The sequence below is a fragment of the Paenibacillus sp. EB106-04-04-XG159 genome, assembly GCF_058791835.1.
Genome location: NZ_JBYTDY010000008.1, coordinates 1 through 57,671 on the forward strand (window position 1 = coordinate 1; position 57,671 = coordinate 57,671).

At 47.5% G+C, this 57,671-nt stretch carries 53 protein-coding genes, 1 rRNA gene, 2 pseudogenes and 2 riboswitches (1 of these 58 running past the window's edge); of the genes and pseudogenes, 48 read left to right on the top strand and 8 right to left on the bottom strand.

Annotation, left to right across the window (positions count from 1 at the left end):
• Nucleotides 1-145: 145 nt before the first annotated feature.
• The 25 genes from rrf to AC3WTP_RS11455 all read left to right on the top strand — a co-directional run bounded on the left by rrf (nt 146) and on the right by AC3WTP_RS11455 (nt 26,213).
• Nucleotides 146-262 (top strand): 5S ribosomal RNA (rrf, locus tag AC3WTP_RS11335).
• Nucleotides 263-741: 479 nt separating this feature from the next.
• The gene (wrbA, locus tag AC3WTP_RS11340) at nt 742-1,359 is read left to right on the top strand and encodes an NAD(P)H:quinone oxidoreductase (RefSeq protein WP_492394722.1); all 618 of its coding nucleotides are present in this window, start codon (nt 742-744) and stop codon (nt 1,357-1,359) included.
• A 215-nt stretch (nt 1,360-1,574) separates the two neighbouring features.
• Nucleotides 1,575-2,543, top strand: coding sequence for a transglycosylase domain-containing protein (locus tag AC3WTP_RS11345; protein ID WP_492394723.1), 969 nt, complete (start codon nt 1,575-1,577; stop codon nt 2,541-2,543).
• Nucleotides 2,544-2,707: 164 nt separating this feature from the next.
• On the top strand, nt 2,708-2,989 hold the full coding sequence (locus AC3WTP_RS11350; RefSeq protein ID WP_492394724.1) for a DUF1294 domain-containing protein: 282 nt from the start codon (nt 2,708-2,710) through the stop codon (nt 2,987-2,989).
• Between the two features lie 63 nt (nt 2,990-3,052).
• Nucleotides 3,053-3,487 carry a universal stress protein gene (locus AC3WTP_RS11355; protein ID WP_492394725.1) on the top strand — a complete coding sequence of 145 codons (435 nt, stop codon included), beginning with the start codon at nt 3,053-3,055 and terminating at the stop codon, nt 3,485-3,487.
• 206 nt (nt 3,488-3,693) lie between these two features.
• Nucleotides 3,694-3,794, top strand: a riboswitch (purine riboswitch).
• 129 nt (nt 3,795-3,923) lie between these two features.
• Nucleotides 3,924-4,421: a 5-(carboxyamino)imidazole ribonucleotide mutase gene (purE, locus tag AC3WTP_RS11360; RefSeq protein WP_492394726.1), complete on the top strand. Its 498-nt coding sequence runs from the start codon at nt 3,924-3,926 to the stop codon at nt 4,419-4,421.
• Entirely contained in the window at nt 4,418-5,623 is a 1,206-nt protein-coding gene (gene purK / locus AC3WTP_RS11365; RefSeq protein ID WP_492394727.1) for a 5-(carboxyamino)imidazole ribonucleotide synthase, read from the top strand. The genes purE and purK overlap by 4 nt, the downstream gene beginning before the upstream one ends.
• Nucleotides 5,620-6,918, top strand: coding sequence for an adenylosuccinate lyase (gene purB, locus AC3WTP_RS11370; protein WP_492394728.1), 1,299 nt, complete (start codon nt 5,620-5,622; stop codon nt 6,916-6,918). Before purK ends, purB begins: the two co-directional genes overlap by 4 nt.
• Before the next feature lie 108 nt (nt 6,919-7,026).
• On the top strand, nt 7,027-7,908 hold the full coding sequence (locus AC3WTP_RS11375) for a phosphoribosylaminoimidazolesuccinocarboxamide synthase (RefSeq protein WP_492394729.1): 882 nt from the start codon (nt 7,027-7,029) through the stop codon (nt 7,906-7,908).
• Nucleotides 7,909-8,663: 755 nt separating this feature from the next.
• Entirely contained in the window at nt 8,664-9,038 is a 375-nt protein-coding gene (locus AC3WTP_RS11380; protein ID WP_492394730.1) for a GntR family transcriptional regulator, read from the top strand.
• Nucleotides 9,031-9,924, top strand: coding sequence for an ABC transporter ATP-binding protein (locus AC3WTP_RS11385; RefSeq protein ID WP_492394731.1), 894 nt, complete (start codon nt 9,031-9,033; stop codon nt 9,922-9,924). Before AC3WTP_RS11380 ends, AC3WTP_RS11385 begins: the two co-directional genes overlap by 8 nt.
• Complete coding sequence (locus tag AC3WTP_RS11390; protein ID WP_492394732.1) at nt 9,924-10,637, top strand: hypothetical protein; 714 nt, start codon at nt 9,924-9,926, stop codon at nt 10,635-10,637. The genes AC3WTP_RS11385 and AC3WTP_RS11390 overlap by 1 nt, the downstream gene beginning before the upstream one ends.
• 184 nt (nt 10,638-10,821) lie before the next feature.
• Nucleotides 10,822-10,922, top strand: a riboswitch (purine riboswitch).
• Between the two features lie 252 nt (nt 10,923-11,174).
• A complete protein-coding gene (purS, locus tag AC3WTP_RS11395; protein ID WP_492394733.1) occupies nt 11,175-11,420 on the top strand; it encodes a phosphoribosylformylglycinamidine synthase subunit PurS in 246 nt (81 codons plus the stop codon).
• A 4-nt stretch (nt 11,421-11,424) separates the two neighbouring features.
• Nucleotides 11,425-12,114 (top strand): phosphoribosylformylglycinamidine synthase subunit PurQ, encoded by a 690-nt coding sequence (purQ, locus tag AC3WTP_RS11400; RefSeq protein WP_492394734.1) that lies wholly within the window; start codon nt 11,425-11,427, stop codon nt 12,112-12,114.
• A gap of 40 nt (nt 12,115-12,154) precedes the next feature.
• Nucleotides 12,155-14,386: a phosphoribosylformylglycinamidine synthase subunit PurL gene (gene purL, locus AC3WTP_RS11405; RefSeq protein WP_492394919.1), complete on the top strand. Its 2,232-nt coding sequence runs from the start codon at nt 12,155-12,157 to the stop codon at nt 14,384-14,386.
• A gap of 53 nt (nt 14,387-14,439) precedes the next feature.
• On the top strand, nt 14,440-15,888 hold the full coding sequence (purF, locus tag AC3WTP_RS11410) for an amidophosphoribosyltransferase (protein WP_492394920.1): 1,449 nt from the start codon (nt 14,440-14,442) through the stop codon (nt 15,886-15,888).
• A gap of 119 nt (nt 15,889-16,007) precedes the next feature.
• Nucleotides 16,008-17,054, top strand: a complete 1,047-nt coding sequence (gene purM / locus AC3WTP_RS11415; protein ID WP_492394735.1) for a phosphoribosylformylglycinamidine cyclo-ligase — start codon at nt 16,008-16,010, stop codon at nt 17,052-17,054.
• A gap of 89 nt (nt 17,055-17,143) precedes the next feature.
• Nucleotides 17,144-17,743 carry a phosphoribosylglycinamide formyltransferase gene (gene purN / locus AC3WTP_RS11420; protein ID WP_492394921.1) on the top strand — a complete coding sequence of 200 codons (600 nt, stop codon included), beginning with the start codon at nt 17,144-17,146 and terminating at the stop codon, nt 17,741-17,743.
• Nucleotides 17,744-18,178: 435 nt separating this feature from the next.
• Entirely contained in the window at nt 18,179-19,726 is a 1,548-nt protein-coding gene (purH, locus tag AC3WTP_RS11425) for a bifunctional phosphoribosylaminoimidazolecarboxamide formyltransferase/IMP cyclohydrolase (RefSeq protein WP_492394736.1), read from the top strand.
• 15 nt (nt 19,727-19,741) lie between these two features.
• Nucleotides 19,742-21,022 (top strand): phosphoribosylamine--glycine ligase, encoded by a 1,281-nt coding sequence (gene purD / locus AC3WTP_RS11430; RefSeq protein ID WP_492394737.1) that lies wholly within the window; start codon nt 19,742-19,744, stop codon nt 21,020-21,022.
• Nucleotides 21,023-21,691: 669 nt separating this feature from the next.
• A complete protein-coding gene (locus AC3WTP_RS11435; protein ID WP_492394738.1) occupies nt 21,692-21,994 on the top strand; it encodes a hypothetical protein in 303 nt (100 codons plus the stop codon).
• Nucleotides 21,995-22,167: 173 nt separating this feature from the next.
• Entirely contained in the window at nt 22,168-23,010 is an 843-nt protein-coding gene (locus AC3WTP_RS11440) for an alpha/beta hydrolase family protein (protein WP_492394739.1), read from the top strand.
• Between the two features lie 147 nt (nt 23,011-23,157).
• Nucleotides 23,158-24,270 carry a DUF3048 domain-containing protein gene (locus AC3WTP_RS11445; protein WP_492394740.1) on the top strand — a complete coding sequence of 371 codons (1,113 nt, stop codon included), beginning with the start codon at nt 23,158-23,160 and terminating at the stop codon, nt 24,268-24,270.
• 236 nt (nt 24,271-24,506) lie between these two features.
• Nucleotides 24,507-25,118, top strand: coding sequence for a DUF47 domain-containing protein (locus tag AC3WTP_RS11450; protein ID WP_492394741.1), 612 nt, complete (start codon nt 24,507-24,509; stop codon nt 25,116-25,118).
• A gap of 90 nt (nt 25,119-25,208) precedes the next feature.
• Complete coding sequence (locus tag AC3WTP_RS11455; protein WP_492394742.1) at nt 25,209-26,213, top strand: inorganic phosphate transporter; 1,005 nt, start codon at nt 25,209-25,211, stop codon at nt 26,211-26,213.
• Between the two features lie 143 nt (nt 26,214-26,356).
• Here the strand turns inward: AC3WTP_RS11455 and AC3WTP_RS11460 are convergent, their stop codons facing one another.
• Nucleotides 26,357-27,034 carry a hypothetical protein gene (locus AC3WTP_RS11460; RefSeq protein WP_492394743.1) on the bottom strand — a complete coding sequence of 226 codons (678 nt, stop codon included), beginning with the start codon at nt 27,032-27,034 and terminating at the stop codon, nt 26,357-26,359.
• Between the two features lie 246 nt (nt 27,035-27,280).
• Here AC3WTP_RS11460 and AC3WTP_RS11465 point away from each other — a divergent pair, with 246 nt between their 5' ends.
• The 10 genes from AC3WTP_RS11465 to AC3WTP_RS11510 all read left to right on the top strand — a co-directional run bounded on the left by AC3WTP_RS11465 (nt 27,281) and on the right by AC3WTP_RS11510 (nt 40,996).
• Nucleotides 27,281-27,571: a YerC/YecD family TrpR-related protein gene (locus AC3WTP_RS11465; RefSeq protein WP_492394744.1), complete on the top strand. Its 291-nt coding sequence runs from the start codon at nt 27,281-27,283 to the stop codon at nt 27,569-27,571.
• Nucleotides 27,572-27,575: 4 nt separating this feature from the next.
• Nucleotides 27,576-28,397 (top strand): sirohydrochlorin chelatase, encoded by an 822-nt coding sequence (locus tag AC3WTP_RS11470; RefSeq protein ID WP_492394745.1) that lies wholly within the window; start codon nt 27,576-27,578, stop codon nt 28,395-28,397.
• Between the two features lie 197 nt (nt 28,398-28,594).
• A complete protein-coding gene (locus tag AC3WTP_RS11475) occupies nt 28,595-29,509 on the top strand; it encodes a diacylglycerol kinase (RefSeq protein WP_492394746.1) in 915 nt (304 codons plus the stop codon).
• A 347-nt stretch (nt 29,510-29,856) separates the two neighbouring features.
• Nucleotides 29,857-30,078 carry a hypothetical protein gene (locus AC3WTP_RS11480; protein ID WP_492394747.1) on the top strand — a complete coding sequence of 74 codons (222 nt, stop codon included), beginning with the start codon at nt 29,857-29,859 and terminating at the stop codon, nt 30,076-30,078.
• The gene (gene rlmD / locus AC3WTP_RS11485) at nt 29,978-31,456 is read left to right on the top strand and encodes a 23S rRNA (uracil(1939)-C(5))-methyltransferase RlmD (protein WP_492394748.1); all 1,479 of its coding nucleotides are present in this window, start codon (nt 29,978-29,980) and stop codon (nt 31,454-31,456) included. The genes AC3WTP_RS11480 and rlmD overlap by 101 nt, the downstream gene beginning before the upstream one ends.
• Before the next feature lie 32 nt (nt 31,457-31,488).
• Nucleotides 31,489-31,662, top strand: coding sequence for a DUF3934 family protein (locus AC3WTP_RS11490; protein ID WP_492394749.1), 174 nt, complete (start codon nt 31,489-31,491; stop codon nt 31,660-31,662).
• A gap of 360 nt (nt 31,663-32,022) precedes the next feature.
• A complete protein-coding gene (locus AC3WTP_RS11495) occupies nt 32,023-33,513 on the top strand; it encodes a peptide MFS transporter (protein WP_492394750.1) in 1,491 nt (496 codons plus the stop codon).
• Between the two features lie 310 nt (nt 33,514-33,823).
• On the top strand, nt 33,824-34,627 hold the full coding sequence (locus AC3WTP_RS11500; RefSeq protein WP_492394922.1) for an imm11 family protein: 804 nt from the start codon (nt 33,824-33,826) through the stop codon (nt 34,625-34,627).
• Nucleotides 34,628-35,073: 446 nt separating this feature from the next.
• Nucleotides 35,074-35,643, top strand: coding sequence for an SF0329 family protein (locus AC3WTP_RS11505; protein WP_492394751.1), 570 nt, complete (start codon nt 35,074-35,076; stop codon nt 35,641-35,643).
• Between the two features lie 832 nt (nt 35,644-36,475).
• Nucleotides 36,476-40,996, top strand: a complete 4,521-nt coding sequence (locus AC3WTP_RS11510) for an S-layer homology domain-containing protein (protein WP_492394752.1) — start codon at nt 36,476-36,478, stop codon at nt 40,994-40,996.
• 96 nt (nt 40,997-41,092) lie between these two features.
• Here AC3WTP_RS11510 and AC3WTP_RS11515 read toward each other — a convergent pair whose 3' ends face one another.
• The 4 genes and pseudogenes from AC3WTP_RS11515 to AC3WTP_RS11530 all read right to left on the bottom strand — a co-directional run.
• A complete protein-coding gene (locus AC3WTP_RS11515) occupies nt 41,093-42,508 on the bottom strand; it encodes a HAMP domain-containing sensor histidine kinase (RefSeq protein ID WP_492394753.1) in 1,416 nt (471 codons plus the stop codon).
• The gene (locus AC3WTP_RS11520) at nt 42,505-42,858 is read right to left on the bottom strand and encodes a winged helix-turn-helix domain-containing protein (protein ID WP_492394923.1); all 354 of its coding nucleotides are present in this window, start codon (nt 42,856-42,858) and stop codon (nt 42,505-42,507) included. The genes AC3WTP_RS11515 and AC3WTP_RS11520 overlap by 4 nt, the downstream gene beginning before the upstream one ends.
• A pseudogene (locus AC3WTP_RS11525) lies at nt 42,831-42,936 on the bottom strand (DNA-binding response regulator); the annotation flags it as partial. The pseudogene AC3WTP_RS11525 and the gene AC3WTP_RS11520, both read right to left, overlap by 28 nt.
• A pseudogene (locus AC3WTP_RS11530) lies at nt 42,913-43,140 on the bottom strand (response regulator); the annotation flags it as partial. The pseudogenes AC3WTP_RS11530 and AC3WTP_RS11525, both read right to left, overlap by 24 nt.
• A gap of 652 nt (nt 43,141-43,792) precedes the next feature.
• Here AC3WTP_RS11530 and AC3WTP_RS11535 point away from each other — a divergent pair.
• Nucleotides 43,793-44,371, top strand: coding sequence for a DUF4256 domain-containing protein (locus AC3WTP_RS11535; protein ID WP_492394754.1), 579 nt, complete (start codon nt 43,793-43,795; stop codon nt 44,369-44,371).
• A 113-nt stretch (nt 44,372-44,484) separates the two neighbouring features.
• Here the strand turns inward: AC3WTP_RS11535 and AC3WTP_RS11540 are convergent, their stop codons facing one another.
• Complete coding sequence (locus AC3WTP_RS11540) at nt 44,485-44,874, bottom strand: hypothetical protein (protein WP_492394755.1); 390 nt, start codon at nt 44,872-44,874, stop codon at nt 44,485-44,487.
• A gap of 134 nt (nt 44,875-45,008) precedes the next feature.
• Here AC3WTP_RS11540 and AC3WTP_RS11545 point away from each other — a divergent pair, with 134 nt between their 5' ends.
• The 4 genes from AC3WTP_RS11545 (at nt 45,009) to AC3WTP_RS11560 (ending at nt 48,756) form a co-directional block, all read left to right on the top strand.
• Nucleotides 45,009-45,971, top strand: a complete 963-nt coding sequence (locus AC3WTP_RS11545; RefSeq protein WP_492394756.1) for a helix-turn-helix transcriptional regulator — start codon at nt 45,009-45,011, stop codon at nt 45,969-45,971.
• A 79-nt stretch (nt 45,972-46,050) separates the two neighbouring features.
• The gene (locus AC3WTP_RS11550) at nt 46,051-46,677 is read left to right on the top strand and encodes a type 1 glutamine amidotransferase family protein (protein WP_492394757.1); all 627 of its coding nucleotides are present in this window, start codon (nt 46,051-46,053) and stop codon (nt 46,675-46,677) included.
• A gap of 67 nt (nt 46,678-46,744) precedes the next feature.
• Nucleotides 46,745-47,272 (top strand): dihydrofolate reductase family protein, encoded by a 528-nt coding sequence (locus tag AC3WTP_RS11555; protein WP_492394758.1) that lies wholly within the window; start codon nt 46,745-46,747, stop codon nt 47,270-47,272.
• Between the two features lie 206 nt (nt 47,273-47,478).
• Nucleotides 47,479-48,756, top strand: a complete 1,278-nt coding sequence (locus AC3WTP_RS11560; RefSeq protein ID WP_492394759.1) for a DUF4261 domain-containing protein — start codon at nt 47,479-47,481, stop codon at nt 48,754-48,756.
• Between the two features lie 255 nt (nt 48,757-49,011).
• On the opposite strand, the gene AC3WTP_RS11565 is transcribed toward AC3WTP_RS11560, so the two are convergent.
• Nucleotides 49,012-49,950: a helix-turn-helix transcriptional regulator gene (locus AC3WTP_RS11565; protein ID WP_492394760.1), complete on the bottom strand. Its 939-nt coding sequence runs from the start codon at nt 49,948-49,950 to the stop codon at nt 49,012-49,014.
• A 109-nt stretch (nt 49,951-50,059) separates the two neighbouring features.
• On the opposite strand from AC3WTP_RS11565, the gene AC3WTP_RS11570 reads away from it, so the two are divergent.
• Nucleotides 50,060-50,509, top strand: a complete 450-nt coding sequence (locus tag AC3WTP_RS11570) for a VOC family protein (RefSeq protein WP_492394761.1) — start codon at nt 50,060-50,062, stop codon at nt 50,507-50,509.
• Between the two features lie 109 nt (nt 50,510-50,618).
• Complete coding sequence (locus tag AC3WTP_RS11575) at nt 50,619-50,933, top strand: hypothetical protein (RefSeq protein WP_492394762.1); 315 nt, start codon at nt 50,619-50,621, stop codon at nt 50,931-50,933.
• A 77-nt stretch (nt 50,934-51,010) separates the two neighbouring features.
• Here the strand turns inward: AC3WTP_RS11575 and AC3WTP_RS11580 are convergent, their stop codons facing one another.
• Nucleotides 51,011-51,991 carry an ABC transporter substrate-binding protein gene (locus AC3WTP_RS11580; protein WP_492394763.1) on the bottom strand — a complete coding sequence of 327 codons (981 nt, stop codon included), beginning with the start codon at nt 51,989-51,991 and terminating at the stop codon, nt 51,011-51,013.
• A 171-nt stretch (nt 51,992-52,162) separates the two neighbouring features.
• Between AC3WTP_RS11580 and AC3WTP_RS11585 the strand changes: the two genes are divergently transcribed.
• The 6 genes from AC3WTP_RS11585 to lplA all read left to right on the top strand — a co-directional run.
• A complete protein-coding gene (locus AC3WTP_RS11585; protein ID WP_492394764.1) occupies nt 52,163-53,164 on the top strand; it encodes a FecCD family ABC transporter permease in 1,002 nt (333 codons plus the stop codon).
• Nucleotides 53,164-54,219 carry a FecCD family ABC transporter permease gene (locus tag AC3WTP_RS11590; RefSeq protein WP_492394765.1) on the top strand — a complete coding sequence of 352 codons (1,056 nt, stop codon included), beginning with the start codon at nt 53,164-53,166 and terminating at the stop codon, nt 54,217-54,219. Before AC3WTP_RS11585 ends, AC3WTP_RS11590 begins: the two co-directional genes overlap by 1 nt.
• Nucleotides 54,220-54,314: 95 nt before the next feature.
• Nucleotides 54,315-54,746, top strand: a complete 432-nt coding sequence (locus tag AC3WTP_RS11595; protein WP_492394766.1) for a MarR family winged helix-turn-helix transcriptional regulator — start codon at nt 54,315-54,317, stop codon at nt 54,744-54,746.
• Between the two features lie 130 nt (nt 54,747-54,876).
• The gene (locus tag AC3WTP_RS11600) at nt 54,877-55,230 is read left to right on the top strand and encodes a carboxymuconolactone decarboxylase family protein (protein WP_492394767.1); all 354 of its coding nucleotides are present in this window, start codon (nt 54,877-54,879) and stop codon (nt 55,228-55,230) included.
• A 95-nt stretch (nt 55,231-55,325) separates the two neighbouring features.
• The gene (gene lpdA, locus AC3WTP_RS11605; RefSeq protein ID WP_492394768.1) at nt 55,326-57,020 is read left to right on the top strand and encodes a dihydrolipoyl dehydrogenase; all 1,695 of its coding nucleotides are present in this window, start codon (nt 55,326-55,328) and stop codon (nt 57,018-57,020) included.
• On the top strand, nt 57,013-57,671 hold the 5' portion of the coding sequence (lplA, locus tag AC3WTP_RS11610; protein WP_492394769.1) for a lipoate--protein ligase. 259 nt of this gene lie beyond the right edge of the window; the window shows 659 of its 918 coding nt (coding positions 1-659); the start codon lies at nt 57,013-57,015; the stop codon falls past the right edge of the window. Before lpdA ends, lplA begins: the two co-directional genes overlap by 8 nt.

The window sequence follows — 57,671 nt, forward strand, 5'->3', positions numbered from 1 at the left end:
GAGGTAGATAGGTTCGGGGTGGAAGCACAGCAATGTGTGGAGCTGACGAATACTAATCGGTCGAGGGCTTATCCTAATGATATTCAAGCAAGGCTTTTCAAACTTCGCATTCAGTTTTCAGGGTATATACCTTGAACAAAATAGGTTTGGTGGCAATGGAGAAGGGGTTCCACGCGTACCCATCCCGAACACGACCGTTAAGCCCTTCATCGCCGATGGTACTTGGACCGCAGGGTCCTGGGAGAGTAGGACGTCGCCAAGCCGAAAATAACACCCCACAGACTGGGTAACCCGTCAGTGGGGTGTTTGTTGTTCACATCTTATCCACAATCGCCAATTATCCACGGGATAAATCTTCAAAAGCAAACATTTTGGCATTATCCACATGTGCGTAAGTATTTAAAAGATCAATCCACATCGATCTATCCCCAAAATGCTGCGGAAATGTTCATAATAACGTGGATAATAAAGCTGCGGACTGGTGCTGTCCACAATTACTCCCCATTTTTCTAACACGCTAGACATTTAAAAGCTAACTGTTCTGAACAACACTAGAAAGATGATGCACTTAAGTATCTCTGTAAAGGTTCTCCCTGATCTCACACTCTACAATATCTCTAATACAAGAATTTTAATTAGTAAAGTAAATCGTTCCTTCTCAAATTAAATGTAAAGCATATGAACAGCTTGAAAGTGACAGACTACATATTTGAGTTGGATAGATGAAGGAGAGTATTTTGTATGGATGATAAGATCAAACTGGCGATAATTTACTACAGCTCCACTGGAACTAACTATCAAATGGCACAATGGGCACAGGAAGCCGCTGAAGCTGCTGGTGCAGAAGTGAAATTGGTTAAAGTTCCTGAATTGGCTCCACAAGCTGCGATCGACAGCAATCCGGCATGGAAAGCGCATGTTGAAGCTACACAAAATGTTCCAACTGCACAAATAAGCGACTTGGATTGGGCAGAAGCGGTTATATTCAGCGTACCAACTCGCTTCGGCAGTATGCCTTCTCAGATGAAGCAGTTCTTGGATATGACTGGCGGCCTATGGGCACAAGGCAAATTGGCTAACAAGGTTGTAAGTGCGATGGCGAGTGCAGGCAATGCGCACGGTGGTCAGGAGGCAACCATTTTGAGCCTGTACACAACCATGTACCATTGGGGAGCGATTATCGCAGCACCTGGATACACTGATACCGTAACATTTTCTGCAGGGGGCAATCCATACGGTACCAGCGTCACTGTAGACCAAAACGGCAAGATGGTTGAGGATGTCCAGGATGCGGTTAAGCATCAAGCCACGCGTACTGTAACGGTTGCGTCTTGGGTGAAGCAAGGCCAGAACAACTAATATCTTAGTCGGTATAGCTTCCCTTCAGTGCGTGTGTTGGCTGAGGGGCTGTTTTTTTGTTACTATACATAGAAAATGATTAATTACCGAGTCTGTTCATGACGTATACTAAGCCAGTGCTATCTTTCAGAAATGTAAGCCAGTTGATAGTTAATTCGATACCAGAAATATCCCCTTTTCGATAAAGTTGAAGTAAGGAAAGGAGGTCGAGCAGCATGAAATCTATAACTAACCGTAGATCGAACCTTACTGTTCAAACTTCTATGCGGATGACTCGCGGCGGAAATGATGCGGCATACGCAAATCGATCACAGGATGATGCTAAGTCGGCTCAGGGCTTCAATCAGCATGATTCGAAGCAAGCCGCGGCATGTGCACAATCTCGATCTTCTGCGCGCGGGATTCGTTGGCTCATCGCTGTACTTTGTGTCGCGCTTATTATACCAATAGTTGGTTGGCTCGGCTTAGTTCTAGCCGGCAATCAGTGGATTGATGAAGCGAAGCTGAATAATTATTATAACGAAGTGATTTCTAATGAGGTGCTGTCGAACGGTCAACCCATCGCACGGGTAGAGGAAATGCCCCCGTATGTAATGGATAGCTTGATTGCGATTGAGGACCATCGATATTATTTGCATCCTGGGGTCGATCCTATTGGCCTGATGCGTTCGGTCTGGGTCAATCTGCAGGAGCAGAGTAAAGCGCAGGGTGGCAGTACGATTACGATGCAGCTCGCCCGCAATCTATTCTTAAGCCAAGATAAGACGTATAGCCGTAAGATTAAGGAAGTGGCGGTTGCCGCTAATCTCGAATGGAGATACAGTAAAGAAGACATCTTAAACCTTTATCTGAATAAAGTGTATTTTGGGCACGGAATATACGGAATCGAAGCGGCGGCAAATTATTATTTTGGCAAGACTACGAAGTTAGATAGTGGGCTGCCAGTTGTGACACAGGCTGAGACAGCTATGCTGGTAGGGCTCTTGAAAGCACCTGAACATTATTCGCCGTTCAAGGATCCCGAGAGTGCACAGTATCGTCAGCAGGTCGTGCTGGATCGTATGCATGAGTTAGGCTGGATAAGTGATTCCGAGTGGCTCACGGCAAAGCATGAAGAACTGCATCTGAATACTTCGTTTGCGAAACAGGACGATGAGGAGTCGAAGCTCCTGACGCGCAATTGAAGATGAGTTTGCATCTGGAGAGGGCGTATAGAATATCATTGGCAAGCGCTAGGCGGTCGCACTAGCGTATTTTTTTGGATACTCTTGTATTTTCATAATATTACTACTGCAACAATATTCAATTCATTCTATAATAGTAACCAAATCAAGGGAGGAGGCATGCCATGAATGGATTGACCTGGGTGGTATTTGGTTATGCATGCATAGTAAATGCACTCGGTTACGCCTGGATGGCAGTGGACAAGCGTCGTGCTACACGCCGCAAGCGGCGAATTCCGGAACGACAGCTATTTCTGACAGCTTGGTTGGGCGGCGCACTCGGCGTATTGCTTGGAATGTATAACAAGCGTCATAAGACGCAGCATCTAACCTTTACAGCAGGGATACCGTTCATACTGATCGTAAACTTGTTGGTGTACGGTTTCATCATCATTCGATTCGGGTAATTGTATGTTATTAACCTACTGGCTCAATAGGGCTGCAGGAGACATGGATGAGGGGGATGAAGTATGAATTTCGTTCGAGTGCTGGTAGCTTATGATGGGTCAGAGCCTTCTATAAAGGCATTGGATCATGCAATACATATGGCAGAAAGTAACGGTAAAGTTGAACTTCGCATCCTGCACATCTTTCAATTACCGCAGTATTTCATAGGGGATGCGTTCGCGACTGCTTCTCCGCAAGTTAACGAAGAAATATACGAATTCGCTATGCAGCTGGAATCGCAAGCTAAGGAGAAGATTAGCTTCTTAGGCGACCGTGCTCAGGTTGAAGTGCTGCAAGGCCCTCCAGGCCAAGCGATCCTTGACTACGCTGACAAGAACCACTGTGATCTCATTATTATCGGAAGCCGCGGCCTAAGCGGTCTGAAGAAGTTTGTACTGGGCAGCGTCAGCTTGCATGTTGTCCAGAGCTCTAAAGTGCCGGTGCTTGTTATGAAATAAATATGGAATACGAAGATACGGAAGACCAGCATACTGCTATCGAGAGATGGCGGTTCTGGTTTTCTTTTTGTTTGGACTTGCGTGCGGAAAATGGTATATAACCGAACGATTTATTTATATTAATAATTAACGTTCGCATTCTGGGTTGACACTTGATGTGAGGCCTTGTTAAACTGAAAATGATAATGTCGATAGTCGAACAATAACAGTTATATAGATTACATTTTCGTATAGTTCCGTGAATATGGACGGAAGTTTCTACCCGAAGACCGTAAATCTTCGGACTACGGGAATGACGATACTCTGTGTTTTTGACGTGGCGGAGGATCGTCATTTTCATAATAGACACTTGCGCCAATCGGGAATCGATAGCTCCGTGCGGCTTTTTTTGTGTGGCTTAACATTTACTTGGAAGCAATGAATGGAGGACACAGGGATGAAGGACAGTAAGGTGATTAAGGTTGGAGTCATTATGGGTTCTACCTCCGATTGGGAGACGATGAAGCGTGCTTGCGACATATTAGATGAGCTGGATGTCGCTTATGAAGCGCGCGTCGTATCCGCGCATCGGACGCCGGACGAGATGTTCCGCTATGCAGAGACCGCGGAGGAGCGCGGCATCCGCGTCATTATTGCCGGCGCGGGCGGTGCCGCGCATCTGCCTGGCATGGTAGCAGCGAAGACAGTGCTGCCGGTTATCGGCGTTCCGGTGAAGAGCTCGAACCTGAACGGTCTGGATTCGCTGCTGTCCATCGTGCAGATGCCGGCAGGTGTGCCCGTTGCCACGGTAGCGATTGGCAACGCGGGCGCGACGAACGCGGGGCTGCTGGCGGCGCAGATGCTTGGCATGGAAGACGCCGCGCTGCGCGAGCGGCTTGCGCAGCGACGTGAACAGATCCGCGCGCAAGTAGTGGAAGCGGGGGATCTGGCATGATGCGGAACGGAGCGCAGGAGCGCGAAGCAAGCAGCAAGGCGGCGATGAAGCCGCTGCTGCCAAGCGCGACGATAGGCGTGCTGGGCGGGGGACAGCTTGGACGAATGATGGCCCTGGCTGGCATAGCCATGGGCTACCGCTTCGTCACGCTGGACCCAGCGGCGGACGCGCCGTGCGCGCAGGCGGCGCAGCATATCCGCGCGCCATATGATGATCTGGCGGCGGCGGAGGAACTGGCGAAGCGTTCCGATGTCATCACCTACGAGTTCGAGAATGTCTCACTCGATGTGGTGCAGGTGCTGGAACGCGAAGCGTATGTGCCGCAGGGCAGCCGCTTGCTGCAGACGACCAAGCATCGACTGCGCGAGAAGGGCGCGCTGACAGCGGCAGGCATCCCTGTCGCGCCGTATGCGGCGATTCACAGCTTGGACGATCTGGAGCAGCATCTGGCTGCTGTAGGCGGACAAGGTGTACTAAAGACGTGCACAGGCGGCTATGACGGCAAGGGACAATATATGATTCGTCGTCCAGAGGAAGCACGAGAGGCGTATGAAACATTGGCATCAACCGGCGCTGAGCTCGTGCTCGAAGCCTACATTCCATTCGTGAAAGAGCTGTCTGTTATTGCGGCACGCAATCCTAATGGAGATATCGCCACCTTCCCGGTTGCTGAAAATATACACCGAGATCACATCCTGCACCTATCCATCGTCCCGGCTCGTATCGCGACGCATGTGCTGGAAGAAGCAAAGCGTATCGCACACCGCATAGCGGAATCGCTTGAAGTTGTAGGCTTGATCGCGGTCGAGATGTTCCTTACAGAAGACGAGCAACTGCTCGTAAACGAGCTTGCACCTCGACCGCATAATTCTGGGCATTATACAATAGACGCCTGTCGAACTTCTCAGTTCGAGCAGCATGTGCGAGCGATCTGCAATTTGCCGCTTGGCGATACATCTCTCATGACGCCTGTCGTTATGGTAAACTTACTCGGAGAACACCAGTCAGACATGTTACAATGGTTAGCGAGTGAAGACTCGACGGCGAGGTCGCTAGGTGTGACACCGAAGCTGCATGATTACGGCAAGTCAGAAGCTCTGCCTAAGCGCAAGATGGGGCACATCAACGTGCTGGCTCCTGATGTTGAATCTGCGTTGGCTTGGGTGAAACAGACAAATATTTGGAGGAATCAACAACAATGATCGAACGTTATTCACGCCCGGAGATGCGGGCTATATGGACTGAAGAGAATAAATTCAAGGCATGGCTCGAGGTTGAGCTGTGCGCGTGCGAGGCATGGGCGGAGCTTGGGGTCATCCCGAAGGAAGACACAGCAGAGCTGCGTGCCAAAGCAGACTTCGATATCAACCGCATCTACGAGATTGAAGCAGAGACGCGCCATGATGTCATTGCCTTTACACGTGCTGTGTCTGAGACACTTGGACCTGAGCGTAAATGGGTTCACTACGGCCTTACGTCTACTGACGTCGTGGACACTGCGCTTGGCTATCTTTTAAAGCAAGCAAACGATATTCTCGATAAAGACATTGTGAACTTCATTGAAATATTGAAAAATAAAGCACTCGAATATAAAGATACGCCGATGATGGGACGTACTCACGGGGTTCATGCCGAACCAACTACATTTGGTCTGAAAATGGCACTCTGGTACGCTGAGATGCAGCGCAACCTGGAGCGCTTCCGTCATGCGGCAGACAGCGTGCAATTCGGCAAGATGTCCGGTGCAGTCGGCACATATGCCAACATCGATCCATTTGTTGAAAAATTCGTATGCGAGAAGCTGGGAACGAAAGCTGCCCCAATCTCAACGCAGACGCTTCAGCGTGATCGCCACGCTGAATACATGTCTGTGCTCGCATTGATCGCAACATCGCTTGATAAGTTTGCAACGGAGATCCGCGCCCTGCAAAAGAGCGAGTTCCGCGAAGTGGAGGAAGCATTTGCAAAGGGACAGAAAGGTTCTTCCGCTATGCCTCATAAGCGCAACCCGATCGGCTGTGAGAACATCTCCGGTCTGTCTCGCGTGATTCGCGGACATATGATCAGCGCATATGAGAATGTAACGCTCTGGCATGAGCGCGATATCTCGCACAGCTCCGTTGAGCGTGTCATCCTTCCAGATGCGACGATGCTGCTTAACTACATGTTGAACCGCTTCATGAACATCGTGAAGAACCTTACCGTATTCCCTGAAAATATGAAACGCAACATGCAGCGCACTTACGGCGTGCCGTTCTCCGGCCGCGTTATGACGAAGCTGATCGACAAGGGCTGGAGCCGTGAGCAAGCGTACGATACAGTTCAGCCGCGTGCGATGCAGGCTTGGGAAGAGCAGCGCAGCTTCCGCGAGATCATTGAACAGACACCTGAGATTACATCGGTGCTGTCTGCAGAAGAGATTGAAGATGCATTCAATCCTTCCTGGCATCTGAAGAATGTGGATACAATCTTCCGTCAAGTGGGATTGTTGTCTTAGGCGAATATCTATGTAATGCAGCCGCCGTGTGACTTAGGTCAGACGGCGGACATCGTTCCGGGTGTGGTGTGGAGATACAGACACATCTGGTCTAGGGGAGAGGATCGAATGTCAACCGCAGCGATTTCTACGGCAGCAGATATAGTAAAGGCACCGCTATTGTATAAGGGGAAAGTACGTGAGCTATATGATCTGGGGCAGCATTATCTTATCGTAGTGACTGACCGCATTTCAGCGTTTGACTATGTACTGGATCCAGCGGTCCCTGAGAAGGGCAATGTTCTGAATCGTCTAAGCGCATTTTGGTTTGGAGCGACGAAGCATCTAATTGATAATCATGTCGTACACACCGATGTTGATCTATTAGGTGACATCGTGACCGATAAAGAAGCGCTTCGTCATCGAATCATGGTCACGAAGAAGGCTGAGCGTATCGACATCGAATGCGTCGTGCGCGGTTACATTACGGGCGGCGGCTGGCGTCAATACAAGGAGACGCAGACCGTAAACGGAATTGCGCTGCCAGCTGGCATGCGCAAAAATGAGCGCTTTCCGCAGCCGATCTTCACACCTGCGGCGAAGAACGATGTCGGTCACGATGAGGATATCTCGTTCGATCGAATGACCGAGATCACGGGCGCAGACATCGCTAAGCAGCTGCGCGACAAGAGCATCATGCTGTATGAATTCGCACGCAGCTATTGCGAAGAGCGCGGCATCATCCTGGCAGACTGCAAGTTCGAATTCGGGCTTGTGGACGACCAACTGATCCTGATCGATGAGATTTTTACGCCAGACTGCTCTCGCTTCTGGGCAAAGGAGAACTACGCTCTGGATATCGAGATCGACAGTATGGACAAAGAGCCCGTGCGCACCTACCTTGCCAACTCAGACTGGGATAAGAACAGCAAGCCTGATCCTCTCCCGCAGCATGTTGTAGATGAGACCACTCGCCGATACGTTGACATTCAAACGCGATTGATGAAGTAACATATGACTCCCAAGCCATGAGAATGGTTATGGGGGTCTTTTTATTGCGACTTTAATTATTTTGGTGTATATTGCCCACACAATGCGTCTGATTAATATCCCCGTGGATCAGGAGAATAAGGTGTATCTCGCAGCATGTTTGGGTAATATCCCCGTGGATCAGGAGAATGAGATGTATCTCGCAGGATGTTTGAGTAATATCCCTGTGGATCAGGGAATAGGGTACCTCCGCAGTGTGTTCGGGCAATATCCCTATGGATCAGGAGAATGAGATGTATCTCGCAACATGTTTGGGTAATATCCCCGAGGATCAGGAGAATAAGGTGTATCTCGCAGCACGTTTGAGTAGTATCCCCATGGTTCAGGGTGAGCGAGTAAAATTGAGAGTCTGAGCGAATGGGATAGTGGTCAGATGGACTTACAAAGGGACATATCCTGTGTGAGCAGGAGTAGGTATGATATCTTGTGCTGAATTCATATTAGATGGGTGAAGAAGTTGTGACTCCCTGGCCGAGTGTGGCTGTGGGAGTTTTTTATTTTATGCGGCTGAGTTGTCTGGATTGATGGGGAACTAAAACGAAGCGGGCGTGGGGGAACTAGCAGAAGGACTGGGCTAAGGGTACCAAATACAGAGTGAGGTCAGGAACGAGAAAGAGAAAAAATGGGTGTTGAATTAATTTGGAGGATATTGACAATAAATAAAAGTGGAGGTATAGTTAATTACACGACTAATTAACCGATCTGGTGGTGGTGATATGGGGTTTGTAATCGATGACAGCCGCGCTATTTTTATGCAGATTGCTGAACGGATTGAAGACGATATTATTAAAGGTTTGCTCTTAGAGGAATCTCAGGTGCCTTCGAAGATGCAGATCGCAACGTTCTATCAGATTAATCCGGCAACTGCCGCGAAGGGGGTAAGTCAGCTGATGGATCAAGGGATCTTGTATAAGAAGCGGGGTATCGGCATATTTGTGGCTGCTGGCGCACGTGAGAAGCTGATGGAGCAACGGAAGGAACAATTCTATGAGCAGTATGTAGTGGCAATGATTCAAGAGGCGGAGAAGCTGGGCATTACAGCAGAGCAACTATCGAACATGATTAAGAGGGGGGCGAAGCGGGATGGATAGTGTCATTGAGTTGAATCGATTAAGCAAGGTTTATGGAAATGTAAAAGCTATTGATGCTGTCAGTTTTACTGTGGAAGCGGATAAGATTTACGGACTTCTTGGGCGCAATGGAGCGGGGAAGACAACGATTATGCATCTGATTACAGCGCAGCTATTTGCGACAAGCGGTGAACTGAAGGTGTTTGGCGAGCATCCTTATGAGAATGAGCGCGTGCTCAGTCAGATCTGCTTCGTGAAGGAAAGCCAGAAGTATCCGGATATGTATCGCGTTAAGGATGTATTGGAAGTGTCCCAGTTGCTCTTCCCGAATTGGGATCGGGATTATGCTTATTCGTTGATTGAGGATTTTCGACTTCCGTTGAAGCGCCAAATGAAGAAATTGTCTCGGGGGATGCAATCCGCGGTTGGAATTATTGTTGGGCTTGCAAGTCGGGCGCCGTTGACGATATTCGATGAGCCTTATCTGGGTCTTGATGCGGTTGCAAGGAGCTTGTTCTACGATCGCCTGATCGAGGATTATGGCGCTCATCCGCGGACGATTATGCTGTCTACGCATCTGATAGACGAGGTCAGTCAACTGCTGGAGCATGTACTGGTCGTAGATAACGGCAAACTTATTATGGATGAGGATGCCGATGATCTGCGCGGCAAGGCCTATACGGTGGTAGGGCCAGCATCCAAGGTAGACAGCTTTACAGCAGGCAAGGAAGTCATTAATCGCTCACCGTATGGGGCATTGGCGTCTGCTACGGTATATGGGGGCTATCATGCCGGTGTTAAGCAGCAGGCAGAGGCGTTGGGGCTGGAGCTGGCGACGGTATCACTGCAGCAGCTGATCGTATATATGACTCGTGGTCAAGTAGGTCATAAGGAGGTTGAGGTATAATGAATCGGACATCCAGTGTGTTGAAAATGCATTTGCGCAATAAATTCGCTTGGTTTATGCTCCCTTGGATGATCATGCTGTTCAGCTTCTTTATCAACTTGACCATTGGCTTCTTCATCAACTATAGTGCTTCCGAAACTTTATTTATTACAGGAGGCATATCCTCGATCTTTGTCTATATGTTGATAATCGGGATGGTTAGCATTTCTCAATTCTTCTCCTATACGTTAGGAATGGGCGTACGGAGGACGGATTTTTTTACAGGAACGATGGCGATGGTAGGGATCGTAGGCGCTGTAACAGCAATTGCACTAGCTGTATTAGCTAAGATTGAAAGTGATCTGACAGGCGGATGGGGAGTGCAGCTGCAGTTTTATAGTTTGCCTTATCTCAATGACGGTTCCTTTATCGAGCAAATAGTCGTCTATTTCAGCTTATTGGTGAATCTATTCCTGTTCGGATTTCTCCTGGCATGTCTGTATCGCCGCTTTGGAGGATGGGGCCTGATCGGATCGTGTTTAATCCTGTTGCTAGTAACCAGCATTGGGTCGTTCGTGATGACCTATTACGAATTATGGGTGCAAGCATTCGAATGGTTTATCCAATACTCAGCGGTACAGCACTCGATCTGGCTGCTCGGCGCTTCTGTTATCTATGCGATACTCTCGTATCTGATGCTGCGCAAATCGACCATTGTAGCAGGAATATCATGAAATAGAATATCGTATAAGCTTCTGCATTGCCGTCCGAATATGGCTTCGGGCGGTATTTTTGTTGTTCGTAGAGGACAAACAGATGTGGTATAAACGAACTATATATCTTAACATAGCTATAATGTTCGTGTTTATCGGTTGACATGGATGTTTGAACACTGATAAACTAGATTCAAATCCGAATATAACGTATGATGATATCTCTCGTATAATTCTGGGAATAAGGCCGGAAGTCTCTACCCGAAGACCGTAAATCTTTGGACTACGAGTGAAAGCGATCAGCAACCGCATGCTTGTCTGCCGCACATTAGATGAATCACAGCTATGATCCAGTGTGAAGATGAGCGTAGTCTAGCGGGAATGGCCATGCATGTGCTGCGTTTTCTTTCCGCCATAAGCTTAGAAAAGTCCGAGGGTAGTGTGTCTGAACTATCTGTGGACTTTTTTTGTTTAAGTATTGTTGCTTGATTAGTCAGTTGGCCGACGTTGCTGCGTTAGGCACCCATTATGATCACACTCTGGGGAGGAACCAATTCCATGTTTAAAGCAAAGGTGTATGTAACGACGAAAGCAAACGTTCTCGATCCGCAAGGCTCTGCAGTTCAACAAGCGCTGCACACGATGGGGTATGGTGCAGTTGAGGAAGTGCGCATCGGTAAGTATATGGAATTGACGCTTGATACAGATAATCGTGCTGAAGCGGAAGCAATGCTCGAGAAGATGTGTAATCAATTGCTAGCGAATACAGTCGTTGAAGACTATCGTTACGAGTTGGAGGGCTAAGGGCATGAAGGTAGCGGTACTCGTATTTCCGGGTTCCAACTGCGATTGGGATTGCGTGCATGCGGCAGAAGAGATGTTGGACGGAGCGACAGTCGAGCGCGTCTGGCATACGACGGAACATTTGACAGGCTATGACTTGATTATTATTCCTGGCGGTTTCTCTTATGGGGACTACTTGAGATGTGGAGCGATCGCTCGTTTCGCGCCAGTGATGAGCGCAGTAGAGAAGGCTGCGGCAGAGGGCACGTTCGTGCTGGGTATCTGCAACGGTTTTCAGGTCTTGACGGAAGCGGGCTTGCTTCCTGGAGCATTGCGCCATAACACAAGCTTGAAATTCCGCTGCAGTTCTTCGAATCTGCGTGTGGTGAATAACGGAACAGCATTTACGAGCGAATATGCTCAGGACGAAGTGATCGACATTCCGATCGCTCATGGCGAAGGCAACTACTATTGTGATGAGGACACGCTGCAAGAGCTGAAGCGCAGCAACCGCATCGTATTCACATATGAAACGAACCCGAACGGTTCGATTGAAGATATAGCGGGTATTATCAATGAACGAGGAAACGTGCTCGGCATGATGCCGCATCCAGAGCGTGCGATTAGCGAACTGCTCGGTTCCAAGGATGGCGTGCGTATGTTTCAGTCAATTATGAAGGCTTGGAGGGAACGTCATGCAACCAACGTTAACTAAGGATCAGATTCCTGGCGCAGTAGAGCTGGGCAAGGCGAACATGAAGAAGGAGCCGACACCACAGCAGATTGCTGACGAGCGCATCTATGCAACGATGGGCGTGAGTGATTCCGAGTATGACTTGATCTGCGGCCTGCTTGGCCGCAAGCCGAACTTTACGGAGATTGGCGTATTCAGCGTGATGTGGTCCGAACATTGTGCTTATAAAAATTCGAAGCCGTTACTGCGACGTTTTCCGACGACAGGCGACCGCGTGCTTGTAGGTCCGGGAGAAGGCGCTGGTATCGTCGATATCGGCGACGGTCAAGCGGTATGCTTCAAGATCGAGAGCCATAACCATCCATCCGCGGTTGAGCCTTATCAAGGTGCGGCAACAGGTGTGGGCGGCATCATTCGCGACATCTTCTCGATGGGCGCGCGTCCGATCGCATCGCTGAACTCGCTCCGTTTCGGCAAATTGACGGATGACCGCGTTCGCTACCTGTTTGAAAATGTAGTAGCAGGTATCGCAGGCTACGGCAACTGTATCGGGATCCCGACAGTTGGCGGCGAGATCATGTTTGACGAGAGCTATGAAGGAAATCCACTCGTTAACGCGATGTGCGTAGGGCTGATCGACCATAAAGACATTCAGAAGGGTGTAGCGAGCGGCGTAGGCAATCCGGTGTACTATGTGGGTCCTCCAACGGGCTGCGACGGTATTCACGGCGCGACATTTGCCTCTGAGGAATTGACAGCAGAATCGGAAGAGAGAAAGACAGCGGTCCAGGTTGGCGATCCGTTTATGGAGAAATTGGTCATGGAGTCCTGTCTGGAGCTTATTAAATCCGGTATCGTGATCGGTATTCAAGATATGGGCGCAGCGGGGCTGACTTGCTCCAGCGCGGAGATGGCTAGCAAAGCGGGCAACGGTCTGGAATTGCATCTGGATGAAGTGCCGCAGCGCGAGCGCGGCATGACACCATATGAGATGATGCTGTCTGAATCGCAGGAGCGCATGCTGTTCGTGATCGAAGAGCATAACGAGCCGATCGCGATGGAGATCTTCGACCGTTGGGGCGTTATCTGCCGCAAGGTCGGACGTGTAACGGATGACGGCCGCCTTCGCCTTATGTATGGCGAAGAGGTGGTTGCGGATATGCCGGTGCGCGGCTTGGTTGACGAGTGCCCGGTATATGAGAAGCCGACGAAGGTGCCTGCCTATTACACGGCCAATGAATCCGTCGATACGAACCGTTATACGGAAGTAACGGACGTAAACGATGCATTGCTGAAAGTGATGGGTTCCCCTACTGTCGCAAGCAAAGAGTGGGTTTACAACCAGTACGACAGCCTGGTGCGCACAAGCACAGCCGTGCGCCCAGGCTCTGACGCAGCGGTTGTAACGGTGCGCGGCACGCGCAAGGCGCTCGCCATGACGACGGATTGCAACGGACGCTATGCGTACCTGGATCCGTACGTCGGCGGAGGCATCGCGGTTGCGGAAGCAGCGCGCAACATCGTATGCTCCGGCGCGGAGCCGCTCGCGATCACCGACAACCTGAACTTCGGCAACCCGGAGAAGCCGGAGAACTTCTGGCAGATGTCGCAAGCGGTTGATGGGATGGCGGAGGCTTGCCGCCATTTGAATACGCCTGTTATCGGCGGCAATGTCAGCTTGTACAACGAAAATGCAAAAGGCGCTATCTACCCGACACCAGTTGTAGGGATGATCGGCCTCGTTCATGATACAGATCATATTACGACACAAGGCTTCAAGCAGGCTGGAGACATCGTGCTCCTGCTAGGCGAGACGAAGGCTGAGCTTGGCGGCAGTGAGTTCCAAACAGTCGTACACGGCGTAACGGAAGGCCGTCCGCCAGTGTTGGACTTGGCGGCGGAAGAGAATCTGCAGCGTGCCGTGCTCGTCGCAATTCAAGCGGGTAAAGTGCAATCCGCGCATGACCTGTCGGAGGGCGGACTTGCGGCAGCATTTGCGGAGAGCTGCATTAGCGGAAGCATCGGCGCAAGCGCTGAATTGACAGCAGAAGGCTTGTGTGCGGATATCGCCTTGTTCAGCGAATCCCAGTCCCGCATTCTGCTCTCGGTTCGCCCGGAGCATGCGGATGAAGTCTTGCAGGTATGTGCCCAATACGAAGTGCCTGTTCAACGCCTTGGTGTCGTTGGCGGCGACCGCATCCAGCTCGGAGTAAACGGTCAAGCGGCCATTGATATAACACGCGAAGCAGTGGAACGGGTATGGAAGGATGCGATTCCATGTCTGATGCGATAAATCAGAAGCAGCGGGAGCGGGAAGAGGCGGAGCGCGTATATGGCTTGAGCCGGATGGATGCGGAAGGCAGTTATTTTAACGAGGGCAGCGGTCATGACGGACCATTCGACCGGCTGCGTGAAGAATGCGGCGTGTTCGGGGTATTCGGATACCCCGACGCGGCGTCGCTGACTTATTACGGTTTGCACACACTGCAGCATCGCGGTGAGGAAAGCAGCGGCATCTGCACGTCTGACGGCAAGCGGTTCCACTATCACCGCGGCATGGGCCTTGTGAAGGAAGTGTTCGACAAGGATCTGCTTGGATCGTTGAAGGGCGACTGTGCCATCGGCCATGTTCGCTATTCAACGGCTGGCGACAGCGGCATCGCGAATGCGCAGCCGCTGGTGTTCAAGACGCGCGACGGCGAATTGTCGGTCGCGACGAACGGCAACATCGTGAATGCGCCCAGTATTCGCCGCGAGCTCGAGCAGAAGGGCTCGATCTTCCAGACGACGAGCGACACCGAGGTTATCGCGCATCTGATCGCTCGCTCGGAGGCGGATATCGTAACGGCAGCGAAGGAAGCGCTGCAGCGGCTGGTCGGCGGCTTCGCGTTCTTGATCATGACGAACGACAAGCTGCTCGTTGCCTCCGATCCGAACGGACTCCGTCCGCTCGTGATGGGGCGCATGGGCGACGCTTATATATTCGCGTCAGAGACTTGCGCGCTGGATGCAGTCGGCGCGCGCTTCATCCGCGCGATCGAGCCGGGCGAGCTGCTCGTGTTCGACGAGAAGGGCTACCGCTCGGAGCGCTTCGCTCGCTTGGAGCGCCGCGCGTTGTGCGCGATGGAGTTTATTTATTTCTCGCGTCCTGACAGCGACCTGCACGACGTCAACCTGCATACCGCGCGCAAGCGCATGGGCAAGGAGTTGGCGAAGGAGGCGTTTGTCGAAGCGGATATCGTGTCCGGCGTGCCGGATTCCAGCATCTCGGCCGCGATCGGCTATGCGGAATATACGGGCATCCCTTATGAGATGGGGATGATCAAGAATAAATACAGCGGCCGGACCTTCATCCAGCCGAGCCAAGAGCTGCGCGAGCAGGGCGTGAAGATGAAGCTGAGCGCCGTGCGCAGCGTCGTGGAAGGCAAGCGCGTCGTGCTGATCGATGACTCGATCGTGCGCGGCACGACTTCGCGCCGCATCGTGACGATGTTGCGTGAGGCGGGCGCGCTGGAGGTGCACCTGCGCATCGCGTCGCCGCCATTTATGAATCCGTGCTTCTACGGCATTGATACGCCGCGCACGGAGGATTTGATTGCCTCCTCTCATTCTATTGAGGAGATGTGCAAGCTGGTTGGAGCCGATTCACTCGCCTTTTTATCTCATGAGGGCACGGTTGCTGCGATTGGCGGGGCATTTTCAAAGGAGAAAAACGGTGGTCTGTGCATGGGCTGCTTCGATCATGATTATCCAACACCGCTGCAGTTGGCAGCTCAAGCTACGACTTGCAGTTAAGATGACGGCTGGGAGGGAGCGAGCTGGAAGGGTTGTCCGTCTAGCAGGCGGGCCGCCCTCTGGTTCCTTCACCTAGCGTGATGAATATGGACAATAGTATGTATAAAGGAGAGGGACCCATGTCTGAAGCTTACAAACAAGCGGGAGTTGACATTGCCGCGGGCAACGAAGCAGTTGAACGGATGAAGAAGCACGTGCGTCGCACGTTCCGTCCGGAGGTCATGACGGATCTTGGCGGCTTCGGAGCGCTGTTCCAGCTGAACAGCAAGAAGTATGAGGAGCCGGTGCTCGTATCGGGCACGGATGGCGTTGGTACGAAGCTGATGCTCGCATTTGCGGCGGATAAGCATGATACGATTGGTGTGGATGCGGTCGCGATGTGCGTGAACGACATCGTCGTGCAGGGCGCGGAGCCGCTCTTCTTCCTGGACTATCTGGCTTGCGGCAAGGTTGACCCCGCTCGTATCGAAACGATCGTACAAGGGATCGCAGACGGCTGCTCGCAGTCGGGCTGCGCGCTCATCGGCGGCGAGACGGCAGAGATGCCGGGCATGTACGGTGCGGAGGAGTATGATATTGCAGGTTTCAGTGTTGGGGTCGTCGAAAAGTCTAAGCTCGTGAACGGATCAACGATTGCGCCAGGGGATGTGGTGTTGGGTCTCGCATCCAGCGGTGTGCATAGTAACGGGTTCTCTTTGGTGCGTAAGCTGCTGCTGGAGAAAGCGGGTTATTCTCTGGATGCTCAGGTGCCGGAGCTTGAGACGGATGCGAGTTTGGGGGAAGTGCTGCTGACGCCGACGCGCATTTATGTGAAGCCGTTGCTCACGTTGATGAACGATGCGACGGTTAAAGGAATGGCGCATATTACAGGCGGAGGCTTCTTGGAAAATATCCCTCGCATGCTTCCAGAGGGTACGGCGGTTGAGATCGATTACGGCTCATGGCCTGTGCTGCCTGTATTTCGTTTGATGGAGAAGGTTGGCGGTCTGACAGCGCAGGAGCTGTTCACGACGTTTAATATGGGGATCGGCATGATCGTGGTTGTCGCGGAGGCGGATGCGGTCGCAGCGGAAGCGATTCTGCGCGAGCAGGGCGAAGCTGTGTACCGCATCGGTAAGGTGCACGCGGGTGAGCGTACGGTTCATATCCCTGGTGTCGGGATATGACGGGCAAGAAAGCGCGCGTGAGTGACGGTGGTGCGGCTGGTGCTGAGCGCAAAGATCGCGATGACCGCGAAGTCCGCGCTGCTCGTCGCTTGGCTCGTGTCGCGGTGTTCGCCTCTGGCTCGGGCTCGAACTTTCAGGCGCTGGTCGATGCGGTGCGTGCCGACCCCAGCGGGTTCGGCGCCGAGATCGCGCTGCTTGTCTGCGACAAGCCCGGCGCTTATGTGCTGGAGCGCGCACAGGCGGCTGGGGTGAAGTCGGCGGTATTCACGCCGAAGTCATACCCAAGCCGCCGCGAATATGAACTCGATGTCGTCCGCCTGCTGGAGGCGGAAGGCATCGAGTGGATCGCGCTCGCGGGCTATATGCGCCTGATTACGCCTGTGCTGTTGGAAGCGTACGGCGGGCGCATTTTGAACATTCACCCGTCGCTATTGCCTTCATTTCCCGGATTAGATGCGGTGAAACAGGCGCTAGATTACGGGGTGCGCGTGACGGGTGTGACGGTGCATCTGGTGGACGAGGGTATGGATACAGGCCCGATTCTAGCGCAGCGGTCAGTCGAGATCGCGGACGGCGATACGCTTGAGACGCTGGCTGAACGCATTCATAGGGTAGAGCATGAGTTATATCCGGCGGTGCTGAGAGCTGTGATTGCGGGTGAGTTGCAGCTAATAGCTAAGGGTAACTAGAAAGTATACGGAGCGCATGGGTGCATGGAATGCAGCAATCCTTCATGAATTGGGTAAGAGAGAGTGTGTGATTGCATACTTCATGGTGCGCTATGGGTAGTCTAGCTAGCTTGGTAGGTTGTTGTTACGGACTCAGGAGCCGCTATTTGTGAACTTTATGGGGGTTATTGGAGTTTGGCGGACACAGAAGCCGTTATTTGCTTGGAATTGATGGATTACCTGGTGATTTTGCATAAATAACGTCTCTACGGTCCGCGAGCAGGTCGAATTGGCCATATTAGGTGCAAATAACGTCTCGTGTGTCCGCTTCGGTTATCGATGAGGGAAGTTGGGTTGTGTAGTGTTGAAGTCATATTATTATGTTACATTTTCATAAAGCGCAGTGTAATGTACAGGGCTATTTTATATTAAGGAACAGTTGAGGGAGCGAGAGAAATGGCAATCAAGAGAGCGCTGATCAGTGTATCGGATAAGACAGGTATCGTAGACTTCGCGCGCGCGTTGGCGGCTAGTGGTGTGGAGATTATTTCGACAGGCGGTACGAAATCATTGCTCGAGAAGGAGCAGGTGCCGGTGATCGGGATCTCGGATGTAACAGGCTTTCCAGAGATTATGGATGGACGTGTGAAGACGCTGCACCCTGCGGTGCACAGCGGTCTGCTGGCGGTTCGCGACAATGCGGAGCATCAAGCGCAGATGAAGGAGCTTGGCCTGGACTACATCGACTTGGTCGTGGTGAATCTGTATCCGTTCAAAGAGACGATTGCGAAGCCGGATGTAAGCTATGAAGATGCGATTGAAAATATCGATATCGGCGGGCCTACGATGCTGCGTTCTGCTGCGAAAAATCATGCGTTTGTAACGGTGGTTGTCGATGCGGCGGATTATGAACGCGTGCTGGAAGAAGTTCAGGCTGATGGCGACACGACGCTCGATACGCGCAAGCGCCTTGCGGTTAAAGTATTTCGTCACACAGCGGCATATGATTCCTTGATCTCCGGTTATTTGACTGCGCAGCTTGGTGAAGAGTTCCCTGAGACGCTGACGGTTACGTATGAGAAGGTGCAATCTCTGAGATATGGAGAGAATCCGCATCAGAAGGCGGCGTTCTATCGTGAGCCTTTGGCTGCTGTCGGCAGCTTGACTGCGGCGGAGCAATTGCATGGCAAGGAGCTGTCTTACAACAACATTAATGATGCAAATGCGGCACTCGCGATCGTAAGTGAGTTTGAAGGCCCTGCCGTTGTAGCTGTTAAGCATATGAATCCGTGTGGAGTAGGCATCGGCGAGAGCGTATATGAGGCTTACCGTAAAGCGTACGAGTCGGATCCGACTTCGATCTTTGGCGGCATCGTGGCGGCGAACCGTGCGATTGATGAAGATACGGCTAAGCTGCTAAATGAGATCTTCTTGGAAATTGTCATCGCGCCAGAATTTACGCAGGAAGCGCTGAACGTGCTGATGCAGAAGAAAAATATCCGCTTGGTGCGCACGGGCGTACAGCCGTCACCGGCTAACCGACATGCGGCGCTGCAGCTGACAAGCGTAAACGGAGGCTTGTTGGTACAAGATACGGACGTGTACAACGTGTCTGCTGAGGAGCTAAAGGTTGCTACGGATCGCGAGCCGTCCGCTGAAGAGCTGGAGCAGCTGCGCTTCGGATGGAACATTGTGAAGCATGTGAAGTCGAATGCGATCGTGCTAGTGAAGGACGGCATGACGGTAGGCATCGGCGCGGGTCAAATGAACCGTGTCGGCGCAGCGCGCATCGCGATTGAGCAAGCAGGTGAGAAAGCGAAGGGCGCGGTATTGGCGTCTGACGCGTTCTTCCCGATGGGCGATACGCTTGAGCTTGCGGCGCAAGCGGGCATTACCGCAGTTATTCAACCGGGCGGCTCGATTCGTGATGAGGAGTCCGTGAAGGCAGCGAACGACAACGGCATCGCGATGGTGATGACGGGCGTGCGTCATTTTAAACACTAAAGGCGGGGGTGCGCGATGAACGTATTGGTCATTGGCGGCGGAGGCCGTGAGCATACATTGGTCTGGAAGCTGAAGCAGAGCTCGCGCGTGAGCCGTATCGTCTGTGCTCCCGGCAACGCAGGCATTGCAGAGATCGCAGAGTGCGTGCCGCTGTCGGTCATGGACTTTGATGCGATAGCCGACTATGCGGTGCAAGAGAAGATGGATCTTGTGGTCGTAGGTCCTGATGATCCGCTCGCGGCGGGCATCACGGATGTGCTGGAAGCGCGCGGTCTGCGCGTGTTCGGCCCTAGCAAGGCAGCGGCTGAGATCGAGGGCAGCAAGGTGTTCATGAAGCATTTGCTTCGCAAGTATGAGATTCCGACCGCTGCGTATGAGACGTTTACGGATGTGGAGGCGGCGCTCGCTTATGTGCGCGATGTTGCATTGCCGACGGTCATTAAGGCCGACGGATTGGCGGCGGGTAAAGGCGTTACGATCGCCTTCACTCGTGAGGAAGCTGAATTGGCGCTTCGTGAAATGATGGTGGATCGGAAGTTCGGCGCCTCCGGCAATCAGATCGTGGTGGAAGAGTTCATGCAGGGACAGGAAATGTCCATTCTCGCCTTCGTAGATGGCAAGACAGTGCGCGCTTGTGTGGCCGCGCAGGATCATAAGCCGATCTATGACGGCGATAAAGGTCCGAATACGGGCGGTATGGGGACTTATAGTCCGCTGCCGCATATCTCGGACGCGATCATTGAATCGGCAGTGCGCGATATTATCGAGCCGACGGCCGCGGCGATGGCTGCAGAGGGCAGACCGTTCAAGGGTCTGCTGTTCGCGGGCTTGATGATTACGCCAGTTGGCGAAGTGAAGGTAGTGGAATTCAACGCGCGTTTCGGCGATCCAGAAACGCAAGTTGTTCTGCCGCGCTTGAAGACGGATATGGTGGACGTCTTCGAAGCGGTAGTGGACGGCAAGCTCGATGAGATCGAGCTGGAGTGGGATGACGAGGCGGCGGTATGCGTCATCGTCGCCTCAGCGGGGTACCCGGGCAGCTACCGCAAGGGTGATGTCATCACCGGACTTGCGGAAGCGGGGCGCGAAGCGCTGGTGTTTCACGCGGGCACGGCGCTCGCGCCAGACGGCAGCGTAGTGACGAGCGGCGGCCGGGTGCTGGGCGTTGTCGGCCGCGGCAAGGATGTGCGCGCCGCGCAGCAGGCGGCGTATGCGGCGGTGTCGCGCATTCACTTCGCGGGCATGTATGCGCGCAAGGATATTGCAGACAAGGCTTTGGCTGCGTCGAGGTTTTAAGAGGTTAGTAATCATGTGGGCGGCTCAACGGTGGGAAGGCACCGTGGGGCTGCCTTTTTTGTATTTGTTGGGTGATGTGACCTGAGCGAGAGAGATAACGGGGAAATACCCCGTTACAGAGCAGAAAGAGGGGCGCGTAGAAGAGATAACGGGTTAAAACCGTCTTACGTGAGCGAAAGAGCGGGTGACGTGACCTGTGCGAGAGAGATAACAGGGAATTAGCCTGTTACAGAGCAGAAAGAGGGGCGCGTGGAAGAGATAACAGGTTAAAACCGTCTTACGTGAGCGAAGGAGCGGGTGACGTGACCTGTACGAGATAGGTAACCGGGAAAAACCTCGTTACAGAGCAGAAAGAAGCGAGCGCGGAAGAGATAACAGGGAAAAACCCCGTTACGGAGCAGAAGAAGGGAGGCGAAGCGGCGAGCGGGAAGAACGTGAAGAACGGGACGGGCAGAGCAAGACAGATGCTGGAGCAGAGTAAGAGGTTGAGCACGGTATATAGAGGTGGGAGTTCCGAGCAATGTGAAATGATCCTGCATAAGGAAGCCGCCCTCCGAAGGATACTAAACAGAACATACGTGGCACATGCCGGCTCTGAGCATAGAGTATAAGACGGCGGACAGGCTGTAATGCTGCGGGCTATGTATGTATCGGAGGAGGGAGCATACTGTGCTATACGAAGATAAGCATGAAGGCAAGAAGACGACGGGCCATTACTTGAGTCAAGAGCATCTTAGAGGAATGGATGAAGTAACGGAGTATGAAGGCAATGTGATGACGAATCGCATTCATGAGCGATATGAGGGAGACGGTGAAGCCATGATGAATGACTTCGCCGCAGCGACAGAAGCCTATTGTATCGGTGATGCTTGCCCGAGGCTCAAAGGCGCGAAGGCGACGAATCAGATGATTTTAGATTCGTATAGAGTGCCGACAGATCAAGCACAAGATCAAGATTATGATTACGAATAGGATTAAGTTAAGCCGTGGTGCTGCTGAGCATCACGGCTTTTCTATGCCGTACACTTACCCGTTGACATTATTAGGGAGTAGTGATAATATGCTTATAACTTATATACAAGTAAGTTAATCGGAATTATATGATATTAACAAGGCTTTGGGCTGCCAAGACAGGGGGAAGCACGATGGAACGAGTGGTGGAATTGAGATGGAAGCGGGAGCGCATAGCCGCTTCCGTGCATTATCCGGAGCAGCGCGCTCCGTATGAAGCGCAATCGGAGGAGAAGGGCTGCCAACGAATGCCAATGACCATCATATGCCACGGCTTCGTTGGCAGCCGCATCGGCGTTGACCGACTGTTCGTCAACGCCGCGCGCCGCCTTGCGGCTGAGGGGCACGTCGTGCTGCGCTTCGACTATGCCGGCTGCGGCGAGAGCACGGGCGAGTACGGCGATCTAGGCATCGATGCGATGATCGAGCAGACGCAGACCGTACTCGAGTATGGCTTGCAGTGCGGCGATATCGATCCGCAGCGTGTAACGCTGATCGGGCACAGCCTGGGCGGCGCGGTGGCGCTGCTTACCGCGGTGCGGGATTCCCGCGTGAAGCGGCTCGTGCTCTGGTCGTCGGTGGCGTACCCATTCAACGACATCGTGAGCATTATCGGCCGCAAGCGTTTCGATGAATCCGTGAAACAAGGCATCACGGATTACCTGGGGTATTCGTTTACGCCCAACTATTTTGAGACGTTGGGGCGCCATCAGCCGTTTCAGGAAGCAGCCAAGTTTCAGGGTGATGTGCTTCTCGTACACGGAACGTCGGATGACGTGATACCTGCGGATTATTCATTTTTATACCAGAAGGTGTTCTGGATGCGCAATGACGGGCAGTGTGACAAGGAGATTATTTTCCAGGCTGATCATACGTATTCATCTGGAGAACATCGCGAGCAAGTATATGCGGCAACGATCGATTGGCTGCATCAATGGGAACAGCGTCAGCAGCAGTGGGCGCACTGGACCATATAGAGCTAGTATCTGAACATAAGCCTAGAAAGAGCATGGACGGTGAGCGGTAATACGCTGCGAGTCATGCTCTTTTTTAGTAGAATTGGACAGTATAACTATTCTATTGGATAATAATAGAAAACCGATGTACAAGGGGGTAATTGCTAGATGAAACGAACCCATTTCTTATATTCCAAATGGATTCTGCTAGTTATGATCTGTCTCATTCTATTAAGTGCATGCGGTACCACTCAAGAACCTATTGACGTTGCGGAGCCTGCCGATACCCCGTTAGAAACAACCATTCCTCAGCCTGAGCCGCAGCAAGAACCTGAGCCTGTTGAACCAAAACCAACCGTACGAGCGCCATTGACGGGTCTAGCTTGGAAAGAAGGCGAGGAAGAGAAGATCAATCAACGTCCGATCGCCGTTATGGTGAATAATGATAAGAAGGCGCGTCCGCAATCCGGTCTGCCTGCCGCGGATGTGTTAATCGAAGTGCTTGCTGAAGGCGGCATTACTAGAATAGTAGCTATATATCATAGCCAACAGGATTACTCAGGCGAAATAGGACCTGTGCGCAGCATCCGACCTTATCTGATCGAGCTCGGCGAAAGCTATGGGGCGATGTTGGTGCATGCAGGGGCCAGCAATGACGGCTACTTTATCTTGCAGCGTCAGCACAAAGAGCATTTGGACGAAATCTCGAACGCAGGCGCGTTCTTCTGGCGTGATCATAGTCGGAAGGCTCCTCATAATCTATATACGAATCTGGATAAGCTGAAACAGGGCATGAAGAAGAAGGGGTATGCGGAGACGATAGATGTTCCGGCATTGGCCATCCAACAGACTTCAGAGCCATCTGTTAACCCTCCGCTTACGAAAGAAACGGCAACGAACATCGACATCACCTTTTTGAAGAATTCTTATCCCGTTGCGTATCAATACGATGCAGATCGTGGAAACTATATTCGATACATGGATGAGAAGCCTCATATTGACAAGGTAACGGAGCAAGCCTTGCGCGCGGACAACATTCTTGTCATTGAAGCGGAGCATAAGGTACTGGATAATGTGGGGCGTTTAGAGGTTGATCTGACTCTCCAGGGCGAAGCGGTATGGTTCTATAAGGGAGAAGCCGTTAGGGGAAAATGGGTGCGCCAAGACAAGGGGCCGATACAATTCGTGGTGGCAGATCAGATTATAGAGCTCGGCGTTGGTGTGACTCACATCATGGTCGTACCGACATCTGGCGGACTAGACTCTCACGTAAAATGGTAAAATAGCAAGTTAGAACTAGGGAAAACGCTTACAACAATAAGTAATATCTGGCATACGGGAAAAGGTATGTCATTTATGTGAAAAAAGTAAAATGACGCGTGAAAAATATCGTGAAAAATGTCGAGATACCATCAAAAACCATTTACGAATTCTTTACAAACTACATCTGAAATGTGATAAACTATGAAAGGCTTATAAGAAACAGCACACGTAAAGCGTTGCAAAGGAGATTATACATGTTCAAGAAGAGGGATGTATTTTTTGAAACGTTGCAAAATATGGCGGATACGCTCGTTACAGCGTCGGAAACATTCGCCAAAGGTGTAGAGGATCTGTCGAATGTTGCGGCATTTGCGAAGACGATGAAAGAGCTGGAAAGCAAATGCGATAAATTCACGCACACCATCTACAAAGAGCTTAATAAGACGTTTATCACACCAATTGAGCGTGAAGATATCATGTCACTTGCTTCTGCGCTTGACGATGTATTAGATGGAATGGAAGCAACTGCTTCCCGATTTGATATGTATGGTTTGCAAGAGCGTGATGAAGTGGTCATTCATTTTGCTGATATTCTGAAGAGCAGTACTTTTGAGATTCAAAAGGCGATGCGCTTGCTTTCACAGAAGAAGCTTCTCCCTATTCGTGAGCACAGCTTTAAGCTGAATGAATTGGAGAACCATGGCGATGAGCTGCTTCGCAAAGGAATCAAGCAACTGTTTGCTACAATCTCAGACCCTATTGAATTGATTAAGAAAAAAGAAGTGTACGAACGCTTGGAACAAACAACAGACAGCTGCGAAGATGTTGCAGATATTCTGGAAACGATCGTAATGCGTAATTCCTAAGCCTTGTTACCAAGGCAAGCTCAAGGGTTGAAGGAGGTTTAGGGATTGCGCTACACATGTGTCTAATGTGTGCTGTGCAATCGTACTTTTATGGATACATCAATAATTGTAATGGGGATGGTCATCCTCTTGGCTCTCGGGTTCGACTTCATCAATGGTTTCCATGATACGGCCAACGCGATTGCTACATCGGTATCGACTAGAGCTTTGCGCCCTCGTCAAGCGATATTGCTCGCTGCTACGATGAACTTTATAGGTGCATTGATGTTTACCGGCGTAGCTAAGATGATCGGGGCAGGCATTGCGGATCCGACGACGCTGGATAACGGACTTGAGGTCGTAACCGCTACACTGATATCTGCCATTATATGGAACTTAGTTACATGGTGGTTCGGAATTCCATCTTCATCCTCACACGCTCTGATCGGATCGTTGACTGGCGGTGTAATTGCGGGTGCTGGTGTGGAAGCTATTAACTTAGGCGGTTTCAAGAGTATCGTGCTGGCGCTTATTCTATCGCCGATACTTGCGTTCACAATGGGTTACATCGTCATGACCCTATTGAAGTGGATATTCGGCAAGAAAAGTCCGCACACCGTTAATAAAGGCTTTCGTTCGATGCAGGTGCTTACTGCGGCTCTGCAATCTTTTACACACGGTACGAACGATGCTCAAAAAGCAATGGGTATTATTACGTTCGCTCTGATTACATCAGGCTTCCAAACGGATGATGAAGTTCAGCTGTGGGTTAAGATTTCTGCTGCTACAGCAATGGCTCTCGGTACGTCCATCGGTGGTTGGAAGATTATTAAGACGATGGGGACGAAGATATTCAAGATCGAGCCGATCAACGGCTTCGCGGCTGACTTGTCTTCTGCAACGGTCATCATGAGTGCTACATTAATACAATTGCCGATCAGTACGACGCATGCGATCACATCCGCTATCTTGGGTGTAGGTTCAGCGAAGCGTTTCTCTGCGGTAAAATGGGGTGTAGCTGGACGCATCGTGGTTTCATGGTTCATTACGATTCCGATCTGTGTCGTTCTGGCCATGTTCATATTCAAAATTATCGATTTCTTTGTACAAATGTAATTACACTTGATATAAGCAAGGAGTGTTTTCGGGTGCGTCAGCGTCTTGAGGATACTCCTTTTGTTATGTTTGAGAAATGGAAATTCTCTAAGCGAAGAGCCCGAAGGAGCTAATAGCGTTCCCGTCGGGCTCTTCGTGTTGGATCAGCGGCGGTTAGCAAGCGGTCGACGCGTGGGGCGAGACCATGGACTTGCTGAACGCGGTGGCTTGCGTCTGCCGCCGCCGGCTATGGCGTGGCTGCTTCGGCGGCGCTTGCGTCTGCGTCGCGGTCTGCGCGGCTTGCTCTCGTCATCTTCGTCATCAGATTTGCCCTTCTTCGTAAAGATGCTGCCTACTAACAGCTTCGCCATCGGCGCAATCTGTGTCACGCTGGCCATCACCTTTTGCGCTTGGCCCATCGATGCTATGATGCCCTCTACACCGCCGAAGCGTTCGAACGCACCCTTGATTTCACCGAGACTAAATTTGCTTTTTTTCGGCTTCGCTTCAGCAGGTGCTGCCGCTTCCTGCGACGGATTAAAAGGCACAAGGGCTGATGAATCACCGATGGGCGCCGGCGGAGTATATGGTGACAGAGCGCTGACTCCAGTTTGAGGCATAGATGGGATCGCAGTCAGATTGGCGGCTGATATGTCGCCATAAAGAGTGCTGGACGACGATCGATGTGCTTGATGCGGTCGCCTATGCGTGTGCTGTTGTGACCGCGAAGCCGCTGAGGATTGCGCTATACGTGCGGCTTCCTGCCGTGCCAAGGCTATATCGAAGCCGGGTATCTTCGTGAGATCACGGTAAGCGCCATTCGGATTGTGCGGTATGTTCATAAGATCACCCTAACTTTTCCAAAATTAGGGGTTGGCAAATTTCCCCTTTTCCTATACTGTATGACGTAGGTGAACAACTCGTATGGACGATCGCCCGTAGGCACACGCCCAATTGGGCGTTTGACTATGGCGAATGTATCCCCTGAGGATACATTAGTCTGCTAACGCGTGACAACTGTACAGGTTGAAAACGTGACTCAAACGAAGTACAATTAGGTTATGAGAATGATGTAGGAGTGGATCATATTGCAATTGAAGAAGCTGAATGATAAGTCGGTCGATCAATTGTTTGAAGCGGTTCTGACGCTAAAGTCGATCGAGGAGTGCTATATATTCTTCGACGATCTATGCACAGTGAATGAGATTCAATCGTTGTCCCAACGCCTGGAAGTAGCGCGTATGTTGGGTAAAGGTTGTACATACAACCAGATAGAAGCAGAAACAGGAGCAAGTACAGCGACGATATCCCGCGTTAAACGCTGCTTGAATTACGGCAATGACGGCTACAAGCTGACATTGGAACGTATGGGCCTCTAACAAGATGAAGACAGGTCTGTTGGTGATTAGTCACGGTTCAAGAGACCTAACTTGGGTAACACTAGTAGATGAAGCGATTGCTAAGGCACAGTGGCCGGAAGGCCTGCCGGTCGCTTCTTCTTTTTTGGAATGCGTTCCTGGGCGAAGCATCCAGGAACGCATCGACGAGCTGGAAGCGCAGGGCGTGGAGCAGCTCGCGGTGATTCCGCTGTTTGTCTCGTCCGGAAGTACACATGTGGACGAGATCGCTTGGGCGCTTGGCGTGACGGAGGAGCCGCTTGCCGCTACGGAGCTCACGCGCTTCCGCGTGCGAGCGGCCGTGCTGTACGGACGGCCGCTTGACGAGCACGAAGCGGTGCTCGCGATGATCGCGGACCGCCTGGCGAAGCTGGCGGTTGGCGAGGGAAGCGTGCGCGCGCTGCTGGTCGCGCACGGCAGCCCGCACGAGCCGTTCCAGACGCGATGGCGCGCCGGGTTGACGCGCCTCGCGGAGCGGCTCGTGGAGCGCGGCCTATGTGCGGCCGCGGGGCACGCGCTGCTGTGCTGCGATGATGTACGCGCGCGCGTGCGGGAGATGGCCGCTGCCCCTGCCGGAGGCAGCGGCATGGACACAGCCGGCACCGCAGTGGCGGTCGTGCCGCTGTTCCTGAGCAGGGGGTATTTCACAACGAAGGTGATCCCAGAGCGGCTCGGGGTGCTGGACGGCGATCTTGACGATGTTAAGATACGTTATAACGGCGAGCCGCTGCTGCCCCATCCCGCGTTGACCGCTTGGTTGGAGCAGGAAGGGCGATTGCTGTTGAAGAAATCGGGTACTTTCATATAAATTAATTCAAATATATGATATGGTGTTAGTAGTGACATGGCGACAAATGAACATGGGTTTATTTGAGCATATCGCATTCATCTTTTAGAATGGATTGCGAGATGCTAATGATCATGGCAATCTCCTAATGAAGGCTGAACGTATCGAGCGTACATGGAGATCAGCTTGTGAATAGATGATAAATGGGTGAATCGTGCATGGTAAAAAGAGCTAGGCTTATCTATAATCCGACTTCTGGGCGCGAGGAAGGAAAGCGGCGGTTGGCGGATATACTGCAGCGTCTGGACGTTGCTGGCATTGAAACGACGACCCATGCGACGGAGGGCGAAGGCGATGCGACCCAGTGCGCGATGGATGCCATCGACCGCGGCTACGATATGATAATCGCTGCTGGGGGAGACGGCACCTTGAACGAAGTCATCCAAGGCATGGCGGTTAAGGAGAATCGACCTCCGCTCGGCATCATTCCGCTCGGGACGACGAATGACTTTGCGCGCGCGCTCGGCATTCCGCGTGATTGGGAAGATGCGTGCAATATCATCATTCAGCAGGAGACACGTCCTGTGGATGTGGGGCGGGCGAATGATAAATATTTTATTAATATCGCTGGTGGCGGATCGTTGACAGAGCTGACCTACGAAGTGCCGAGCCGACTGAAGACGATGATTGGGCCGCTTGCGTATTATATGAAGGGCCTAGAGAAGATGATATTCCGGCTTCGACCGACGGAGCTGCATCTGAAGATCGACGGTCACGGCGAGTTTCACGAGGAATTCATGCTGTTCCTGATCACGAATACGAACTCGGTTGGCGGCTTCGAGAAGTTGGCGCCGGGTGCTTCCATCGATGATGGCTTATTCGACGTCATCTTATTGAAGAAATGCAATATCGCGGAATTCATTCGCATCTGCACGATGGCGCTGCGCGGTGAGCATGTGATGGATCCGTATGTGGTTCATGTGCGATCCAATCGCATTGAGGTCACTTCGCCAGATCATGTGCAGCTGAATCTGGATGGGGAATACGGCGGCACGCTGCCTGCTGTGTTCGATCTGCTGCCTAGCCATCTGCAAATATTTGCTGACATTACGGGTGTATCCACGTATCGATAGGCGAGGCTGCGGCAGCTGTTCATCACAACAACTATAATGGGTATGGATGGGCGCAGGGTTATCCTGCGTCTTTTTGCTGCTCTCTGCTCGAATGAATGGTCGATGCTGTATGCTGCAGTTATGTGTGTGGTATCCCAATGGATCAGGGGGTTGGTTCAGGTGAGTGTGGTGCAGGGCATGTATACGTCGACGGGAAGTTAAGGTATGATAGAGGGAGATGAAAGGCGTTGCGGTCGGTTTCGCTCTAGGGTTCGGCGGTTGTCGGGCGAGGGGGAGGCGGACCGCTTCTTGGTGTTTTAGGTATGGCCTTGGCTTGGGTAAAATGATGGATAGTGGACGAGTTATGTTTGCTGTTGGTCGGATGGCTGGGCGATGGTTGTGAAGAGGACATGTGGGATCGTCGGTCTGCGCGAGGACTCGCGATTGATATATTGAAGAAGTGGCTGAGCTTAGAGATGGAGGAACGGGATGAAGAAGCAGGACAGACATGGTGGTCGCAATCGAAGAGGGCGCGGGGCACAGGCTGCGCGGTCGGAGTCGGTGTCAACGGCGCCGGTGCAGAAGAATGAGGAAGTGACGCTCGATATTATCGGTCTCACGCATGAGGGCGAGGGCGTGGGGCGTGTGGAGGGTTATACGTTATTTGTGCATGGGGCGCTGCCGGGGGAGCGAGTGCGCGCGCTTGTGTTGAAGGTGAAGAAGCAGTACGGGTATGCGAAGGTGCTGGAGCGCGTGGAGAGCAGTCCGCATCGGATGGAGCCGGACTGTCCTGTGTATCAGCAGTGCGGGGGCTGTCAGCTGCAGCATTTGACGTATGAGGAGCAGCTGGTGTGGAAGCGGCAGCATGTGGTGGATGTGATGGAGCGGATCGGGAAGTTCACGATAGCTACAGGAGACGGGCAGGATGCCGGTGAAGGGGCAGTGGTGCTGCCGACGCTTGGGATGAGCGAGCCGTGGCGTTACCGCAATAAGGCGCAGGTTCCGATTGGCGTGGATGAGCGTGAGGGCGGGCTGATCGGCGGCTTCTATGCGCGCGGCAGCCATCGGATCATTGATATGGATGCTTGTCTCATTCAGCATGAGATAAATGATGATGCGGTGCAGGCGGTGAAGGAGATTGCCCGCAAGCATGGCATTATGCCGTATGTAGAGGAGACGCACTCGGGCACGCTTCGCCATGTGGTGGTGCGCGTGGGCTTCCGCACGCAGGAGATGATGGTGGTCCTGGTGACGAACGGCGAGCGATTGGATGCCGCGGATGAGATCGTGGCGGAGATCGTGGAGCGTCTGCCTGGGGTGAAGAGCATCTGTCAAAATGTGAACACGAAGCGGACGAATGTGATATTTGGCGATGTGACGCGCGTGCTGTGGGGCGCGGAGACGATCACGGATTATATTGGGGACGTGAAGTTTGCGATATCGGCACGGTCGTTCTATCAGGTCAATCCGGTGCAGACGGAAGTGCTGTATGCGAAGGCGCTGGAGTACGCGGGATTGACGGGAAGCGAGACGGTGATCGATGCGTATTGCGGTATCGGCACGATCTCGTTATTTTTGGCGCAGCGCGCTCAGCGCGTCCTTGGCGTGGAGATCGTCGAGGAAGCGATCGCGGACGCGCGCCGCAACGCGGAGCTGAACGGGATCACGAACGCGGAGTTCGCCGTCGGCGCGTCGGAGGTCGTGATCCCGCAGTGGAAGGCGGCGGGAGTAACCGCCGATGTGATCGTGGTCGATCCGCCCCGCAAGGGCTGCGACCAAGCGTTGCTCGACACGATGCTGGAGATGCGCCCGGAGCGCATCGTGTACGTGTCGTGCAACCCATCGACGCTTGCACGCGATCTCCGCGTGCTCGCGGACGGCGGCTACACCGTGGACAAGGTGCAGCCGGTGGATATGTTCCCGCATACGGTTCATGTGGAGTCGGTTGCATTGCTTACGTTGAACTGATACAGATAGAAAAAACATAATGGAGTGATCATTTGAGTAAAGCTAAGGGTAAAGGCGGAACAGGCAGAGGAACAGACAAAAAGGGCTGGAATCGATGGCAAGCTAGTGCCAATAGAAAGAAAAGCGCGCCCAAACCTTATAAAAGCAAAGGTACAAAAAATAAGGATGGGGCTGCAAGCTCGAGAAATGAAAAAAGCGACCAGTAGGGCAAGTTGAAAAAGTGTCGGCTTCATAATCGTGTGGCCCATGTCTTTGAGGCAGCGATACGGAATTTAATAAATGCCATAAGCAATATAATAAAGATGACGCCAGGAAATGTTACTCCTGCGCGTCATTTTTGTATTCCGGAAGTTATATCTGTGAGAATCGATTCAAACTTGTCAGCTACGGCTCTGTTAATTGATGCGCCTTTAATAGATGATGTCGATAAAAGTGGTCAAGCAGTGCAGAATTGGAAAAATGTTGTACATTGTCGATTACTGCCGAAAGCGTAGGGCATGATATATAATAAAAAGAACATTTAGCTTCATTGCATTAATGCAATGAGACGTCAAAGGGGAGTAGTTATGTCGAGTTATGACAGAAGGAAGATTGTAGAAAGTGTCCCGCAGAAGGGTTTTTTTGGGCATCCTAAAGGCTTATTCACTCTTTTCTTCACCGAGTTCTGGGAGCGGTTCTCTTATTATGGAATGAGAGCTATCCTCGTATTCTTTATGTATTACGAAGTGACAGAGGGTGGACTTGGGTTCGATGAGAACATTGCACTTGCCATTATGTCTATCTACGGCTCTCTAGTTTATATGTCGGGTATCATCGGAGGATGGTTGGCCGATCGGATATTGGGTACGTCGAGGGCTGTCTTTTATGGTGGTATCCTTATTATGCTTGGTCATATCGTGTTGGCCATACCGGGGAATGCGACACTGTTCTTTGTATCCATGGTCTTGATCGTGTTAGGGACCGGCTTGTTGAAGCCTAATGTATCGAGTATGGTCGGGGAAATGTACAGCGAACAGGATAACCGACGAGATGCTGGTTTTAGTATTTTCTATATGGGAATTAACCTCGGGGGCTTCCTCTCTCCATTGATTGTAGGAACTGTCGGTATGAATAATTTCCACCTGGGCTTCGGACTTGCGGCTATCGGGATGCTGCTGGGATTGATTGTGTATGTGGCAACCAGACCGAAAAATCTCGGACTTGTCGGTAAGAACGTAGTCAACCCGCTATCACCTGAAGAGAAGAAAAAAGTATTTACGATTATAGGTGGGAGCATCGTTGTGCTCGGTGCCTTGATCGCGATTGCCATTCCATTAGGTATCCTTACCTTTGATAGCTTTATCAAATTGGTCGGCGTGTTAGGTCTCTTGATTCCTACGCTATACTTCGTGGTTATGTACCGCAGTCCGAAGACAACGACTGAAGAGCGTTCCCGGATTATTGCGTACATTCCATTGTTTATCGCATCGATCATGTTCTGGGCGATTCAGGAGCAAGGTTCTACGATCCTAGCCAATTACGCTGATAAGCGTACCCAATTGGAGTTCATGGGCATCACTATTTCGCCTGCTTGGTTCCAGTCGCTGAATCCGCTATTTATTATCATTTTCGCGCCTGTATTCGCGTGGTTGTGGGTAAAGCTCGGCAATCGCCAGCCGACCATACCACAGAAGTTCTCGCTCGGCTTACTGTTTGCTGGATTGTCGTTCTTGGTTATACTGCTGCCTGCTTATCTAGGCGGACCAACTTCACTTGTTAATCCGTTGTGGCTCGTGCTTAGCTACTTCATCGTCGTACTTGGAGAGTTATGCTTGTCGCCGGTAGGCCTCTCGGCTACTACCAAGCTCGCTCCTGATGCCTTTAAGGCCCAGACAATGAGCTTATGGTTCTTATCAAATGCGGCGGCTCAAGCCATAAACGCCCAGATCGTAAAGTTCTATACCCCGGAGACCGAGATGCTGTACTTTGGTGTTATCGGCGGGGCAGCTTTGGTTCTGAGTCTACTGCTCTTCCTGCTGTCTCCGAAGATTCAAGGGTATATGAAGGGTGTAAAATAGAAGAATATCTCCATGTAATCACAACCCGCGACCGTCAGAAACTGATCCTTTCTGGCGGTCTTTGTGGTTCTTTATGCCGAATAGTTACGGGGAACGAGGTCAACAATTCTTGTCCCCGAAATATTGAATCGGCTACACTTAGATGGAGAGGAAATTAAGGGCTAGTAGAATGAACACATCATTACAAGGAGCGGATCTACTTTGCCAAGACAAAGATTCCCCAAGTACTTCAAGATGTTTGAATGCTCTTGCTAAATGGTGAAATAGACTTAGTCAATCCTATTTAATGAGAAGGTGTAATCAATTGAGAATGTGGATGCTTTTATCCGGTGACAAAAGTATGTGGCTTGAACAAGTGGAATCAAATGAAGTGAACGTATTCTATGATTTTAATGGAGGAACCTTAGAGATTAATAAAGAATTACAGTTTAAAGTAATAAGAAAAGGGAAAAACAAGGATTTACCAATATTATATTCGGGTGTTCCAGTTTTAAGTGACAAAAGTTTTGATGTATTAACTGAATTAATGTCAGGAAAAGTACAATTTCTGAATGCAAACATTATTAATCATGAGCAAAAATACACAATCGCAAATGTGACAAATGTTATCGATGCGGTTGACCACGCACGCTCAATTCCAGATTTTAGTGTTGGGCGTATAGTAGGTTTTAAGAAGATTGCTTTTATAGAAAAGAAAGTGGCAAATCAACATATTTTCAAAATACCTGAGTTACCATCATCCAGAGTATATGTGTCTGATCAGTTTCGAGAAACCGTATTACAAGCTAAGCTAAAAGGCTTTGACTTCATTGAAGTATGGGATTCAGAAATCACTGAGGATATGGAGAAGGCAGCACAAGATCGTTACGAGTCATTTCTTGCGGAATTGGATCGTACTAAAGGACATGAAGTGAATTGGTCTGAAGCCATACAAATGATTAATGACGGTAAAGCAGTTGCAAGCGGGCATTGGAAGATGCAGAACGATAAAAATGGGGTTTTGCAATTTGCTAGACTCGGATTGGATTGTCAGTATGAATGGTCAAACTCTCCATTCATTCCGCCGATTCTGTTAGGACTGCAATGGCATGAAGTTGACAAATCAGAGATATAATTCGATTCGGATTCAATGGAGTTAAAGCGTAAATGAGCAGAGGTATGTTGCTGAAAAGCCTCTGAGATCAAGCCTTTTGCAGATTGTAACAGATTATATCCTATGGTACTATGTTCCCGTATACGGTGCATGTGGAGTTGGTTGCGGTGTTGGTTAGGAATTTTGTGACAAACTAATAATCCCATGATATTACAAATAAAGTCGTGCTAAAAATTGAATAAAGCCGTGAGAAAAACGGGGAAGGGATGATTGGAGGACGGGACAAACCCTAATAAAATTGGAAATATTTATTTAGGTACTGCTACTCATCAAATTAATCTGAAAAAAATATTTGTTTTCATATACCCGACTGTCATAAGTTCATCATTAAACGAGGTATTGTTTCAAAAAGAAAAGCCTGACAGCCGCAAATACGGGTAGTAGGCTTTGAGAACATAGGAGGATACATGTCCTGGAGCAAATTGAAGCAACATCTGGAGAGTTTTCTCTGTCCAGCGTTATATGGAAGGGTCGAATACCGCGCAACCAGTTATCGTTATTTACCTGATAAATCAGGGATTTGTTATATTGCCGTAGATAAAAAGAACGTACTCAATATGAGTGATATAACTAGCTCAATCAGATGGTATCAGACGGAGCAGGAAATTAAGAATGATTCAGATATCCAAATTCCTATCAACAATGAAGAAATTGAAGCGGTCAGAAAAGATACCAAGGGGATAGTTCCGGAGGATCGTCTAAAAGTAATTGCAAGAAGTAGAAAAATATCAGGATATGCAAAGGAGCTTTTGTCAGCACAGGCATCATTAAGTAAATCGAATTTTATCGTTGTAGCTAATAAGTTTCTATCTATTTCTATAGAGGAAAGCATAGAGAGCAATGATATCTTATTGAATATTCTAGCTTTAGTGGACAGACGAGTTGGAAAAAAGCGAATTTTAAACATGACCGAGAAGATGAAGTTAAAGCATCCAATTGTGCAGTATTTTTATGAACTACGGCTTAGTACATTATAAAAACAAATAACTTTCATTGAAAGAACATTCAAGACCAGATAAACCGTCAGGAAGTGTCTTGACTCTTCTCAAAGTGGATTTCTTGTAATTTGATATCCGTGAATGGTCATAGATGGGCAAGGTGTCACCCGTCAATGGACAGGGTAGTGATGATTAAGAACTCACTCTTAAATAGCGAATAAGTTGTAATTATTAAGCCGAAGACCCTATTCGATTCAGGTCGTCGGCTTTTCATTTGATGGGGGCACATCGTGTCAGGGTTGTTCTCACTGAACACTCCACACATGTGGAGTGCCGTTCGCTATTAGATTGGAACGGAAAAATCGAATGAGAAGTTAATGTGGGAATGCCCTCTCTTCATTGAGAGGGCATTTTTTGTCTTCACAAGGGAGCGGAAGTTGGCTGCCATAGGACACTCGGGGGTGTTTTAAGCTAAGTGAATGTCTCAGTTATCAATATCGGGCAATACATATCATCTCAGCAACCAGACGTAAAAATTTTAACGATACGAAAAGCAAAATATGAATAATGGAAAACTCTAGCTCGTCTGAAAAAACTAGACTTCAATGGAAATGTTGTGTGTTTCAAATTTAATTATTTATCCATTAAGATTTCATTAAGATTCAAGCGAAAGATAAAATTTATAATTGTAATTATAGTTTCACTTACGTTGAGTAGAAGCTAACTGGTCCACGAGGTGCAGATGTTAGTGAGAAGAGAATAAGGAGGTTAAGGATGTGTATCATCCCCAATAAACCCGTAGAAGGGTACTACGTTCCGCTAGTCAGAGGACTTCATCAACCAAACATTATTACAGGAGTTGAATGTTGTGATGATAAAACGTTATTTTAGTTTATTACTATTAGTATGTTTATTAGTTGGAACGATCCCGGGGTATGCATCAGCTGCAGGGGCCCCTGATGATCCTCGTCTAAAATATGGTTGGAATTGGAACTCCAGTTTAGTTGATGATGGTTATAAACTTACAACTATTAAAGACGTAATATATGCTGATGGCAAATTTGTGATGGTGGGCCAAGTGGTTGGAATATCAAAGGATAATGGTTTAACCTTCAAATTTAAGAAAGCCCATCCATCTTTGGGTCTATATCAATTAAATGGTATTACCTACGGCAATGGTATTTTTGTAGCAGTAGGCAGTTATAAATTGATCATTACATCTCTTGACGGAGAGGACTGGAGTGTAAGAAATGTTGGAAACTTTAAAGTTGATGGTGATCTTAGAAGCGTAACTTATGGTAATGGAGTCTACGTGGCAGTAGGAGATGGTGGAATGATCATGACCTCAACTAATAGTACTAGCTGGATAGATCAGAGTTCTGGCGTAACATCAAATCTAAATAGCGTAACTTACGGTAACGGAAAATTCATGGCAGTCGGGGAAAATGGGACGATGTTGACCTCTGAGGATGGAATTAGATGGGATATTCAATCTTCGGGTACTACGAACAGACTTAATGACGTCATTTACGCTGATGGTAACTTTGTTACCGTGGGACAGGGAGTCTTGGTAGTGACCTCTAATGATGGAGTGAGTTGGTCTAGCGATACCATAATACTAAACCAATTTTTTACAAGCATCATGTACTACAACAACGTATACTTTGCGGTTTCACATGGTAGGATCTCAGCATCCTCTAACCTTATGAACTGGACATCATATGATTTAAATTATAATGGAGGCGTTTCTGGTATAGCCTCTAGCCATGACACCATTGTATTGGGAGCTGATGCTTATGTATTTAGTAAAGTTGTTCCGCCACTCTACTCCTTCACATACGATGGCAATGGTAACACTCGAGGATACGTACCGTACAGAACTGAATGGTATGCAGAAGGTGATCTGCTTTGGATAGCAGGGAATCATAATAATTTGAGTAAGGATGGATATACGACCACAACATACTGGAATACATCTGCTGATGGAAACGGATTAGCTTATATTTCCTACCATTCATTTAACGGTGAATACATTATGGAAAGAGATAATATAACACTATACGCACAGTATACGAAGAACGGAGATGCAGGAAAGCCTGCGATTACACAGCAACTAATAGGAACGACAGTCTCTGAAGGGGATGCAAGTCCAACATTAGAAATACGTGCAGAGAGGACCGATACTGGATCATTGAGCTATCAATGGTATAGCAACACGACGGATAGTGAGATTGGTGCTACGTTGATAAAGGGAGCAACAAGTGCTTCGTACAGCGCACCAACGGGAGCGGCGGGCACGACATACTATTATGTGGTGGTCACCAATAGGATTGGGAATGGTGCACTCGTGAAGTATGCATCGACTCCGAGTTATCGAGCGGCGGTAGTCGTTAATGCGCCTGTCCATGCAGCAACGCCTGTGATCGAGACGCAGCCTATGGGAGCAACCGTTACAGTAGATGATGCTAGCCCAACGTTAAATGTAGTAGCGATGAAAAGAGATTCTGGTACATTGAGCTATCAATGGTATAGCAACACAACGGATAGTATGATCGGTGCTAAGTTGATAGAGGGAGCAACAAGTGCTTCGTACAGCGCACCAACGGGAGCGGCGGGCACGACATACTATTATGTAGTGGTGACCAACACGAACAATACGGCTACAAAAGTGAAGACAGCAACGGCAACGAGTACTAGAGCGGTGGTAGTCGTTAGTGTGCCTATTCCATTGGTGGATGCAGCAACGCCTGTAATCGGAACGCCGCCTGCAGGAGCGACAGTAACAGTAGGGGACGCCAGTCCTACGGTAAATGTAGTCGCAACGACGAGCGATGCTGGAACATTGAGCTATCAATGGTACAGCAACACGACGGATAGCGAGATCGGTGGCACGTTGATAGCGTCAGCAACGAGTAGCTCGTACAGTGCACCAACAGACACAGCGGGTACGACGCACTATTATGTAGTGGTAACGAACACGAACGGTTCGGCAACAGGAGCAAAGACAGCAACGGCAACGAGTCATAGAGCAGCGGTAGTCGTCAATGCGCCTATTCCATTGGTGGATGCAGTAACGCCAGTAATCGGAACGCCGCCTGCTGGAGCGACAGTCACATTAGGCGATGCGAGCCCAACGGTAAATGTAGTCGCAACGACGAGCGATGCAGGAACATTGAGCTATCAATGGTACAGCAACAAGACGGACGGCGAGATCGGTGGTACGTTGATTACCGGAGCAACGAGTAGCTCGTACAGTGCACCAACAGACACAGTGGGCACGACGTATTATTATGTAGTGGTGACGAACACGAACGGTGCGGCAACAGGAGCGAAGACAGCAACGGCAACGAGTCATAGAGCAGCGATAGTCGTCAATGCGCCTATTCCATTGGTGGATGCAGTAACGCCAGTAATCGGAACGCAGCCTGCTGGAGCGACAGTCACATTAGGCGATGCGAGCCCAACGGTAAGTGTAGTCGCAACGACGAGCGATGCTGGAACATTGAGCTATCAATGGTATAGCAACAAGACGGACAGCGAGATCGGAGGTGCGTTGATAGCGTCAGCAACGAGCGCTTCGTACAGCGCCCCAACAGGAACAGTGGGTACGACGTACTATTATGTAGTGGTGACGAATACGAACGGTGCGGCAACAGGAGCGAAGACAGCAACGGCAACGAGTACTAGAGCAGCGATAGTTGTAAAAGCGCCTGTCCCATTAGTGGATGCAGCAACACCTGTAATCGGAACGCAGCCTGCAGGAGCGACAGTTACAGTAGGGGACGCCAGTCCTACGGTAAATGTAGTCGCAACGACGAGCGATGCTGGAACATTGAGCTATCAATGGTACAGCAACACGACGGATAGCGATATTGGTAGTACGTTGATAGCGGAAGCAACGAGCGCTTCGTACAGCGCCCCAACAGGAACAGTGGGTACGACGTACTATTATGTAGTGGTGACGAATACGAACGGTGCGGCAACAGGAGCGAAGACAGCAACGGCAACGAGTGATGCAACTGCAGTGACAGTGAACATTGCCCCAACTTACAACATTGCAGCAATAGCTGATACAACACTAACAGCATTAACTCAGGGGTATGCTTCAGGAACTCAAGAAAGCAAGACCATCTCTATTACGAATACTGGCACAGGCAAGTTGACGAACCTATCTGTGATGCTCAGTGGCGTCAATGCGGCACAATTTGAAATGACTGCGCCAGTTGATACTCTCAATGGAGGAGAAGCTACAAACTTCACAATCAAAGCGAAAGGTGGCTTGGCAACGGGCACCTATTCTGCAACAGTTACCGTATCTGCAGATCATATGGCGAATGTAATGTTTACAGTGAAGCAAGTCGTGAATACGCCAAGTGTACCTGTGGGTCCAACGTGGCCGTCCCCATCTGACAGCAAAGTGATCTCAAACAATGGTGTATTATCGATAATCGCAGGTAGAGCGGGCCAGGTTAGCTTGGATAACGAAATAACAATCGATATTCCTGCCGATGCAACAGACAAGGATTTGAAGATAACGATCAAGAAGATGATGGATACACAACAGCTTCTAAACAATAATGAGGTATTAGCGAGCTCCATATTTGAAATTGCGAAGAACTTCCCGGAGAATTTCAAGAAACCAATAACAATAACCTTTACATTCGATCCGAACGATATGAAGGGAACTCAGAAGCCAGTCGTATTCTATTACGACGAAGCAAAGAAGATATGGGTAGAGGTCAGTGGGAAGGTAAAAGGCAATAAAATCTCTGTAGAAGTAAATCATGTTGCGAAGTATGCGGTATTTGTAGTGGGGGACGATGGGTCAACGACAACTCCACCGACAGATACGATTGACTTAAGCGATATATCCGGACATTGGGCGGAAGCTAGTATCAAACAGGCGGTTGCCGACGGAATCGTTAATGGTTACCTGAATGGTACGTTCAAGCCTAACAACACCGTAACTCGGGCAGAATTCGCAGTCATGCTGATGAATGCGTTGAAACTCCAAGGAGAGGCAGCGGAGATGAAATTCACAGATACGATGAAGATTGGAGCTTGGGCACAGAAAGCAGTCGCACAGGCGGTATTAGCAGGTATAATTAATGGCTATCAGGACGGCTCCTTCCGTCCGAATGCAGAAATTACCCGCGCAGAGATGGCGGTTATCATCGCCAAAGCTATGGGTCAGTCGCTTGAAGCCAATCCTGTAACAAGCTTCGCTGACAATAAGGATATTCCAGCGTGGGCGATAGGCAGCGTGGCTTACGTGCAGCAAGCGGGCATCATACATGGCAAAGGAGATAACCGATTCGCGCCTCAAGATCATGCGACAAGAGCAGAGGCTGTAACGGTTCTATTGAAGATGTTGGAGCAAATGAACAAGTAGTACCATAATAAATGGAGGGTTACTCTGAAGGCGGTTGGAATAAACCGCCTAGGAGCAGCCCTCGTTTTGTTCTTTGAACGTAGAAAAGAGTCAGCGTTATTGCTCACGCTGACTCTTTGGCAGTTGGATCTCGAACACTGTTCTTTCAAAGGGGACACTCAACAAGGTAATGGATCCGGCATGGAAGGCTATGATTTCTTTGACAATCGACAGTCCAATGCCGAGTCCTTCGCCTCTTCTGCTGCTATCGACACGGTAGAAGCGTTCGAATACATGCTCTTGGTCCTGCAAGGGAATGCCGCGTCCTTTATCGATGACCGTTATGAATAAGGCATCATCTGTTTCCCATAGTTCAATCCCAAGATATTGCCCTTCTGATCCGTAACGGATGGCGTTGTCGAGCAGGTTACGCAGCGCACGTTCGATTAGGGAGGCATCGATCGAAGCTTGGATGTCCTTGTCTGGGATATTGACTTCAACAGTGAAGTCCTGCCCCTCTAAGAACATCAGATAATCTGCAGCGACCTTTTGCAGCATTTCAGATACATTATGCATGTCAACATGAAGCGCTACATTCTCCTCATCCTGCCGAGTAATATCTAGCAATTGATCTAACAGCTTATCCATATAACGAGAACGTTGAAGCAGAATCTTAGCACTAGCTTGTAGCTCCTTCTCATCCTTATACAATCCCGCGCGGATCGTTTCTGCATAGCCTAAGATCATCGTCAGAGGGGTGCGTAGATCATGCGAAAGATTAGACAGCAGCAGCTTGCGTCTGGTGTCTAATTGCTTGATCTGTTCCGTCTGAACTTGAATACGGTGAGCCATGGCGTTGTAATGCGCAGTGAGCTGGCCGATCTCATCTGTTCTTGAGTCCACTAGTACAGTATTTTCACTTTGGAGATTGAGCTGCCCCATGGCATGATTGAGCTTATTGATGCGTTTGTTCATGGAATAGAAAAACCATAGTGATAGCAGGTAGGGAATTAAGAAAGCAGCAATTAACGGTAACAAAAAAAGAAACAGGACTTTAAACGTGCGCATGAAGAAATAAACTTGCCCTTGTTTCATAGCGTCACTGGACAAACCCATTAGTAGATAATAAGGTTGATCCCCTTCTCTAACGGAATAAGTAAGCGTTACTGGCTCATCGACCCCCCATAGATTCTGGGGCATATAAAGCATGCGATCTGCAAGTTGCCTAAAATCATAGCTGTTCTTTTCCCCGAGGGTATCATATATCGTCGATCCATCTGCCGCAATCCATTCAAAACGAATATCAGGATGCTTTATATGAGCATCATCTAGTATTGGAGTTATGTCTGCAGCATGAAAAGCTTGTTGCTGTATGATTGTATCAAGGAGTTCTTGCGAAATGGCGCCCAGGCTGTTCAGATCATGACCATTGTCTCCGATCTTCCCCATAACTTGACTAAGTGGAATAAACAGAAGAATACTGATGATTGCACTTATGAGCATAAGCAACCAAAGCTTTGTTCGGCTCTTCATTGTCCATCTCCTGAGAATCGATAACCGATTCCACGTATGCTGTGAAGGTAATGAGAGGAGCTCCCCGTGGGTTCAAGAATGCTTCGCAGTCTGCTTATAAATACACTTAAATTGTTCGCATCAAAGTTCTCATGATTCCACACCTGCTTGTAAATTTCCCTTTTGGTTAAAATGCGGTCTGGATTCTGCATGAACATCTCTAATAGCCTGCATTCTACCGGGGTTAAAGGAAATGACTTCCCATCATTTTGCAAAACATAATTGTCGATATCCAGCACTAGTTTATTTAAACGTAGAACCTTAGCAGGATAAGCAGAAGGAGGACGATGTCTTCTTAACTGTGCTTGCACGCGGGCAACCAATTCCATTGGGCTAAAAGGTTTAGTGACATAATCATCTGCACCTAATCCGAGTGTCAAGATCTTGTCTTGCACTTCTCGTCTTGCACTAAGCGCGATAACTAGGGGGCCAGCAAGTGCCTCCCGTAAATAGTGCAGCACCTCAAACCCGTTGCCATCATCCATCATGAGGTCCAATATCAATAATTCTATGGGATGTTCCAGCAAACATTGGATAGCTTCCCGCCCTGAACTGGCTTCTATGACTTGTAGTTCTGCTTGTTCTAGATGCATGCGAATTAACTGACGAATCTCGGGTTCATCATCTACAACTAAGATCTGATTGATGGTGAATCATTCCTCCTGCTTCATATGGAATTAAATCCATCGTGATCACAATCAAATCTTATCAATAACAAAATGAAAAATATATATATTTTACCATTCGTTAAGGATCTATTAAGAAAAGTAAATCTGTATTCTAATGCAGTAATAATAATTATAATTATGGAAAGAATTTCGAGTCAATTGAATCAAACCATAACTAAAACGTTGTTATTTGATTTGTATCAATATTAAGCAATCCACACATGTGGAGAGTGTGGCGGTGTTGGTGAGAAACTTGTAGATATTAAATAAACTCGTGAGATTTCTAATAAAGCCGTGCTAAAAATCGAATAGAGCCGTGATAAAATCGGGGAAGGGATGAATGGAGAACTAGGAAAAACCAGATCCATCAAGCCTTTACCCTGTTTTTGTATCAAGACATGATTCAGATTATAATAAAGTCGTGATACAAAAAGTTGGATCAAAAATCGGGGGAATCATCGATTTGTATCAAGACTTTATTTATGTTGGCAACAGTGGAATGCGGAGTTGAGGGCTATTTTTTAGCACGGGTTTATTCATTATGAACACAAGCAATACAATTAAAGGGGTAAATTACATGACAATGAATGAAAACAGCAATAAAAAGGAATTATCGCCGGAACAACGTGAAGGACTACTCAAAACATTGAAAGCCCGGTTTGAGAAAAACATGAACCGCCATCAAGGTCTTGAATGGGCTAAAGTACAAGCAAAGCTCGAAGCTAATGCTGAAAAACTGTGGTCGCTCCATGAAATGGAGAGAACTGGCGGTGAACCGGATGTTGTTGATCATGACAATAAGACGGGCGAATATATTTTTTACGATTGTTCAACGGAAAGTCCTAAAGCCCGCAGAAGTGTTTGTTACGACCATGAAGCGTTGGAGTCTAGGAAACAACACAAACCAGAAAATAGTGCTATTAATATGGCATCTGCCATGGGCATTGAGCTTTTAACGGAAGAACAATATCGGGACCTGCAGAAACTTGGAAACTTCGATTTGAAAACTTCGAGCTGGGTGGAAACACCCGCTAGTATTAGAAAACTCGGCGGGGCCATCTTTTGCGATCGTCGCTACGACACTGTCTTCGTGTACCACAATGGAGCAGAATCCTACTATGGTGCAAGAGGGTTCCGCGGTTCGCTAAAGGTTTAAATACTGGTGGGAAATACGATCAAGCGAGTTAAAGGAGGGGGCTAACTAAGCCCCCTTAAGCATTGAGTTTTAGATCATCCGTTGTGATAAACGGAATGATCTTGTATAGTAAATCAACAATCAGCAGTTGGTCTTAAATCAATAAAATCTCCTGCTATAAAATCTGCTATTTCACATATTGGTATAAAAACGGTATCAAATTGAGCATCAAAGGTGCAAGAACCAATAGCGAATGTTTTCAAAACAGGAAGGTTCGGGCTGAATCGTCCTATTTTCACAACGAAGTTTCCTACTTCCTCTAGTTTACCTCTTACATAGCTGCTTCTATTTTTTTCGAATATAACAACAAACTGTTGGTTAGAATCATTTAAACGCTCTCTAAGTTCATTAATACATCCACATTCGCAACTAGTAGGAAAATTAGTGATTTTTATAGGCCAAGCATTTGCTTCCGTATTTGGCGAACCTTGATTTACAGTTTGACCTGGTGGGTTGGGTGGCAAATAACTTCACTCCTCTCTTAGGATTAGATATATTCTATTAATAAGATTCTAGTAATGTATAGACAATAATAATAGTTATTTAGTTGGGTTTTGGTGGTAGAACGATCGACGCAAGATAAGAAAGGAGGAGGGGCGTGTCAAAAAACGATAATATGCTGGCCATTCTATGGATGCTGGATTCAGGAGCAAAGATAACCGCGAAACAAATAGCGGAAAAGTTAGAGATAAACGTGCGAACCGTGTACCGTTATATGGATTCGCTTTGCGCCAGTGGAGTTCCGATCGTATCTGATGCAGGGCAGAATGGCGGGTATAGCTTGCTGAACAATTTCATCAGTGCGCCTTTGTTCTTTGATGTTGAGGAACAAAAAGCGATTATTCATGCTGCCGCATTTGCAACAGAAGCAGGGTACCCTTTCAGTGAGGCATTAAGCAAAGCTACAGATAAATTGAAAATGTATTCAAACCGGGAACAGGAAAGCATTCTCGAGCGCCATTTAACTGGCTTTGAAGTGATAAGTCGTCATATTGACCCTTCTGTTAAGCTGACATTAGTCGAACTGGAACGGGCTGTAGCAAACGAGTATTCTGTAGAAATTGAATACCGCACAAGCCGTGAAGAACAACCCAAGCAAAGGGTAATTGATCCTTATGGTGTGATTTATTGGAATAATAAATGGTATACGATTGGGTATTGTCATCTGCGAAATGAAATCAGAAGTTTCCGGGCTGAACGGATCTTACAGATAAGACAAACCCAAATGGTGTTTAAACGGCCTGAATCTTTCTCCGCCAAGACGTTTTTCTTGCATAATCTATTGCCGGATCTGACGGATAAGGATGGGGTGATTTCATTAATTATAAGGGGCAGGGCAGAGGCTCTGGACGACTTGTGCATTCATTGGTTTTTAGGACATCATCTGAAGGAGAGGACAACCAATCAAGCTGTCTTTTTACTTGACGAGAGAGCAATTCAAGCATATGTACCGCATTTTCTGTTATCCTATGGGAAGGCAATTCAGGTAATCGAGCCCCAGAGTTTGAAGATAAGACTTGTTGCTGTCGCATCAGAATTAATGGAATACTATAAGACTTAATTGCTTCACTGACAGCCGTTGTCAGTGAAGTTGTTTTATAATGAGCAAAAATGAATTGTGATAGATGGAGGACATGCAAATGAATAATACGGTTTATCTCTATGTATTTGATACGATGGCAGACTGGGAAATAGGTTATTTAACCGCCGAACTGAATTCGGGAAGATATTATAAAAAAGGGCTGACACCGTCAAAGATAGTTACTGTGGGAATTGAAAAGACCCCTGTTATTACAATGGGTGGGTTGAAAATAGTACCTGATATTAAGCTGGATGAGTGCATTATTCAAGACGCAGATGCTTTGATTCTACCGGGTGGAGATACGTGGGCGGAAACCATTCATGAACCTATACTAAAAATAGCAGAGCAGTGTTTACAGGAGAATATTGTGGTTGCGGCGATTTGCGGTGCTACAGTAGGACTTGCTAAGAAAGGTTTGTTGGATTCGCGATGGCATACGAGCAACGACTTGGATTACCTTAAAATGATATGTCCTACCTATACCGGGGAAAAGTACTACAAGAAGGAATCCGCCGTAACGGATGGTCAACTGATAACTGCTTCCGGAGTAGCTCCATTGGAGTTTGCTTTGCATGTCTTGAAGTCTTTAGATGTATTCGCACCACAAACATTAAACGCTTGGTATAATCTTAATAAAACTCATGAACCGAAATATTTCTTCGAGATGATGAATTCAATCCAATGAAGACATACTAAAGATGGTTTATATGAAGAAATATTAAGTTTAGGATCCGAGGGGGATTAGTTGGTTGATGGAAAAACAGCGTAACATTATTTTATACATTGGTACTTCAATTGATGGCTATATTGCAAATGATGATGGTACATTAGAGTGGTTAGAAACAACAGAAGTAGAAGGTGACTCTGGCTACAATTCACTTCTGGAACGAATTGACACTGTTGTTATGGGAAAAGGAACTTATGATGTCGTTCGTGGATTTGATATGGATTATCCATATCGTGATTTTAATAATTATGTATTTTCTAAATCGGTTAGTGGATCAGATGAATATGCTTCATTTATTGATGAAGATGTCAGAACTTTCATTGAAAATATAAAGCAACAGCCCGGTAAGGATATATGGTTAATTGGTGGAGGAAACTTAGCTCGTGAATTTTTCAAAGAAAATTTAATTGATGAACTCCAAATAGCCATTGCGCCTATTATTTTAGGGAAAGGAATCTCCCTTTATACCGGGGATGATATTACGCAAAAATACACATTAACCAAAGTAGAAAAATTAGGTCAACTTGCTATGCTTCATTATATAAAAAAATAATGGAGATCTAGTGTGGGAACACAAATAGAATAATGATTTAAAAGGGTGCTATTAAAAATAGTACCTTTTTCATTTTTGACGTTCACGGAAATTAAGAGAACCGAAATTCATCTCCTCATTATCGTTGCGCTATAGTTGTTGAACGCTCTCTGTTTTCATAGCATAATACAAATAAAGAGGCATTTGGAAACTAAGGAGGTAGTGTTATGGAAAGAGACCTGTTGGAACAGCTAAACTTATGGCATGAAGATGATGAATTTGAAAAAATAGTAGGCAAGATTGCGGAAATTCCCGTACAGGATAGAGACTATGATTTAGTCGGCCATTTAGCGAGAGCATTGAACAATCTGGAACGTTACGATGAGGCATTGCAGCAGCTTTTGATGATCAAAACACAAGGCGAACATGATCCTCTTTGGCATTTCCGTGTAGGTTACTCCTACTACTACCTATCGCAATATGAGGACGCAGTAACAGCATTCGAAATGGCGAATAAGCTTGATCCCGAGGATGAAGATACTTTGTTGTTATTGAAATGGAGCCGTCACGAGGTTGGCCTAACAGAGAATGATATTGAGACGAATGAGATTGTTGAACAGGAAAAGGACTTTGGTTTTGCTCGGGTGTACGCCGTGGAGCTAAAATACAAGCAGCCGCCGAAGCTGGATCGAAACATGCTTTACGAGAAGATGGAACTTTACACGGGTAAGGTTGATCGTGGAGAACATCATCCGGATGCCGCGGGACTTGCTGTGTGGGAAGCGAACAGTCAGGAAGATCAGAATTTGCTGCACTTTTTCCATCTGAATTATATGGTTGAATATTCGGAAGGCGAAATGCCAGCGCAAACCAGCCTGATGGATACAGAAAGCCTCTCGGTTACGGACTACGAGACGGCCATTCAGCAGTCCTGGCATTGGCAGGAAGCCGCTCAAGTCGTGAGTGATTGTGAGCACTCGCTGCTGTTGATCGACATGATGGCATCGGGACTCGATCCCAAATCGCGGCTGCAGCTGTTCACCGGCTCGCTGCGGGCGGTGCTGGAAACGGCGCCTTGCGACGCCATCTATTTCCGGGAAAGCGACAAGCTCGTCGAACCTAACGCTTATCTGGCGGCGATTGAAGGAGGAGAACTGTTATATGGTGCGCTGAACATTCGTTTTTATAATGTTGAAGGCACAGGCAGCAGCCGCCCTGAAGGTCTGATGGACTCATTGGGACTCGCCGCGCTTGGCATTCCGGATGTTCAGTGTCATTATTACGATCTGGAGCCTGATGAAGTAGCCGGAAATTTGCTTAATATCGCCTATTATTTATTCGACCGCGGGGACGTTATTGTCGACGGGGAAACAGTTGGTTTCACCGAAGAGATGCACTGGCGCTGCGAACACCAATACGGGCTGGCCGCACCGCACCGGGTTGTCATCGATATAGATCCGGGAGCACCTTATTATGCTGGCCGACAAGGCGCAGAGCAGTCGTAACCAATTATTCGGCGGAAGGATTTTTAGTCTGGTATCCAAAAGGAAAGTGCTTAGCTACCGCAGATTATGAACATGATGAATTTAAGATTCTTGATAAATGGGACGACTTTATCAAAGACCCATCAAACACGATAGATAAGATATTTGAATAGGTTTCCATATCGCAATAGTAAAAACGCAGGTGATATACCTGCGTTTTTTGACTTAGTAAGAGCTTGATTTCACTTCACAATAAGCCCCCGAACATAGCGATATCTATATCTTTTGATAGTGATTTAAAAGATTCTCAATTCGATCTTGGATCATTTGTTTTAACGATTCAGGTTTCACTGACATAACAAAATGACCATATCTCATAAAATAGTCGGCTAAAAATTCCTCTTCCCCTGGATTATAGAACCCCTTAATAACTGTCTTATTGCCACTTTCTATTTTCATCGAAGGATAATGTTCTTTATAAAAAATATCCTTTGCTTGTTCTAAAATCTCGACTTCAAAGTCAATACTATTCTCAGAACGGTAAATTTCTAATGAGCGACTTACGAGTTCATCTATGGAAAAGTGAGATTCGATGTCCTCTTCTTCTATAAAGGTTATTCTGTCGCATCTGAAAACTCTATGTTTATTCGTATTTAGCTCTATTCCAGCAGCATACCATTGACCAAACTTGGCGGAAATTTTGAAAAATTGAACATGGAAACTTTTTTTCTGATTATTTTTGGTGTATTGAATCCTACAGCTGCTCTCATTAAGGATGCTTTTTAGAATTTTATCTAAAAAACGACTCACATGATGATGCTGAACCATTTCAAATTGCAGGACTTTTTTCATGTTGTGAATCTGCTTGATTTGTTCTTTAGAAAGACAGTTTTCAAACTTCTCATTTAGTTGATTGACACTTAAATGAAATGGCGTTGATTGATAAGCTTCTAACGTCAACATGGCAAAATACAGGGCATACACCTCATCAATTGTAAAAATAATGGGCGACAACAATCTGTTTTTTAAAATGCCGTATCGTCCATGTCTGCCTTGTTCTGAAAAAATGGGCATACCCAATTGCTCTAATGAACTAATATCACGCAGGGCCGTACTTTTTGAAATAGTGTATTTATCCATTAAGTCACTTAAATTAAAGAACTCCCGGCCGTTTAAGTATCTGATCATGTCATTTAATCTTTCTGACTTCTTCATCGTAAATCCCCTTATAAAGGTGTCATTTTTTGATACCTTTATATTTTATAATAAACTCAAGGTATACATCAAATTACCTAACGTTATGATCCAAAAGGAGTCTGATACAATGAGTGCAACGCTAGAAGTAGCTATTTTCTTATCGATGAACGGAAAAGCAAAAGAAGCTGTCGATTTTTACAAAAAACATTTTAACGCAGAGGAATTGTTGCTTGTTACCTATGAAGACATAGCAAAACGCGACAGCTCGCTGCAGCTTACGGATGAAAATAAGCATTATATTACTCACTCCGTCTTATCCATTGGAAAAACAAAAGTCATGCTGGCAGAAAATCCAATGGATCCTAAAGAAAAATATGCAGTTGGCAACAACACCTCATTGTGTATTCAAAGTGCGGACTTAGAAGAAATTGAACGTTTTTACAAGAGCTTGACTACAGATGATCGGGTGCGAATCATTGTTCCTTTATCCAGCAATGTATTTAGCAAAGCATACGGAATTATTGAGGACCCGTTCGGCATTCAAATTCAATTAATGTATGATGATAGACTAAGATAAAACACACATGATTTCACATGATCACACTCACACTTCTCTCTTGTAGGTGTTACAATATGGATGGTATACATTCATATTCCATTGAATCCATGCATAGAGGGGAGAACATATGAAGAAGTGCGAATACTGTGGAACAAAGGCTACAGATGATGTTGAGCAATGCCATAGTTGTGGTTCTAACAAATTTGAAAATATATGCATAAACTGCGGGAAGAAAACATTTGAAGAAATATGTAAAGAATGCGCAGCAGATTTAATAAATAGTGAGCAAGTACAGATTGAATATGATCCTATTGAATATAACCCTATTGAATATAATCCTACTTCCCAGCCTGATCCCAATAAGACAAACAAAATTATAGTTTTAATCATATTCATTCTTCTCGGTGCGGGGATCATTGTCAGTATTGCTTCACCAAAATGATGGTGTAGAAAATAGTAGTCAAGAAGCAGTGTCTTGTATGAACAAGACACTGCTTCTTTTACGACTAAGGGGGAAATTTATTTAATAAATATCTCTTCAATTTGGTCGAGCATAATATCAGCTGCAATAATGCCGCCTGCTGTGTTCCAAATTACATCGTCAACTTTATGGACATTCCCTTTTTGTACGGCACTTAGGTTTTTCCAAAGTGGATCTTCTGTCCATTCTTTTTCAGTAGCTAATGCTGCATCATCACCTGTTGGCGTGTAAGTAAAGTAGAAAATTACATCTCCGTCCATTTGAGGAATGACTTCTTTTCCTACCTCAACAGCTAATTTTCCTAATTTCGCATTATCTTTAAATAGTTCCGCTTGTTCTGGTACGCGTTTGAATCCTAAAGAATCGAAAATAACGCCTGAGAATGAATCTGTATAGTAGATTCTAGTTTTATCGGCCATAAAGCGTACGACTGAAACCTCTTGGTTCGTTTTATCGCCAAGCTTATCTTTAAGAGCTTGAACTTTATCTTCGTATGCTTTTAAGACTTCCGCGCCTTTAGCTTCTTGATTTACCGCTTTTGAATATAGTTTGAAGTTTTCTTTCCAATCTCCTCGTAATGTCTCTGAGAAAACGGTAGGAGCAATTTTGCTTAATTTGTCATATTCCTTTTCTTGTCTTAATTTATTCCCAATGATCAAATCTGGTTTTAAAGAAGCGATTTTTTCAAGGTTAATTTCACCCTCAAATCCGACAACTTCTACACCTTCCATCTGATCCTTTAAATGATCATACCAAGGATCACCTGAGAATGCTTGTACAGCCCCAACCGGCTTAATACTTAAAGCTAAAAGTGCTTCTGTTCCTTCATTAGTTAAAACAACAATACGTTTTGGCGTGTCTTTTATTTCAGTTGTCCCCATTGCATGTTCGACACTGTAAGCAGTGCTCTCAGCTGAACTTCCTTCTTTCGTGTTTTCCTTAGAATTGCCACATGCAGCTAAAACAAATATAGAGACAACAGCAAACAAAACGAGTAGTTTTCGAGATGCTTTTTTCACTTTTCTTCCCCCTGTGTATATGATAGAATGTTTATGCAGATTGAACGATAATGAGAATCACTTTCATCCACTTAAGGACGAAATTAATCATATTTTAAGAATCTATCACTGTCAATCCTTTTTTCACTAATTTGAAAGCACAATCTATTTAAAGAGAGAGTATGAATTTATATGATTTTAAAAAACAATTATTCAAAATCAATAGGGTTAATTATAGGAGCTCTACTACTACTGCTTTGTATGGGGATAAGTATTGTATTCGGCTATGCAGATACGTCCATTCAAACAACATATGAATCCTTTACACAGTTTAATAATTCTAATGAGCATCTTATTATCCAAAATGTTCGTATTCCAAGAGCACTCATCGCTACTTGTGTAGGTGCATCCTTAGCTATTACAGGCGTGCTAATGCAGACATTAACGAAGAATCCTTTAGCATCACCAGGCATATTAGGAATTAATGCTGGAGCTGGCTTTGCGGTCGTTTTCTCGATGATTTTCTTCCATGTTTCCAATTTGCAGTCCTTTGCATGGATTGCCTTTTTAGGTGCTGCAATAGCTGCTTTATCTGTTTATGGTATTAGCGCAGCAGGACGAGATGCAGTAACGCCATTGAAAATAACTTTAGCAGGGTCTGCGATCAGTGCATTATTTGCTTCCTTTACCCAAGGATTACTTGCAACTAACGAAGCAGAACTCCAACAAGTGTTGTTTTGGTTAGCTGGTTCCGTACAAGGGAGAAAGCTTGAAATTCTGTTATCTGTACTACCTTATTTAGCCATTGGATGGTTTGCCGCTCTGTTTATCTCTTCTAAAATGAATATTCTTGCTCTTGGGGACGATGTAGCGAGAGGCCTAGGATTACCACTAGGATTGATGAAGTTGATGGTAGGTCTAATTGTCATTATATTAGCAGGTGGGTCAGTTGCAATAGCTGGTCCAATAGGGTTTGTGGGAATTGTGATACCCCATTTTGCGCGAAAGTTTGTTGGAACAGATCATCGTTGGCTAATCCCAATGGCTGCTCTATTAGGTGGCATTCTTTTACTGTTAGCCGATGTGGGGGCACGCTATATCATTATGCCTCAAGAAGTACCAGTAGGAGTAATGACAGCCATGATTGGCACTCCATTCTTTATTTACCTTGCCCGAACAGGTGGAAAAAAATAATGAAACAGTTAAAAACAATACGCTTACTACAAAATAAAATATCGTTTTTACTTGATGTTAACGCTTCTAAAAAACTTACCGTTATTGGCATCATTACACTAGCTGTCTTTTTCTTTAGTGCATCATTTGGTGATTCATTTATTAATCCTCTAACGGTGATCCGAACTTTGTTCGGCAAAGGCTCTGAGTTTGATCAACTAATTATTGTTGAATTCCGAATGCCTAGAATTTTTATTGCTGCTTTCGCTGGAATGGCTTTTGCAGTGGCGGGTGCTATATTACAAGGAATAATTAAGAATCCACTAGCCTCCCCCGATATTATCGGTATTTCTGCCGGTGGCGGAGCTGCGGTCGTTGGTTTTTTAGCCATCTTTAGTGATTCCAATCATTCCTTAACAGTTAGTATTGAATGGTTACCCCTCGCAGGTTTTATCGGAGCAACCTTCGTTGGAGTCATTGTTTACCTATTTGCATGGAAAGATGGTGTAACACCCACTCGTCTCGTATTAATCGGTATGGGAGTTTCTGCATTTATGCAAGCCATTACGACGATGCTGATGGTTATCGGTCCTATCTATCAAGCAAGTGAAGCCAATAAGTGGATTACAGGGAGCGTTAAAAGTGCCGATTGGAATCAAGTTCAAATCATTGTTCCAGTGATCATAGTTCTTCTACTTATAGCGTTTTTTAGTACTCGACAGTTAAATGTCCAAGAATTGGGCGATGATACAGCTGCTAGTTTAGGACAATCGGTACAAAAGACTCGTTTATTTTTATTACTCTTGAGTTCAAGTCTAGTTGCTAGTGCTGTTTCTTTTGCAGGAGCAATTGGTTTTGTCGGCTTAATGGCACCGCATATTGCGAGACGCATTGTAGGGCCTTCATTCGGTGTTCTAATTCCGACATCTGCTGCGATTGGTGCTTTACTAGTTATGATTGCAGATATTATTGGACGTACTGCATTTAGCCCTTTAGAAGTACCAGCTGGTGTGTTTACGGCTGCCATTGGTGCTCCTTATTTCATCTATTTATTATTTAGAAGCCCTAGAAATTAAAGGAGTCAACTACCCACTTCAAGTATTATTCAGAGGAATAGCTCCTATATGTTATAATTCATGATTAACAGCTAATTCAGTGGAAGGAGAATGTTATGTTTGATCTGAATGATTGCATCGGATTTATTACGAATACGGCGTCCAAAAAAATAAGTGATGAATTTAACAACAGAATAGAGAACAGCGGCGTGACTCGAGTACAGTGGATGGCTCTATTTTTCATCGGTGAAAGGGATGGCATTATCCAAAAGGAATTGTCCCAGAAAATGAATGTGCAGGAATCGTCGGTTGCCAGGCTCATCGATCGCATGGAAAGAGAGAATCTGTGCTTGAGAATTAGGGATGCTGAGGACAGAAGGATCGTTAGAGTTCACTTGACACCCCTAGGCGAAGAGCAGCGAGCAAAGCTGCTCCCTATTGGTCAAGCTTTTCATGATGACGCTACTCGAGGTATCTCACAGGAGGAATTGGCTGTATTTGAAGAAGTACTTCATAAAATGGTTCGAAATCTATCGAATAAACAATGAATGAAGTTGACATTATTTATGCGAAGTGGTACTTTAAACATAGATACTTTACATAGCAACCATTGCAGTGTAAAGTTTCTTTTAAAGCAATAAAGTGAATTGTTTCACAATTAGAAAGGGAGAGATGAAGATGAAGAAAGATGTTAGACAAATGTTGAGTGATTTTACAAACGGACTGGCAACTCTGTCTGAAACCAATAGTGAACACGTAGGCGCGTTTATGAACTTGCTAGGAACCACTTATGCAGAGGGAGCTCTCGATACCAAAACTAAGGAACTGATCAGTATTGGAGTTGCTGCTTACAACCGTTGCGAGTACTGTATCGTGTTTCACGTTTACAAAGCTCTTGAAGCTGGCGCAACACGAGAGCAGATTATCGAAGCTGCGATGGTGGCAGTAGCGTTTGGCGGAGGTCCGAGCATGGCATATTCAGTCACCCTGCTTAAAGACTCTATCGACGAATTCGAGAAGGACTTCAAATAACGACTACAAGAGTTTCTATGCTGAACATGGGAGGTCTGCTTTCACGAGCAGGCCTCACGGGTATCAACCTAGATGAACTAAAGGAGGCGTCTCTCTTGGAGATTAAACTCGAACAGCTCTCCGGACATGCGAAGACATCGAAGATCGGGAAAATGAATGTATCAGTTGGAGATAAAGTTGAGATCGGGCAACAGCTATTGCAATTAGAAAGTAAAAAGGGAAACACCCCTTTCAAATCGAAATACGCGGGCACAATCGATGAAATTATGGTTTCAGAAGGTCAGGAGATTGGGATTGGTCATGTGCTGTTTAAAATGACTACCTCACAGGGTGAGCCTGCTAAGCCTAAGTTGGATTATTTTGCTGGGCTGCTGCATGGCAAGAAGGAACATGTGGAGGCCGATCTTCTCGTGATCGGTGCAGGACCTGGAGGATATGTAGCCGCTATCTATGCAGCGAAGCATGGCCTGAAGACGGTTATTGTAGAAAAGCAGCAACTTGGCGGGACCTGCCTCAACGTGGGCTGCATTCCTACTAAAGCTTTAATCCGATCATCAGAAGTATTCCACAACTTCAAGAATGCAGAAGATTTCGGAATTTCCGTTGAACATATACAGATGGATATGGCTAAGGTCATCGAACAAAAGGATAAAATCAAAGATACACTTGTATCGGGAATCGACTACCTGCTGGAGAAAAACGGGGTAAGAGTGATCCGAGGAAGTGCATCCTTTATAGATAGCAAGCAGGTACTGGTCAAAAACGGGAAAGACGAATATACCATTCAAGCGACCAATTCGCTAATTGCTACAGGCTCTAAGATTTCCAATATTAATCTGCCAGGTATAGAACATGATTTTGTCTTGAATAGTACATCGGCGCTGCAGCATAAGGAGAATATGAAATCGATCACCATTATTGGCGGCGGTGTAATCGGTATGGAATTTGCCTTTATCTACTCCAACTTCGCGATCCAGGTCAATGTGATCGAATATTGTGACCGCCTCTTGACTATGGTGGATGATGACGTTTCGGAAGAAATCCGAAAGATAGCCATTGAGCGTGGAATTGGAGTTCATACCGGAGCCAAAGTGACGAGAATCGAAAAGGATCAGAACGGGCATGCCGTCATCATGTTTGAAAAAGATAATGCAGAGATGTTTATGACAAGTGAAAAAGTGCTGGTTGCCATCGGAAGGGAACCGAACCTGGAAGGTTTGGATATCGACAGAGCTGGTGTTGCGCTAAATGAAAACGGAAAAGGGATTGCCGTTAATGAGCATTTGCAGACGTCTATAGATCATATCTATGCTATTGGCGATGTCACGAACCGTATTCAGTTAGCTCACGTTGCTTCCCATGAAGGAACAGCAGCAATTGACCATATATTAGGGACACCTTCAAGCATAAATTACGATATGGTACCAAACGTTATCTTCACTTCGCCTGAGATTGCATCCGTTGGACTGACAGAACAACAAGCGCTGCGTCAACAGATGAATATTAAGATCAGCAAATTCCCTTTCCAGGCTAACGGAAAAGCTCTGACGATGAGAGAAGGAAAAGGGTTCGTCAAACTAATCAAAAATATCGACAACAGTAAGATCGTCGGTGCTTCCATCATCGGTCCTGAGGCTTCCGCATTGATCAGTACACTTACTGTTATCATCAATAACGGGATCTCAGAGGAAGACATTGCACACACGATATTTGCTCATCCCACAACAGGTGAAGCCATTCACGAAGCGGCATTAGGCTTAGGTATCGGGGCGCTTCATTACCATGAATAAGATCGTAATATCTCAGGAAACCGATCCTTATTTCAATCTGGCTCTGGAAGAGGAACTGTTCCGAAATGCACGTCCCGATGAAGTGACGCTATATCTATGGCAAAATGAAAAAACAGTCGTGATCGGTAGAAATCAGAATCCGTATATCGAGTGTGATATCGAGCAAATCAAGCGATATGGCGGCAAGATTGCCAGACGAATATCGGGTGGGGGAGCAGTCTACCACGATCTAGGTAATCTAAACTTTACATTTGTATGTAAAAAGGAACAAGAAGATCTGACGAAACAAATATCAGTGCTTCAGAAAACTGTCGAACGCTTTGGACTTCAAGTTGAACGGTCCGGAAGAAACGATATGACATATGAAGGCAAAAAGTTCTCCGGCCATGCCTTCTATGAAGAAGACGGGAATGCATTTCATCATGGAACCATGATGGTAGACGTGGACTTGACGATGCTTACAAAAGTGCTGAAGCCATCCAAGCTCAAGCTGGAATCCAAAGGAATCACCTCGGTCAAGAGCCGGGTCGTCAATCTGAAGGAGCTAAACGATGACATCTCCATCTCCAGCCTTTCCGAAGCGCTGATTGATAGCTTTAAAGAAATTTACGGTGAACACTCCTTCTTAGTAAAGTATAGCCGACAAGAGAA

Excerpts from the sequence above, each read along its gene's own strand:
- wrbA (WP_492394722.1), top strand. The coding sequence starts at position 742 with ATGGATGATAAGATCAAACTGGCGATAATTTACTACAGCTCCACTGGA.
- AC3WTP_RS11345 (WP_492394723.1), top strand. The coding sequence starts at position 1,575 with ATGAAATCTATAACTAACCGTAGATCGAACCTTACTGTTCAAACTTCT.
- AC3WTP_RS11350 (WP_492394724.1), top strand. The coding sequence starts at position 2,708 with ATGAATGGATTGACCTGGGTGGTATTTGGTTATGCATGCATAGTAAAT.
- AC3WTP_RS11355 (WP_492394725.1), top strand. The coding sequence starts at position 3,053 with ATGAATTTCGTTCGAGTGCTGGTAGCTTATGATGGGTCAGAGCCTTCT.
- purE (WP_492394726.1), top strand. The coding sequence starts at position 3,924 with ATGAAGGACAGTAAGGTGATTAAGGTTGGAGTCATTATGGGTTCTACC.
- purK (WP_492394727.1), top strand. The coding sequence starts at position 4,418 with ATGATGCGGAACGGAGCGCAGGAGCGCGAAGCAAGCAGCAAGGCGGCG.
- purB (WP_492394728.1), top strand. The coding sequence starts at position 5,620 with ATGATCGAACGTTATTCACGCCCGGAGATGCGGGCTATATGGACTGAA.
- AC3WTP_RS11375 (WP_492394729.1), top strand. The coding sequence starts at position 7,027 with ATGTCAACCGCAGCGATTTCTACGGCAGCAGATATAGTAAAGGCACCG.
- AC3WTP_RS11380 (WP_492394730.1), top strand. The coding sequence starts at position 8,664 with ATGGGGTTTGTAATCGATGACAGCCGCGCTATTTTTATGCAGATTGCT.
- AC3WTP_RS11385 (WP_492394731.1), top strand. The coding sequence starts at position 9,031 with ATGGATAGTGTCATTGAGTTGAATCGATTAAGCAAGGTTTATGGAAAT.
- AC3WTP_RS11390 (WP_492394732.1), top strand. The coding sequence starts at position 9,924 with ATGAATCGGACATCCAGTGTGTTGAAAATGCATTTGCGCAATAAATTC.
- purS (WP_492394733.1), top strand. The coding sequence starts at position 11,175 with ATGTTTAAAGCAAAGGTGTATGTAACGACGAAAGCAAACGTTCTCGAT.
- purQ (WP_492394734.1), top strand. The coding sequence starts at position 11,425 with ATGAAGGTAGCGGTACTCGTATTTCCGGGTTCCAACTGCGATTGGGAT.
- purL (WP_492394919.1), top strand. The coding sequence starts at position 12,155 with ATGAAGAAGGAGCCGACACCACAGCAGATTGCTGACGAGCGCATCTAT.
- purF (WP_492394920.1), top strand. The coding sequence starts at position 14,440 with ATGGATGCGGAAGGCAGTTATTTTAACGAGGGCAGCGGTCATGACGGA.
- purM (WP_492394735.1), top strand. The coding sequence starts at position 16,008 with ATGTCTGAAGCTTACAAACAAGCGGGAGTTGACATTGCCGCGGGCAAC.
- purH (WP_492394736.1), top strand. The coding sequence starts at position 18,179 with ATGGCAATCAAGAGAGCGCTGATCAGTGTATCGGATAAGACAGGTATC.
- purD (WP_492394737.1), top strand. The coding sequence starts at position 19,742 with ATGAACGTATTGGTCATTGGCGGCGGAGGCCGTGAGCATACATTGGTC.
- AC3WTP_RS11440 (WP_492394739.1), top strand. The coding sequence starts at position 22,168 with ATGGAACGAGTGGTGGAATTGAGATGGAAGCGGGAGCGCATAGCCGCT.
- AC3WTP_RS11445 (WP_492394740.1), top strand. The coding sequence starts at position 23,158 with ATGAAACGAACCCATTTCTTATATTCCAAATGGATTCTGCTAGTTATG.
- AC3WTP_RS11450 (WP_492394741.1), top strand. The coding sequence starts at position 24,507 with ATGTTCAAGAAGAGGGATGTATTTTTTGAAACGTTGCAAAATATGGCG.
- AC3WTP_RS11455 (WP_492394742.1), top strand. The coding sequence starts at position 25,209 with ATGGATACATCAATAATTGTAATGGGGATGGTCATCCTCTTGGCTCTC.
- AC3WTP_RS11460 (WP_492394743.1), bottom strand. The coding sequence starts at position 27,034 with ATGAACATACCGCACAATCCGAATGGCGCTTACCGTGATCTCACGAAG.
- AC3WTP_RS11470 (WP_492394745.1), top strand. The coding sequence starts at position 27,576 with ATGAAGACAGGTCTGTTGGTGATTAGTCACGGTTCAAGAGACCTAACT.
- AC3WTP_RS11475 (WP_492394746.1), top strand. The coding sequence starts at position 28,595 with ATGGTAAAAAGAGCTAGGCTTATCTATAATCCGACTTCTGGGCGCGAG.
- rlmD (WP_492394748.1), top strand. The coding sequence starts at position 29,978 with ATGAAGAAGCAGGACAGACATGGTGGTCGCAATCGAAGAGGGCGCGGG.
- AC3WTP_RS11495 (WP_492394750.1), top strand. The coding sequence starts at position 32,023 with ATGTCGAGTTATGACAGAAGGAAGATTGTAGAAAGTGTCCCGCAGAAG.
- AC3WTP_RS11500 (WP_492394922.1), top strand. The coding sequence starts at position 33,824 with ATGTGGATGCTTTTATCCGGTGACAAAAGTATGTGGCTTGAACAAGTG.
- AC3WTP_RS11505 (WP_492394751.1), top strand. The coding sequence starts at position 35,074 with ATGTCCTGGAGCAAATTGAAGCAACATCTGGAGAGTTTTCTCTGTCCA.
- AC3WTP_RS11510 (WP_492394752.1), top strand. The coding sequence starts at position 36,476 with ATGATAAAACGTTATTTTAGTTTATTACTATTAGTATGTTTATTAGTT.
- AC3WTP_RS11515 (WP_492394753.1), bottom strand. The coding sequence starts at position 42,508 with ATGAAGAGCCGAACAAAGCTTTGGTTGCTTATGCTCATAAGTGCAATC.
- AC3WTP_RS11535 (WP_492394754.1), top strand. The coding sequence starts at position 43,793 with ATGACAATGAATGAAAACAGCAATAAAAAGGAATTATCGCCGGAACAA.
- AC3WTP_RS11550 (WP_492394757.1), top strand. The coding sequence starts at position 46,051 with ATGAATAATACGGTTTATCTCTATGTATTTGATACGATGGCAGACTGG.
- AC3WTP_RS11555 (WP_492394758.1), top strand. The coding sequence starts at position 46,745 with ATGGAAAAACAGCGTAACATTATTTTATACATTGGTACTTCAATTGAT.
- AC3WTP_RS11560 (WP_492394759.1), top strand. The coding sequence starts at position 47,479 with ATGGAAAGAGACCTGTTGGAACAGCTAAACTTATGGCATGAAGATGAT.
- AC3WTP_RS11565 (WP_492394760.1), bottom strand. The coding sequence starts at position 49,950 with ATGAAGAAGTCAGAAAGATTAAATGACATGATCAGATACTTAAACGGC.
- AC3WTP_RS11570 (WP_492394761.1), top strand. The coding sequence starts at position 50,060 with ATGAGTGCAACGCTAGAAGTAGCTATTTTCTTATCGATGAACGGAAAA.
- AC3WTP_RS11575 (WP_492394762.1), top strand. The coding sequence starts at position 50,619 with ATGAAGAAGTGCGAATACTGTGGAACAAAGGCTACAGATGATGTTGAG.
- AC3WTP_RS11585 (WP_492394764.1), top strand. The coding sequence starts at position 52,163 with ATGATTTTAAAAAACAATTATTCAAAATCAATAGGGTTAATTATAGGA.
- AC3WTP_RS11590 (WP_492394765.1), top strand. The coding sequence starts at position 53,164 with ATGAAACAGTTAAAAACAATACGCTTACTACAAAATAAAATATCGTTT.
- AC3WTP_RS11595 (WP_492394766.1), top strand. The coding sequence starts at position 54,315 with ATGTTTGATCTGAATGATTGCATCGGATTTATTACGAATACGGCGTCC.
- AC3WTP_RS11600 (WP_492394767.1), top strand. The coding sequence starts at position 54,877 with ATGAAGAAAGATGTTAGACAAATGTTGAGTGATTTTACAAACGGACTG.